Source organism: Microvirga soli, assembly GCF_016734765.1.
Taxonomy (GTDB): Bacteria; Pseudomonadota; Alphaproteobacteria; order Rhizobiales; family Beijerinckiaceae; genus Microvirga; species Microvirga soli.
Map to the genome: position 1 here is coordinate 115344 of NZ_JAERQE010000004.1, position 57415 is coordinate 172758.

General features: G+C 64.2%; 56 protein-coding genes and 1 tRNA gene (2 of these 57 only partly in view). 13 read left to right on the forward strand and 44 right to left on the reverse strand.

What is annotated here, in order from left to right; all coding sequences use genetic code 11:
• From JKL45_RS05855 to JKL45_RS05970, 24 genes are all read right to left on the reverse strand, one after another.
• Positions 1-964 carry the 5' portion of a ribonuclease J gene (locus JKL45_RS05855; protein ID WP_201860180.1) on the reverse strand. It extends 710 nt beyond the left edge of the window, so 964 of the gene's 1674 nt are visible here — the first part of the coding sequence; its start codon is at positions 962-964; its stop codon lies beyond the left edge, outside the window.
• Entirely contained in the window at positions 964-1794 is an 831-nt protein-coding gene (locus JKL45_RS05860; RefSeq protein WP_312896915.1) for a biotin--[acetyl-CoA-carboxylase] ligase, read from the reverse strand. Before JKL45_RS05860 ends, JKL45_RS05855 begins: the two co-directional genes overlap by 1 nt.
• 2 nt (positions 1795-1796) lie before the next feature.
• Entirely contained in the window at positions 1797-3236 is a 1440-nt protein-coding gene (gene nuoN / locus JKL45_RS05865) for an NADH-quinone oxidoreductase subunit NuoN (protein WP_201860181.1), read from the reverse strand.
• A gap of 7 nt (positions 3237-3243) precedes the next feature.
• The gene (locus tag JKL45_RS05870) at positions 3244-4755 is read right to left on the reverse strand and encodes an NADH-quinone oxidoreductase subunit M (protein ID WP_201860182.1); all 1512 of its coding nucleotides are present in this window, start codon (positions 4753-4755) and stop codon (positions 3244-3246) included.
• A complete protein-coding gene (gene nuoL, locus JKL45_RS05875) occupies positions 4756-6798 on the reverse strand; it encodes an NADH-quinone oxidoreductase subunit L (protein WP_201860183.1) in 2043 nt (680 codons plus the stop codon).
• Between the two features lie 29 nt (positions 6799-6827).
• The gene (gene nuoK / locus JKL45_RS05880) at positions 6828-7136 is read right to left on the reverse strand and encodes an NADH-quinone oxidoreductase subunit NuoK (RefSeq protein ID WP_036353841.1); all 309 of its coding nucleotides are present in this window, start codon (positions 7134-7136) and stop codon (positions 6828-6830) included.
• An 11-nt stretch (positions 7137-7147) separates the two neighbouring features.
• On the reverse strand, positions 7148-7762 hold the full coding sequence (locus JKL45_RS05885; RefSeq protein WP_201860184.1) for an NADH-quinone oxidoreductase subunit J: 615 nt from the start codon (positions 7760-7762) through the stop codon (positions 7148-7150).
• Between the two features lie 136 nt (positions 7763-7898).
• Entirely contained in the window at positions 7899-8387 is a 489-nt protein-coding gene (nuoI, locus tag JKL45_RS05890; RefSeq protein ID WP_201860185.1) for an NADH-quinone oxidoreductase subunit NuoI, read from the reverse strand.
• A 12-nt stretch (positions 8388-8399) separates the two neighbouring features.
• Positions 8400-9425: an NADH-quinone oxidoreductase subunit NuoH gene (gene nuoH, locus JKL45_RS05895; protein ID WP_201860186.1), complete on the reverse strand. Its 1026-nt coding sequence runs from the start codon at positions 9423-9425 to the stop codon at positions 8400-8402.
• A 12-nt stretch (positions 9426-9437) separates the two neighbouring features.
• Complete coding sequence (gene nuoG / locus JKL45_RS05900) at positions 9438-11516, reverse strand: NADH-quinone oxidoreductase subunit NuoG (RefSeq protein WP_201860187.1); 2079 nt, start codon at positions 11514-11516, stop codon at positions 9438-9440.
• An 8-nt stretch (positions 11517-11524) separates the two neighbouring features.
• Positions 11525-12826 (reverse strand): NADH-quinone oxidoreductase subunit NuoF, encoded by a 1302-nt coding sequence (gene nuoF, locus JKL45_RS05905; RefSeq protein ID WP_201860188.1) that lies wholly within the window; start codon positions 12824-12826, stop codon positions 11525-11527.
• 14 nt (positions 12827-12840) lie between these two features.
• Positions 12841-13899: an NADH-quinone oxidoreductase subunit NuoE gene (nuoE, locus tag JKL45_RS05910; RefSeq protein WP_201860189.1), complete on the reverse strand. Its 1059-nt coding sequence runs from the start codon at positions 13897-13899 to the stop codon at positions 12841-12843.
• Positions 13900-14013: 114 nt separating this feature from the next.
• Positions 14014-15204, reverse strand: coding sequence for an NADH-quinone oxidoreductase subunit D (locus JKL45_RS05915; protein ID WP_201860190.1), 1191 nt, complete (start codon positions 15202-15204; stop codon positions 14014-14016).
• Between the two features lie 20 nt (positions 15205-15224).
• A complete protein-coding gene (locus JKL45_RS05920; protein ID WP_201860191.1) occupies positions 15225-15827 on the reverse strand; it encodes an NADH-quinone oxidoreductase subunit C in 603 nt (200 codons plus the stop codon).
• 14 nt (positions 15828-15841) lie between these two features.
• Positions 15842-16426, reverse strand: coding sequence for a NuoB/complex I 20 kDa subunit family protein (locus JKL45_RS05925; protein ID WP_201860192.1), 585 nt, complete (start codon positions 16424-16426; stop codon positions 15842-15844).
• The gene (locus JKL45_RS05930; RefSeq protein WP_201860193.1) at positions 16417-16782 is read right to left on the reverse strand and encodes an NADH-quinone oxidoreductase subunit A; all 366 of its coding nucleotides are present in this window, start codon (positions 16780-16782) and stop codon (positions 16417-16419) included. The genes JKL45_RS05925 and JKL45_RS05930 overlap by 10 nt, the downstream gene beginning before the upstream one ends.
• 173 nt (positions 16783-16955) lie before the next feature.
• Positions 16956-17429 (reverse strand): low affinity iron permease family protein, encoded by a 474-nt coding sequence (locus JKL45_RS05935; RefSeq protein ID WP_201860194.1) that lies wholly within the window; start codon positions 17427-17429, stop codon positions 16956-16958.
• Between the two features lie 136 nt (positions 17430-17565).
• Positions 17566-17642: transfer RNA gene (locus tag JKL45_RS05940), tRNA-Asp, on the reverse strand.
• A gap of 153 nt (positions 17643-17795) precedes the next feature.
• Positions 17796-18296: a MerR family transcriptional regulator gene (locus JKL45_RS05945; RefSeq protein WP_201860330.1), complete on the reverse strand. Its 501-nt coding sequence runs from the start codon at positions 18294-18296 to the stop codon at positions 17796-17798.
• Between the two features lie 20 nt (positions 18297-18316).
• Complete coding sequence (locus tag JKL45_RS05950; protein WP_009491113.1) at positions 18317-18628, reverse strand: integration host factor subunit alpha; 312 nt, start codon at positions 18626-18628, stop codon at positions 18317-18319.
• A gap of 126 nt (positions 18629-18754) precedes the next feature.
• Complete coding sequence (locus tag JKL45_RS05955) at positions 18755-19732, reverse strand: beta-ketoacyl-ACP synthase III (protein WP_201860195.1); 978 nt, start codon at positions 19730-19732, stop codon at positions 18755-18757.
• A gap of 92 nt (positions 19733-19824) precedes the next feature.
• Positions 19825-20859 (reverse strand): phosphate acyltransferase PlsX, encoded by a 1035-nt coding sequence (gene plsX, locus JKL45_RS05960; RefSeq protein ID WP_201860196.1) that lies wholly within the window; start codon positions 20857-20859, stop codon positions 19825-19827.
• A 132-nt stretch (positions 20860-20991) separates the two neighbouring features.
• Complete coding sequence (locus tag JKL45_RS05965) at positions 20992-21507, reverse strand: YceD family protein (RefSeq protein ID WP_201860197.1); 516 nt, start codon at positions 21505-21507, stop codon at positions 20992-20994.
• Between the two features lie 12 nt (positions 21508-21519).
• Positions 21520-22050, reverse strand: a complete 531-nt coding sequence (locus tag JKL45_RS05970; protein WP_201860331.1) for a ubiquinol-cytochrome C chaperone family protein — start codon at positions 22048-22050, stop codon at positions 21520-21522.
• Between the two features lie 103 nt (positions 22051-22153).
• Here JKL45_RS05970 and JKL45_RS05975 point away from each other — a divergent pair, with 103 nt between their 5' ends.
• Positions 22154-22612 carry an outer membrane protein assembly factor BamE gene (locus JKL45_RS05975; protein ID WP_201860198.1) on the forward strand — a complete coding sequence of 153 codons (459 nt, stop codon included), beginning with the start codon at positions 22154-22156 and terminating at the stop codon, positions 22610-22612.
• Between the two features lie 117 nt (positions 22613-22729).
• Here the strand turns inward: JKL45_RS05975 and JKL45_RS05980 are convergent, their stop codons facing one another.
• The 12 genes from JKL45_RS05980 to JKL45_RS06035 form a co-directional block, all read right to left on the reverse strand.
• Positions 22730-24856: a sodium-translocating pyrophosphatase gene (locus JKL45_RS05980; RefSeq protein WP_201860199.1), complete on the reverse strand. Its 2127-nt coding sequence runs from the start codon at positions 24854-24856 to the stop codon at positions 22730-22732.
• A 149-nt stretch (positions 24857-25005) separates the two neighbouring features.
• Complete coding sequence (locus tag JKL45_RS05985) at positions 25006-26244, reverse strand: MFS transporter (protein WP_201860200.1); 1239 nt, start codon at positions 26242-26244, stop codon at positions 25006-25008.
• Complete coding sequence (thiL, locus tag JKL45_RS05990) at positions 26219-27208, reverse strand: thiamine-phosphate kinase (RefSeq protein WP_201860201.1); 990 nt, start codon at positions 27206-27208, stop codon at positions 26219-26221. Before thiL ends, JKL45_RS05985 begins: the two co-directional genes overlap by 26 nt.
• A gap of 25 nt (positions 27209-27233) precedes the next feature.
• Positions 27234-27716, reverse strand: coding sequence for a transcription antitermination factor NusB (gene nusB / locus JKL45_RS05995; protein ID WP_201860202.1), 483 nt, complete (start codon positions 27714-27716; stop codon positions 27234-27236).
• A gap of 2 nt (positions 27717-27718) precedes the next feature.
• Positions 27719-28207 carry a 6,7-dimethyl-8-ribityllumazine synthase gene (gene ribH, locus JKL45_RS06000; protein ID WP_201860332.1) on the reverse strand — a complete coding sequence of 163 codons (489 nt, stop codon included), beginning with the start codon at positions 28205-28207 and terminating at the stop codon, positions 27719-27721.
• A 164-nt stretch (positions 28208-28371) separates the two neighbouring features.
• The gene (locus tag JKL45_RS06005) at positions 28372-29007 is read right to left on the reverse strand and encodes a riboflavin synthase (protein WP_201860203.1); all 636 of its coding nucleotides are present in this window, start codon (positions 29005-29007) and stop codon (positions 28372-28374) included.
• On the reverse strand, positions 29007-30155 hold the full coding sequence (ribD, locus tag JKL45_RS06010) for a bifunctional diaminohydroxyphosphoribosylaminopyrimidine deaminase/5-amino-6-(5-phosphoribosylamino)uracil reductase RibD (protein ID WP_201860204.1): 1149 nt from the start codon (positions 30153-30155) through the stop codon (positions 29007-29009). The genes JKL45_RS06005 and ribD overlap by 1 nt, the downstream gene beginning before the upstream one ends.
• Positions 30152-30661, reverse strand: coding sequence for a transcriptional regulator NrdR (nrdR, locus tag JKL45_RS06015; RefSeq protein ID WP_201860205.1), 510 nt, complete (start codon positions 30659-30661; stop codon positions 30152-30154). The genes ribD and nrdR overlap by 4 nt, the downstream gene beginning before the upstream one ends.
• A 15-nt stretch (positions 30662-30676) precedes the next feature.
• Positions 30677-31981, reverse strand: a complete 1305-nt coding sequence (glyA, locus tag JKL45_RS06020; RefSeq protein ID WP_201860206.1) for a serine hydroxymethyltransferase — start codon at positions 31979-31981, stop codon at positions 30677-30679.
• A gap of 176 nt (positions 31982-32157) precedes the next feature.
• Positions 32158-33429 carry a L,D-transpeptidase family protein gene (locus tag JKL45_RS06025; RefSeq protein ID WP_201860207.1) on the reverse strand — a complete coding sequence of 424 codons (1272 nt, stop codon included), beginning with the start codon at positions 33427-33429 and terminating at the stop codon, positions 32158-32160.
• A 260-nt stretch (positions 33430-33689) separates the two neighbouring features.
• On the reverse strand, positions 33690-34148 hold the full coding sequence (locus JKL45_RS06030; RefSeq protein WP_201860208.1) for a DUF6163 family protein: 459 nt from the start codon (positions 34146-34148) through the stop codon (positions 33690-33692).
• Positions 34148-35200, reverse strand: a complete 1053-nt coding sequence (locus JKL45_RS06035; RefSeq protein ID WP_201860209.1) for an enoyl-CoA hydratase/isomerase family protein — start codon at positions 35198-35200, stop codon at positions 34148-34150. The genes JKL45_RS06030 and JKL45_RS06035 overlap by 1 nt, the downstream gene beginning before the upstream one ends.
• A gap of 313 nt (positions 35201-35513) precedes the next feature.
• Here JKL45_RS06035 and hemB point away from each other — a divergent pair, with 313 nt between their 5' ends.
• The 5 genes from hemB to JKL45_RS06060 all read left to right on the forward strand — a co-directional run bounded on the left by hemB (position 35514) and on the right by JKL45_RS06060 (position 40808).
• Complete coding sequence (hemB, locus tag JKL45_RS06040) at positions 35514-36554, forward strand: porphobilinogen synthase (RefSeq protein ID WP_201860210.1); 1041 nt, start codon at positions 35514-35516, stop codon at positions 36552-36554.
• A 26-nt stretch (positions 36555-36580) separates the two neighbouring features.
• The gene (locus tag JKL45_RS06045; protein ID WP_201860211.1) at positions 36581-37936 is read left to right on the forward strand and encodes a branched-chain amino acid ABC transporter permease; all 1356 of its coding nucleotides are present in this window, start codon (positions 36581-36583) and stop codon (positions 37934-37936) included.
• Positions 37937-37968: 32 nt separating this feature from the next.
• Complete coding sequence (locus tag JKL45_RS06050; RefSeq protein ID WP_201860212.1) at positions 37969-39210, forward strand: threonine ammonia-lyase; 1242 nt, start codon at positions 37969-37971, stop codon at positions 39208-39210.
• A gap of 10 nt (positions 39211-39220) precedes the next feature.
• Positions 39221-39700, forward strand: a complete 480-nt coding sequence (locus JKL45_RS06055) for an RDD family protein (RefSeq protein ID WP_201860213.1) — start codon at positions 39221-39223, stop codon at positions 39698-39700.
• A gap of 361 nt (positions 39701-40061) precedes the next feature.
• Entirely contained in the window at positions 40062-40808 is a 747-nt protein-coding gene (locus tag JKL45_RS06060) for an arginyltransferase (RefSeq protein WP_201860214.1), read from the forward strand.
• 271 nt (positions 40809-41079) lie between these two features.
• Here the strand turns inward: JKL45_RS06060 and parC are convergent, their stop codons facing one another.
• On the reverse strand, positions 41080-43326 hold the full coding sequence (parC, locus tag JKL45_RS06065; protein WP_201860215.1) for a DNA topoisomerase IV subunit A: 2247 nt from the start codon (positions 43324-43326) through the stop codon (positions 41080-41082).
• A 66-nt stretch (positions 43327-43392) separates the two neighbouring features.
• A complete protein-coding gene (gene recO / locus JKL45_RS06070; protein ID WP_201860216.1) occupies positions 43393-44124 on the reverse strand; it encodes a DNA repair protein RecO in 732 nt (243 codons plus the stop codon).
• A 199-nt stretch (positions 44125-44323) separates the two neighbouring features.
• Here recO and JKL45_RS29845 point away from each other — a divergent pair, with 199 nt between their 5' ends.
• Complete coding sequence (locus JKL45_RS29845) at positions 44324-46180, forward strand: OmpA family protein (protein WP_246498334.1); 1857 nt, start codon at positions 44324-44326, stop codon at positions 46178-46180.
• 52 nt (positions 46181-46232) lie between these two features.
• Here JKL45_RS29845 and JKL45_RS06080 read toward each other — a convergent pair whose 3' ends face one another.
• From JKL45_RS06080 to JKL45_RS06105, 6 genes are all read right to left on the reverse strand, one after another.
• The gene (locus JKL45_RS06080) at positions 46233-48008 is read right to left on the reverse strand and encodes an adenylate/guanylate cyclase domain-containing protein (RefSeq protein WP_201860217.1); all 1776 of its coding nucleotides are present in this window, start codon (positions 48006-48008) and stop codon (positions 46233-46235) included.
• Positions 48009-48356: 348 nt separating this feature from the next.
• Positions 48357-49271 carry a GTPase Era gene (era, locus tag JKL45_RS06085; protein WP_201860218.1) on the reverse strand — a complete coding sequence of 305 codons (915 nt, stop codon included), beginning with the start codon at positions 49269-49271 and terminating at the stop codon, positions 48357-48359.
• The gene (gene rnc, locus JKL45_RS06090) at positions 49258-49968 is read right to left on the reverse strand and encodes a ribonuclease III (protein ID WP_201860219.1); all 711 of its coding nucleotides are present in this window, start codon (positions 49966-49968) and stop codon (positions 49258-49260) included. Before rnc ends, era begins: the two co-directional genes overlap by 14 nt.
• Before the next feature lie 3 nt (positions 49969-49971).
• On the reverse strand, positions 49972-50748 hold the full coding sequence (gene lepB, locus JKL45_RS06095) for a signal peptidase I (RefSeq protein ID WP_201860220.1): 777 nt from the start codon (positions 50746-50748) through the stop codon (positions 49972-49974).
• A gap of 198 nt (positions 50749-50946) precedes the next feature.
• Positions 50947-51345 carry a holo-ACP synthase gene (gene acpS / locus JKL45_RS06100; RefSeq protein ID WP_201860221.1) on the reverse strand — a complete coding sequence of 133 codons (399 nt, stop codon included), beginning with the start codon at positions 51343-51345 and terminating at the stop codon, positions 50947-50949.
• Entirely contained in the window at positions 51342-52100 is a 759-nt protein-coding gene (locus JKL45_RS06105) for a pyridoxine 5'-phosphate synthase (protein WP_201860222.1), read from the reverse strand. Before JKL45_RS06105 ends, acpS begins: the two co-directional genes overlap by 4 nt.
• 544 nt (positions 52101-52644) lie before the next feature.
• Between JKL45_RS06105 and rpsF the strand changes: the two genes are divergently transcribed.
• The 6 genes from rpsF to alr form a co-directional block, all read left to right on the forward strand.
• A complete protein-coding gene (gene rpsF, locus JKL45_RS06110) occupies positions 52645-53052 on the forward strand; it encodes a 30S ribosomal protein S6 (RefSeq protein WP_201860223.1) in 408 nt (135 codons plus the stop codon).
• A 2-nt stretch (positions 53053-53054) separates the two neighbouring features.
• On the forward strand, positions 53055-53315 hold the full coding sequence (gene rpsR, locus JKL45_RS06115) for a 30S ribosomal protein S18 (protein WP_036353512.1): 261 nt from the start codon (positions 53055-53057) through the stop codon (positions 53313-53315).
• A 125-nt stretch (positions 53316-53440) separates the two neighbouring features.
• Positions 53441-54403 (forward strand): DUF2232 domain-containing protein, encoded by a 963-nt coding sequence (locus JKL45_RS06120; RefSeq protein ID WP_201860224.1) that lies wholly within the window; start codon positions 53441-53443, stop codon positions 54401-54403.
• Between the two features lie 23 nt (positions 54404-54426).
• Positions 54427-54993: a 50S ribosomal protein L9 gene (gene rplI / locus JKL45_RS06125; protein WP_201860225.1), complete on the forward strand. Its 567-nt coding sequence runs from the start codon at positions 54427-54429 to the stop codon at positions 54991-54993.
• A 256-nt stretch (positions 54994-55249) separates the two neighbouring features.
• Positions 55250-56743 (forward strand): replicative DNA helicase, encoded by a 1494-nt coding sequence (locus JKL45_RS06130; RefSeq protein ID WP_201860226.1) that lies wholly within the window; start codon positions 55250-55252, stop codon positions 56741-56743.
• Positions 56740-57415: the 5' portion of an alanine racemase gene (gene alr, locus JKL45_RS06135; protein ID WP_210345689.1), read on the forward strand. Its footprint extends 491 nt past the window's final position; 676 of the gene's 1167 nt are visible here — the first part of the coding sequence; it begins with the start codon at positions 56740-56742; its stop codon lies beyond the right edge, outside the window. The genes JKL45_RS06130 and alr overlap by 4 nt, the downstream gene beginning before the upstream one ends.

The following is a 57415-nucleotide window of genomic DNA, read 5'->3' on the forward strand; positions in this document are numbered from 1 at the left end:
CGGGATGCTCATCCTGGGCGATGCGAGCCAGGGCGGCGCGGGGCTCTCCCTGCGAACCTGTGAGAATGGCGACAACCTTGTCGCGTGGCATGTAGCCGAAACTGTCCGCTGAGCGGAACTCTGGCAGATCATCGAGGTAGCCGCATTCCTTCGCCACATCGACGACCCGATCCATGGCGCGGCCAACCACAATCACCTCGCGCCCGCATTCCCGTGCAGCCTCGGCGACGGAGCGGATGCGAGCCACGTTGGACGCGAAGGTCGTGACGGCGACCCGGTGCGGTGCATCCTTGATCAGGGCAGCCAGGTTCCGCGAGACATCGGCCTCGCTGGGGCTTGTGCCCTCGCGCACCACGTTGGTCGAGTCGCAGACGAGAGCCAGAACCCCCTCATCGCCGAGAGCACGGAACGTCTCCTCCGACGTCAGGCTGCCAAGATAAGGGGTGCTGTCGAGTTTCCAATCGCCGGTATGGACTACGAGGCCGTGCGGCGTCCGGATGGCCATAGCATTGGATTCCGGAATCGAGTGAGCGACCGGCACGAACTCGATGTCGAAGGCGCCGAGCTTCAGGCGCTGACCCGGGACGATCTCGTTGAGATTGACCTTCGGTGCACCGGGCTCCGACAGGCGGCGTGTCTCCAACAGTCCAATGGCGAACTTGGTGGCATAGACGGGCGCCTCAAGGCGCGGCCACATCTCGACGAGAGCGCCAATGTGATCTTCGTGGGCATGGGTGATGAAGATGCCCAGAAGGTTGTGGCGCTCTTCCTCGATGAAACGCAGATCCGGATAGACGACATCAATGCCAGGCAGATTCTCCTCGCCGCCGAATCCCATGCCGCAATCGACCAGAATCCATTGGCGGTCGTTCTCCGGCCCGAAGCCGTAGAGGGCAGCGTTCATGCCGATCTCGCCGAGACCGCCGAGAGGGAGAAAAACCAATTCGTCCTGGTGAGATGCCATTAAGATTGAGACCTTTTCGTGCCAGCGCTCGGCTTGGCTATATCGTGTAGCAAATTGGGAAAATAAAGGTCGCCGGCGTCGATGAGTTCCACACCGTCGGTGCCTTTGAGCTGCAGGCGGCCGAACCGGTCGAGTCCGTCGAACACACCTCGCTTGTCGCCTGAGGGCAGACGGAGAGTGACCTCCTGCCCCACCCCGGCGGCACGTTCGAGCCAGAGCCTGCGAATGACACCAAAGGGATCGGATACATTCATGCGCGACGACGCCCGCCAAGCCGCAAAGGTCCTGGCGAAGGCGGAAGAGAGGGCAAGGAAAACCTGGTCGCGGGTCAGGCTTTCCTTCACCTGCTGCAGGCTTACTGCGGGATATGGGGTCCCGGACGGTGCAAACGACACGTTCACCCCGAAGCCGATCACGATGGCGAGCGGCCCCTCTGGCTGAAGCCTGTGCCCTTCCAGGAGAAGGCCTGACACCTTAGCCCCATCGAGCAGAAGATCGTTCGGCCACTTGAGGGCGAGCCGCGGGGCACCAACACCGGTGACCGCCTCGACCGCCTCGTGGAGGGCTAGTCCGGCCACGAAACCAAGCTGCGGCGCAGAGGCCACTTCGCAGGGATCGATGAGCAGAAGGCTGGCGTAGAGGTTGCCTTGAGGCGACGACCATTGCCGGCCGTGCCGCCCTCTGCCCGCAAGCTGCTCAGCGGCAGTGATCCAGAGCTGACCTGGATCGCCGGACCGGGCTGCCTGTAGGGCGTCGTCGTTCGTCGAGCCTGTCGCCTCGAGGGAGAGCAGCCTGTATCTGGCGGACTCGGTCTCGGGCGACAGATGCACGATCAGAACAGGGAGCTTGCGGCGGTACGCGCAGCCGCCACCAGCGGCGCCGGAACGATACCGAAGAGGACGACGAAGATGCTGCAGAGGGCGAGAACCAGCTTCACGCCCGCAGGCATGGCATCGTAGCGCTCGGCCGGCTCATCGAAATACATCACCTTCACAATGCGCAGGTAATAATAGGCGCCGACGACGCTCGTCACCACGCCGATGATGGCGAGGGCCACCAGGTCAGCCTCGATGGCGGCGTTGAACACCGCGAACTTGGCGAAGAAGCCAGCGAGCGGCGGAATGCCGGCGAGCGAGAACATCATCATGCCGAGGCAGAAGGCGAGCACCGGGTGGGTGCGTGCCATCCCGGAGAGGTCGTCTACCGTTTCGTACATGACGTTGCCGCGACGCATGCCGAGGATCACCGCGAAAGTGCCAAGCGTCATGGCCAAGTAAATCGCCATATAGACGATGACACCCTGGATGCCCTCAGCCGTGCCGGCCGCGAGCCCGATGAGCGCATAGCCGACGTTGCCGATGGAGGAGTAGGCCATCAGGCGTTTGATGTTGCGCTGGCCGATCGCCGCAAAGGAGCCGAGCGCCATGGAGGCAATCGAGATGAAGACGATGATCTGCTGCCACTGGATCAGGATGCCCGGGAAGGCATCGATGAACACGCGGGTTGCCATGGCCATGCCAGCCATCTTGGGAGCAGCGGCGAAGAAGGCGGTAACCGGCGTCGGCGAACCCTCATAGACGTCGGGCGTCCACATGTGGAACGGCACGGCGGAGATCTTGAAGGCAATGCCGGCAGCCACGAAGACGAGACCGACGATGGCCCCGATGCTCACATTGCCCTGCAGAACCGTAGCGATGACCGGAAACGAGACGCTGCCGGAGAAGCCGTAAACCAGTGAAGAGCCGTAGAGCAGCATGCCGGACGAGAGAGAGCCCAGCACGAAGTATTTCAGACCGGCCTCGGTCGAGCGGACGTTGTCCCGGTCAAAGGCGGCGATGACATAGGACGACAGGCTCAGCAGCTCAAGACCGATATAGAGAGCGATCAGATCGTTGGCCGAAATCACCATCATCATGCCGATGGTCGAGAGGATGATCAGGATCGGGTATTCGAACCGGCTGATACCCTCGCGGCGCATGTAGTCCAGCGAGAGGATGACGCCTCCGGCAGAGGCGATGAGCGTCAGGGCCTTCATGAACTTGGCGAACCCGTCGATCACGAAGGAGCCGCCCATGGTCTCGACACGTTCGCTCGGCAGCATCAGCACCGCCACGAAGGTGACGGCGAGAAGCGCCAGGGCGATGATGTTCATGGCATAGCCAGGACGCTCGCCGCGGATGGCGCCGAACAGGACCATGACGAGGGCTCCGGCGGCCATGAGAATCTCTGGCAGCACGGGGCCGAAAGCGGGAATGGTGAAGGCGGGGTTCATCGTAACCTCAGTGTGCAACGGCCGCTGCCGTCTTCACGGTAGCGAGCGCGGCCTGAACGTTGTTGAGAAGCGATTCCGTCGGCACCGCAAAGGCGTCGAGAATCGGACCTGGCTGCACGCCGTAGTAGATGATGAGCAGGACGAGCGGCGCGAAGGTGATGATTTCACGACGATTCAGATCGGTTATCGTCTGGAGCGCCGGCTTGTCGATCTCTCCGTAGACCACCCGCCGGTAAAGCCAGAGCGCGTACGCCGCCGAGAGGATCACGCCGGTGGTGGCGAAGAATGCCACCCAGGTGTTGGACCGGAAGGCTCCCATCAGGGTCAGGAACTCGCCGATGAAGCCCGAGGTGCCTGGGAGGGCCACATTGGCCATGGTCAGGATCAGGAACACCACCGCATACATGGGCATCCGGTTCACTAGGCCGCCATAGGCCTTGATCTCGCGGGTATGCATCCGGTCATAGATCACGCCGACGCTGAGGAAGAGCGCGCCGGAGATGAGGCCGTGGGAGATCATGGTGAACATGGCACCCTGGATGCCCTGCTCGTTCATGCTGAACAGGCCCATGGTCACGAAACCCATATGCGCCACCGAGGAATAGGCGATGAGCTTCTTGATATCCTCCTGCATCAGGGCGACCAGCGAGGTGTAGATGATCGCAATGACCGAGAGGGCGAACACCAGCGGGGCGAAATACTCCGAAGCCTCCGGGAACATCGGCAGCGACACACGGATGAAGCCGTAGCCGCCCATCTTCAGCAGGACGCCGGCCAGGATCACCGAGCCCGCGGTGGGCGCTTCCACGTGGGCGTCCGGCAACCACGTGTGGACCGGCCACATGGGCATCTTCACCGCAAACGAGGCGAAGAAGGCGAGCCAGAGCCAAGTCTGCAGGTTCGACGGGAACTTGAACGCCAACAGGGTCGGAATGTCGGTGGTGCCCGCCTGCCAGTACATGGCCATGATGGCGAGCAGCATCAGCACGGAGCCGAGCAGCGTATAGAGGAAGAACTTGAAGCTCGCGTAGATGCGACGCTTGCCGCCCCAGATGCCGATGATGAGGAACATCGGAATGAGGCCGGCCTCGAAGAACAGGTAGAACAGCACGAGGTCGAGGGCGCAAAACACGCCGATCATCGTGGTCTCGAGGACCAGGAAGGCGACGAAGTATTCCTTCACTCGGTGCCCGATCGATTCCCACGAGGCCAGGATGCAGAACGGCATCAGGAAGGTGGTGAGCAGGATCAGCGGCATGGAGAAGCCGTCGACGCCGAGCTTGAAGCGAATGGTGTCGGTCAGCCACACATGGCTTTCCACGAGTTGGAACGAAGCCGTTGCCGTGTCAAAGCGCGACCAGGCGACGAGCGAGAGGAGGAAGGTCGCAATCGTCGTAGCGAGCGCCGCCCAGCGTGCGTTGGAGCGAGCAGCCTCGCTGTCGCCGCGCAGGGTCAGGATGAAGGCCGCTCCAACGAGCGGCAGGACCAGAAGTCCGGAGAGGATGCCGAAGCCGAGCATTTAGTGGGCTCCCCTGAAAAGGTAGAAGGTCACGAGAGCCGCAACGCCGATCAGCATCGCGAAGGCATAATGGTAGACGTAGCCGGTCTGCACCCGCACCACGCCGCGCGTCACATCCATGACGCGGGCGGAGATGCCGTCAGGCCCGAGGCCGTCGATGATCCGCTGGTCACCTGTGCGCCAGAAGAAGCGGCCAATAGCCATGGCGGGACGCACGAAGATCGCGTCGTAGAGCTCGTCGAAATACCACTTGTTGAGCAGGAAGCGGTACAGGATCGGGTGATCGGCCGCGAGCTTCGCCGGCTGCTTGGTGTCGAGGATGTACATGTAGTAAGCGAGAGCCAAGCCGAGGGCCATCATAATCGACGGCAGGAGCGGCACCCAGCCCGGGAGGTGGTGCATCTCTTCCAGGATGTGGTTTTCGGGACGGGTGAACAGGGCACCCTTCCAGAACTCCTGGTAGCCTTCGCCGATGAAGGCGTCGTGGAAGACGATACCGGCCACGACCGCCCCAATGGCGAGCACGATCAACGGCAGCAGCATCACCAGCGGGCTCTCATGAGGCGTATGGTCCCCATGGTGGCCATGTTCGTGCTGGGCGTGATGCGCCGGCTCCGCATCGCGGCTGTGATCGTCATGCTCCACACCCTCGTGGACGTGCGGGGCGTGAGCCGCATGGCCATGGTGGCCGTGACCCCAGCGCGCGGTGCCCTCGAAAGTGAGGAAGAACAGGCGCCAGGAGTAGAAGGAGGTCATGAACGCGGCCACGACCGTTGCCAGGAAGGCGAAGGAGCCGGCGGTCGAATGAGCCGCGTAGGCTGCCTCGATGATGGCGTCCTTCGAGTAGTAGCCGGCCGTGAACGGGAAGCCGGTCAGGGCCAGATTGCCGATGAGCATCATGGCCATGGTCATGGGGATGTAGCGGCGCAGGGCCCCCATATGGCGCATGTCCTGCTCATGGTGCATGGCATGGATCACCGAGCCGGCGCCAAGGAACAGCAGGGCCTTGAAGAAGGCGTGCGTGAACAGGTGGAACACGCCGGCGCTGTAGGCCCCGACGCCGAGCGCCACGAACATGTAGCCCAGCTGCGAGCAGGTCGAATAGGCGATGACGCGCTTGATGTCGTTCTGGACCAGACCGACGGTGGCGGCGAAGAAGGCCGTGATGCCGCCGATGACGGTGACGACCGTCAGAGCTGCCGGAGCGTATTCGAAGATCGGCGACAGGCGGGCGACCATGAACACGCCCGCGGTCACCATGGTGGCGGCGTGGATGAGGGCCGAGACCGGGGTCGGCCCTTCCATCGCGTCCGGCAGCCAGGTGTGGAGCAGGAACTGCGCCGACTTGCCCATGGCGCCCATGAAGAGCAGCAGGCAGGCGATGGTCAGGGCATGCCACTCGATCCCGAGGAAGGTGAAGTTGGCATTCGCCAACTCGGCCACGCGCGGGAAGATCGCGTCGAAGGTCACGCCGTTGAAGAGGACGAAGACCGTGAAAATGCCGAGCAGGAAGCCGAAATCGCCGACGCGGTTGACGATGAAGGCCTTCATGGCCGCCGCGTTGGCGGAATCCTTCTGGTACCAGAAGCCGATGAGCAGATAGCTCGCCAGACCCACGCCCTCCCAGCCGAAGAACATCTGGATGAGATTGTCGGCCGTCACTAGCATGAGCATGGTGAAGGTGAAGAGCGACAGGTAGGCGAAAAACCGCGAACGGTGCGGATCCTCGTGCATGTAGCCGATGGAGTAGAGGTGCACGAGCGCCGAGACGGTGTTGACGACCACCAGCATCATGGCCGTCAGCGTGTCGATTCGGAACGCCCAGTCGACCTGAAGGTCGCCGACCGACATCCAGTGGGCCACCTGAACCCGGTTGGCTCCATCGCCGAAGCCGACCTGGATGAAGGACACCCAGGAGAGGACGGCCGCCACGAAGAGCAGCCCCGTCGTGATGATCTCGCTCGGCCGAGGGCCGAGTACACGACCGAAGATGCCTGCGATGAGGAAGCCGACGAGCGGCAGGAAGACGATTGCGTGATACATGTGCGTTTACTTCGCCGATCGTGCGGGCGTTAGCCCCTCATCATGTTGACGTCTTCAACCGCGATGGAGCCGCGGTTGCGGAAGAAGACCACCAGAATGGCCAGCCCGATGGCTGCCTCCGCCGCCGCCACCGTAAGGATCAGCATGGCGAAGACTTGGCCGACGATGTCGTTCAGGTGGGTCGAGAAGGCCACCATGTTGATGTTCACGGCGAGCAGGATCAGCTCGATGGACATCAGGATGACGATCACGTTCTTCCGGTTGATGAAGATGCCGAACACGCCGAGCGTGAAGAGGACGGCGGCGACGGTGAGGTAGTGACCCAGTCCGATAACCATGGCGTGCCTCCTTAGATGCCCTGGCGGAAGGGAACCTTCCGCACCTCGACGGCGGTTTCCTGCGTCCGGGCGTTCTGCTTGGAAATGTCCTGGCGCCGTACGCCGACACGCTCGCGCAGGGTCAGGACGATGGCGCCGATCATGGCGACCAGCAGGATCAGGCCGGCGGCCTGGAAGAAGTAGAAGTAGCGGGTATAGAGCACCTGGCCGATAGCCTCGGTGTTGGTCATGACGTCGGCGGACGGGATCGGCACCTGCGGAGACCGGACGAGACCCGGGTCGATGGTGTAGGTGCCGACCACGAGGATCAGCTCCAGCAGGAGGATGAGCCCAATCAGGCCGCCGATGGGCAGGTACTGCAGGAAGCCCTGGCGGAGTGCTGCGAAATCCACGTCGAGCATCATGACGACGAAGAGGAAGAGCACCGCGACCGCGCCCACATAGACGATCACCAGGATCATCGCCAGGAACTCGGCCCCCATCAGGAGGAACAGGCCCGCCGCATTCACGAAGGCCAGGATGAGGAACAGCACCGACTGCACGGGATTGCGGGAGGCAATCACCATGAAGCCGGACGCGATCGTGATCGTCGCGAACAGATAGAAGAAGGCGGCGGTAACCGTCATGCTCAGTTCAAGCCGCACAAGGCGGCCCCTTCCGACGTGGCCCCGGACAATCCGGCGGCCTGTCTATAAATTCCGAATCCGGCGGGGACAACCCGCCGGAGCTGCCTGCCCCTGCCCTCACGGACCAAAGGCGCTCTTACCGGTAGGGGGCGGTCTTCGCGAGGTTCTTCGCGATCTCGCGCTCCCAACGCTCCCCATTCTCGAGAAGCTTGGCCTTGTCGTAGTAGAGCTCCTCGCGGGTTTCCACGGAGAACTCGAAGTTCGGCCCCTCGACGATTGCGTCCACCGGGCAGGCTTCCTGGCACATGCCGCAATAGATGCACTTCACCATGTCGATGTCGTAGCGGGTCGTGCGGCGGGTGCCGTCGTTGCGGCGCGGACCGGCCTCGATGGTGATGGCCTGGGCCGGGCAGATGGCCTCGCAGAGCTTACAGGCGATGCAGCGCTCTTCCCCGTTGGGATAGCGCCGCAGGGCATGCTCGCCGCGGAAGCGAGGCCCGCGGTGGCCCATCTCAAACGGGTAGTTGAGGGTCGCCTTCGGCTTGAAGAAGTATTTCACCGTCAGGATGAAGCCTGAGATGAACTCCTTCAGCAGGAGGGATTGGGCAATGCGGTCGAGCTGCATGGCCAGTCTCCTTTAGCGGACGCCCGGCGCATTGCCGGTCGCCATCAGGATAGCCGCCACGATCACGACCATGGCAAGCGACAGAGGCAGGAACACCTTCCAGCCGAGGCGCATGAGCTGATCGTAGCGGTAGCGGGGAACCAGGGCTTTCACCATGGCGATGAGGATGAAGAGGAAGCTCGCCTTGAGCACGAACCAGATCACGCCCGGAACCCAGGTGAAGGGCGCGAACGGGATCGGCGATAGCCAGCCGCCCAGGAACAGGATCGTGCCGAGGGCGCACATGGTCATGATGGCCACGTACTCGCCGAGCATGAAGAGCAGGTACGGCGTGGAGGAATATTCCACCATATAGCCGGCCACGAGCTCGGACTCGGCCTCCGGCAGGTCGAAGGGTGGGCGGTTCGTCTCGGCCATGGCCGAGATGAAGAACACCACGAACATTGGGAAGAGCGGCAGCCAGTACCAGCCCAGGATGCCGAGGCTGCTATTCTGCGCCTCTACGATGGCCGAAAGGTTCAGGGTGCCGGCGCACATGAGCACCGTCACGATCACGAAGCCGATCGACACCTCGTAGGACACCATCTGGGCCGCCGAGCGAAGCGCGCCGAGGAACGGGTACTTCGAGTTAGAGGCCCAGCCGCCCATGATGACGCCGTAGACGCCGAGCGACGAGATCGCGAAGATATAGAGGATGCCCACATTGATGTCGGCGATGGCCCAGCCGGAATTGAGCGGGATGACCGCCCAAGCTGCCAACGACAGGGTACACATCAGCAGCGGCGCCAGCAGGAACATGCCCTTGTTGGCCGGCGCCGGGATGATCGGCTCCTTCAGCACGAATTTGAGCAGGTCGGCAAAGGACTGGAACAACCCCCAGGGACCGACCACGTTCGGGCCGCGCCGCAGCTGAACGGCGGCCCATACCTTACGGTCGGCATAGAGCGCGTAGGCGATGAAGATGAGAAGCGCGACCAGCATGAGCAGGCTCTTGCCCAGCATGATCGCGACGGCGAGGAGGATATCCCCAAATTCCATGATCCGTTCCTCTTACTCAGCCGCCTCGAGCTTCAGCTCACGGGCGAGCGCGGAGCACTCGGCCATGACGCCGGAGGCGCGGGCAATGGGGTTCGTCAGGTAGAAGTCCTTTACCGGGCTCACGAAAGGCTCGCGCCCGAGGGTGCCGCCGATATTGGCGAGCGCCTGGATGGCGGCAAAGCCGTCAGCCGGCTGAACCGTCTCGACCGCGGCGAAATGCGGATAGGCCGCATAGAGCTTCGCCCGCAGGGCGTTCAGCGAGTCGAACGGCAGGCGATGGCCCAGCACGTCGGAGAGCGCTCGCAGGATGGCCCAGTCCTCCCGCGCTTCGCCTGGAGCGAAGGCGGCGCGGTTGGCGAGCTGGACCCGGCCTTCCGTGTTCACGTAGGTGCCGGACTTCTCGGTGTAGGTCGCGGCCGGCAGGATCACGTCGGCACGGTGCGCACCACGGTCCCCGTGAGTGCCCTGGTAGATCACGAAGGTCCCGGGAGCGATGTCGATCTCGTCTGCGCCGAGATTGAACAGCACGTCCACTTCGCCCTGCGCCATGGTCTGAGCATTCAGGCCCCACTCGCCCGGCACGAGGCCGAGATCGAGGGCGCCGACGCGGGACGCGGCGGTGTGCAGAACCGAGAAGCCGTTCCAGCCGTCCTTCACCGCGCCCACGTCACGGGCGAGCTGAGCGACAGTGGAGAGAACCGCCAGACCGTCCGGACGGGAGAGTGCACCCTGCCCCACGATGATCAGCGGACGCTCGGCGCCACGGAGCTTCTCCATGAAGCTGTGGCGGCCAGCAGTGAGTTCGGACAGCGTCTCAGGCCCTGCGCCGAGATACTCGTAGGGGTAGGTGAGGTCCGCATGCTCGCCGATCATGGCGATCGGCGGCGGAGCCGCGCGCCAGCGCTTGCGGATGCGCACGTTCACGAGCGAGGCCTCGATGCGCGGGTTCGAGCCCACGATCAGGATCGCGTCCGCATCCTCGATGCCGGAGATGGTGGTGTTGAACAGGTAGGAGCCGCGGCCATAGACCGGGGTCAGCACGCTGCCGTCCTGGCGGGCGTCGATATTGGTGACGCCGAGGCTCTCCATGAGGAGCTTCAGGGCGTACATCTCCTCAACGGCGGCGAGATCACCCACGATGGCGCCGATGCGCTTCGTGTCCGTGCCCTTCACGCGGCTGGCGATGGTGGCGAACGCCTCCTGCCATGAGGCGGGACGCAGGCGGCCATTCTCCCGCACGAAGGGGCGGTCGAGGCGCTGGAGGCGCAGGCCGTCCACGATCTGGCGGGTCTTGTCGGTGATCCACTCCTCGTTCACCGCCTCGTTCACGCGCGGCAGGATGCGCATGACCTCGCGGCCACGGGAATCGACCCGGATTGCGGAGCCAACCGCATCCATCACGTCGACGGAATCGGTCTTGGTGAGCTCCCAGGGACGATAGTGGAAGGCCTCCGGCTTGTGGGTCAGAGCGCCGACCGGGCAGAGATCCGCCACGTTGGCCTGCAGCTCGGAGCCGAGGGCCTTCTCGAGATAGCTCGTGATCTCCATATCCTCGCCCCGCCACAGGGCGCCGAGATCCGGCACGCCGGCCACTTCGGCCGAAAAGCGCACGCAGCGGGTGCAGTGAATGCACCGGTTCATGGAGGTGCGCACCAGCGGGCCGAGATACTTGTCGGTCACCGCGCGCTTGTTCTCATGGAAGCGGCTGGTGTCGACGCCGTAGGCCATGGCTTGGTCCTGCAGGTCGCACTGGCCGCCCTGGTCGCAGATCGGGCAGTCGAGCGGGTGGTTGATGAGGAGGAACTCCATCACCCCTTCCCGCGCCTTCTTCACCGTCGGCGATTTGGTGGAGACCTCAGGCGGCTCGCCGTTCGGCCCCGGACGGCAGTCGCGCACGCCCCAGGCGCAGGAGGCGACCGGCTTCGGCGCGCCCTTCACCTCGACGAGGCACATGCGGCAGTTGCCGGCGATCGAGAGCCGCTCATGGTAGCAGAATCGCGGAATTTCCGCCCCGGCCGCTTCGGCGGCCTGGAGCAAAGTGTATTCCGCAGGAACGTCGACCTCGACGCCATCAACGATGATTTTCGCCATCTTCAATCTCACTCCGCCGCGATCATGACGGATTCGGAATGCGGGTTCGCCGCGTAATCGTCGATCCGCTTCTCGATCTCATGACGGAAGTGGCGGATCAGCCCCTGGACCGGCCATGCCGCTGCGTCGCCGAGCGCGCAGATGGTGTGGCCTTCGATCTGGGTCGAAACTTCGAGGAGCATGTCGATCTCGCGCTTCTGGGCGCGACCTTCGGCCATGCGGGTGAGCACGCGCCACATCCAGCCCGTACCTTCGCGGCACGGAGTGCACTGGCCGCAGCTCTCGTGCTTGTAGAAATACGCGAGGCGGGCAATGGCGCGCACGATATCCGTGGACTTGTCCATCACGATTACGGCGGCTGTGCCGAGACCGGACTTCAGGTTCCGCAGCGTATCGAAATCCATATAGGCGTCGGCGATCTCATGAGCCGGAACGATCGGCACTGAAGATCCGCCGGGGATGACGCCGAGCAGGTTGTCCCAGCCGCCGCGAATGCCGCCGCAGTGGCGGTCGATCAGCTCGCGGAAGGTGAGGCCCATGGCCTCCTCCACGTTGCAGGGCTTGTTAACATGCCCAGACACGCAGAAGAGCTTGGTGCCGACGTTGTTCGGACGGCCGATGCCGGAGAACCAGGAGGCGCCGCGGCGCAGGATCGTGCCGGCCACCGCGATGGACTCGACATTGTTCACGGTCGTCGGGCAGCCGTAGAGGCCCATATTGGCCGGGAATGGCGGCTTCAGGCGCGGCATGCCCTTCTTGCCTTCCATGCTCTCGATGAGAGCCGTCTCCTCGCCGCAGATGTAAGCGCCTGCGCCGTGGTGGACGTAGAGGTCGAAGGGATAGCCGTGGATGTTGTCCTTGCCGATGAGCTTGGCCTCGTAGGCCTCGTCCACCGCCCGCTGGAGCGCATGGCGCTCGGCCACGTACTCGCCGCGGATGTAGATGTAGGCTGCATGAGCGCCCATGGCGAAGGAGGCCAGAAGGCAGCCTTCGACGAGAAGATGCGGATCGTTCCGCATGATCTCGCGGTCCTTACAGGTGCCCGGCTCCGACTCGTCGGCGTTCACGACCAGATAGTGCGGACGGCCGTCCGACTGTTTGGGCATGAAGGACCACTTGAGGCCCGTGGGGAAGCCTGCGCCGCCACGGCCGCGCAGACCCGACGCCTTCATCTCGTTGATGATCCAGTCGCGGCCCTGCTCCAGGAGGAACTTGGTTCCGTCCCAGGCGCCGCGCATCTGCGCAGCCTTGAGATCCGGCGAATGGAAGCCGTAGAGATTGGTGAAGATACGATCTTTGTCCTGAAGCATTCCCGATCACTCCATCAGGACGTCATGTTGTCTTTGTCGACGGTCACGCCTGGCTTGCTCTCGCTGCCGTCGCGGCGTGTCTCGGCTTGGGCAGGCGGCGTGCCGGCTTCCGGAGTCGTCGGGCTGTTTGGCACAGCCTCGCCGTCCTTGGTCGGGGATGCCACATAGGACTTGCTGCTCTGCGGAGCAGGCCTCGCGCCCTCTTCCGTATGCGACTTGCCCTTGGTCGCCGTCGACGGATCGGCGGCTTCCTTGCGGTCCGCCGGATTGATCGGCGTCTCGCCTTCCTTAGCGCGCGCCGCAGGGGTATCCGCGACAGGGCTTTCGATGGCGCGGCCCGCCGTAGGCTTGGCGGCCTTGGCTTCCTGGGGAACGCTCGCCATGGCGGCGGCATTCTCGCCGGTCTCAGCAGCCTTTGCCTGCTCATCGAAGCGCTTGCGCCAAGCGCCGACGAGCGAGCCGTCGTAAAGCGTCGGATCCTGCAGGGTGTTGACGGCCTCGAAAGGCTCCGACCGGATGCGGCCGATCTGCGAACCCGTCTTTACGGGGCGGCCCGCCGCAAGGTCGTCGAGAAGCTTCTCGAAGTTCTCGGTCGTCAGGTCTTCGTAGTAATCATCGTTGATCTGCACCATCGGGGCGTTGGAGCAGGCGCCAAGGCACTCCACTTCCAGCCAGGAGAAGGCGCCGTCGGCAGAAACATGGTTCTGCTCGCCAACACGGCTCTCCAGAACCTTCCGGATGTCGCCTGCACCGCGCAGGACACAGGGCGTCGTGCCGCAGAACTGGATGAAATACTTTCCGACCGGCTCGAGGTTGAACATCGTGTAGAAGGTTGCCACCTCCATCACGCGGATCACCGCCATGTCGAGCTTCGCGGCCACGGCCTCGATAGCCTTGCGCGGCAGCCAGCCGCCCGCCTGCTCCTGAGCCTTGCCCAGCAGTGCGATCACGGCCGAAGCCTGCCGACCCGGCGGATACTTGGCGATTTCCTTGTCCGCAAAAGCCTCGGTCTCTGGGGAGAGAACGAAGCTCTGGGGCTGCATGTCTTCAGGCGCGAGCTTACGAACGGCCATACACTCTTCTCCTCATCGTCATGGCCGGGCTTGAGACCTGGCCATACGACTTGAACCATTTCAGCACGCTTCAAAGAGCGTGGCTTCCTGCTCCGGCGACGGGGCAGGTATTCCTTAGCGGTCGACCTCACCGAACACGATGTCGATGGAACCCAGGACGCCTGCGACGTCAGCCAGCATGTGGCCGCGACACATGAAGTCCATGCCCTGCAGATGGGCGAAGCCCGGAGCACGGATCCTGCAGCGATAGGCCTTGTTGGTGCCGTCCGACACGAGATAGACGCCGAATTCACCCTTCGGGGCTTCCACAGCGGCATAGACCTCGCCCGCCGGGACGTGGAACCCTTCCGTGTAGAGCTTGAAGTGGTGGATCAGCGCTTCCATCGAGCGCTTCATGTCCTTGCGCGAAGGCGGAGCGACCTTGCCGTCGAGCGTCGTCACAGGCCCCTGCCCGTCCGGCGCACGCAGCTTGTCGAGGCACTGGCGCATGATGCGGACGCTCTGGCGCATCTCTTCCATGCGGATGACCTGACGGTCGTAATTGTCGCCGTTCAGGCCCACGGGAATGTCGAAATCCATTTCCTCGTAGAGGGAGTACGGCTGCGACTTGCGCAGGTCCCAGGCTACGCCGCAACTGCGGACGATAGGGCCGGAAAAGCCCCATTTCCAGCAATCATCCAAGGTTAGAACGCCGATATCGACGTTACGCTGCTTGAAGATGCGGTTGCCGATCACGAGAGTGTCGAGATCGTCCAGCACCTGCAGGAACGGATCGCAGAAAGCCTCGATATCGTCGATCAGCTCCGGCTGGATGTCCATGTTGACGCCGCCGGGCCGGAAATAGTTGGCATGCATCCGCGAGCCGGAAATCCGCTCGTAGAAAATCATGAGCTTCTCACGCTCCTCGAAGCCCCAGAGAGGCGGCGTGAGCGCGCCGACGTCCATGGCCTGCGTGGTCACGTTGAGAAGGTGCGAGAGAAGACGTCCGATCTCGGAAAAGAGGACGCGGATCAGCTCGGCGCGGCGGGGCACCTCGATTCCGAGGAGCTTCTCGACCGTCATGCAGAAGGCATGCTCCTGATTCATCGGAGCGACGTAGTCGAGCCGGTCGAAATAAGGATTGGCCTGAACGTAGGTCTTGTACTCGATCAGCTTCTCGGTGCCGCGGTGAAGCAGGCCGATATGCGGATCGACGCGCTCGACCACCTCACCGTCCAGCTCCAGCACGAGGCGCAGAACGCCGTGTGCCGCCGGGTGCTGCGGGCCGAAATTGATCGTGAAGTTGCGGATATTATGCTCGCCCATGGTTCGCCCTTTCCGCTCCTTTAAGCCTTGGCCTTCTCGTCGCCCGGCAGCACGTAATCCGTGCCTTCCCAGGGCGAGAGGAAGTCGAAGTTGCGGAATTCCTGATTGAGCTTCACGGGCTCGTAGACCACGCGTCCCTGCCCATCGTCGTAGCGGACCTCGACATAGCCGGTCATCGGGAAGTCCTTGCGGAGCGGATGCCCCTCAAAGCCGTAGTCCGTGAGGATGCGGCGCAGGTCCGGATGGCCTGAGAACAGGATGCCGTACAGATCGTATGCCTCGCGCTCATACCAGTTGGCCGCCGGGAAGAGGCCTACGAGCGAGGGAACCGGCGTCGCCTCATCGGTCATCACCTTCACCCGGATGCGCCGGTTATGGTGCGGCGCCAGGAAGTGGTAGACCACATCGAACCGCTCCTCGCGCGCCGGATAATCCGCGCCGCAGATGTCGATGAAGCAGACGAACCGGCATTGCGGGTCGTCCCGCAGGAAGGTCACCACCTGCACGATCTCCTCGCGACGGGCGACAATAGTCAGCTCGTCGAAGGCGATCGCACGCTCCACGACAGTTGCGCCGAGGGACGAGGCGATATGGTCGCTCAGGGCTTGGAGCTCAGCACTCATACAATGACCTTTGCTCAGCGCTCGATGGTACCGGTACGGCGGATCTTCTTCTGCAGAAGGAGCACGCCGTAGAGGAGTGCCTCAGCCGTGGGCGGGCAGCCCGGCACGTAGATGTCGACCGGCACGATGCGGTCGCAGCCACGAACCACGGAGTAGGAATAGTGATAGTAACCGCCGCCGTTGGCGCAGGAGCCCATGGAGATGACGTAGCGCGGCTCCGGCATCTGGTCGTAGACCTTGCGGAGCGCGGGAGCCATCTTGTTGGTGAGCGTACCGGCCACGATCATCACGTCCGACTGACGGGGTGAGGCGCGGGGCGCGAAACCGAAGCGCTCGGCATCATAGCGCGGCATGGACATCTGCATCATCTCGACGGCGCAGCAGGCCAAGCCGAAGGTCATCCACATGAGCGAGCCAGTGCGTGCCCAGGTGATGAGATCCTCGGTCGAGGTGACGAGAAAGCCCTTGTCGGACAATTCCTCGTTGATGGAGACGAAGTAAGGGTCCGTCGAGCCGACCGGCTTGCCGGTGTTCGGGTCGATGATGCCGCGCGGAGCGGGAGCGACCATGGTCGACTGGTTGTCGGAGATCAATCCCATTCGAGGGCTCCCTTCTTCCACTCGTAGATGAAGCCGACCGTCAGAACTCCAAGGAAGATCATCATGGAGGAGAAGCCGAACCAGCCGAGATTCCCGAACGTAATGGCCCAGGGGAACAGGAACGCCACTTCGAGGTCGAAGATGATGAAAAGGATGGCGACGAGGTAGAACCGTACGTCGAACTTCATGCGGGCATCGTCAAACGCATTGAAGCCGCACTCATAGGCGGACAGCTTCTCCTGGTCAGGGCGGCTATAGGCGACGATGAACGGCGCCACGAGCAGCGCGACCCCGATCAGGAGCGAGACGCCGATAAAGATGACGAGAGGCAGGTAGTCGGCGAGGAGATTCGTCATACGACACCTAGAAGGACAGGAATCCGGCCCGGGGCCGGCAATCTGCAACGCATTTAAGCCTCAGAAAGGCCTAAAACACCCCCCTGCGACATCACGCTGATTGCGCCGGAGCCTTAGCTGAGATCCCCTTCCCTGACAAGTGTTTGCACTGCCGCAAAAAGAACCATTCCAAACTAGGATGTAGCTTTCTCGGCCGCATGGGCCGCCTTCCGGTTGGCTGCAGCCTCGGCGCGGCTCGCGGCAGTCTCCGCCTTGGCTTTCGCCTCACACTTGGCCCGAATCTCGTCCAGCTCTTCCTGAGTCAGATGTTCGATACCGATAAACACGTTCTGAGCCGCGCTGGCCCGGATCAGTTCATCAAGCTTGGCCTGAATCGCAGCTCCGTCCCGGTTTTGGGTGTTCTGGATCAGAAACACCATCAGGAAGGTAATGATGGTTGTCCCCGTATTCACGATCAGCTGCCAGGTGTCGGAGAAACCGAAGAAGGGACCTGAAAACGCCCAAACCAGGATCACCAGGAGGCAAAACCCGAAGGTGATCGGGCGGCCGGTAACCTGAGCGACCCAATTGGAAAAACTCGTGAACCATCTAGACGTCGACATGGAGGAGCCTCGCGCTTTCCTCCTCATAACGTCCAGCTTCGCCAAACCATTCCAGTTCGAGGGGAGAATGCATGGCCAGAGGCGCCATTTCGAGCAGTCCACTGGACTGACTCTGGGCCAATAGCACCCGCACGAGCCCTGAGGGTTCGCCTTGGTTCTGATCTTTGGAAAAGGGGAGAAGTGGCGCGGGCGACGGGGCTCGAACCCGCGACCTCCGGCGTGACAGGCCGGCACTCTAACCGACTGAGCTACGCCCGCGCATCGGACCGCCGAAGCGGTGTGGGTGCGGTTTAAGAGCCGCCCATCCCCCTGTCAAGGGTGCAAGGCATTCATTTTGGATTGCTTTGCGAAAAGGCTCATAATGCAGGCCCGGTTGCCGCCCGAAGCCGGATGGCGGTTGCCCGGTGGCTGCTATTCCACCACGACAGCATCTCCAGAGCTCCTCAAGGAGGTCAGTACCCGGTCGCATTCATAGAGCTCTTCCAGAGCTCCTTGGAGCCCGCGGAGCGCCTCATGCGACAGTTCGCGTTGCGACGGAAGCGGGAGATCGTCCTCCTCGGGCAATGAACTCTCGGAGGGTGAACCATCCTCATCGGGATGGGCACCGTTGTCCTCGGGCTGAAGCGCCGCGAGACTCTGCTCGCCCCGGCCGATGCCCTGGACGAAGCGGCCCCCCTCCTCCTTCAGGATCCGCTGAACCCCCTTGATCGTATAACCTTCGCCGTAAAGCAGATGGCGGATGCCCTTGAGCAGGTCCACGTCATCCGGACGGTAGTAGCGGCGCCCACCGCCGCGCTTGAGAGGCTTGATATGGTTGAACCGGGTCTCCCAGAACCGCAGCACATGCTGGGGCACGTCGAGATCGTCGGCGACCTCGCTGATCGTGCGGAATGCGTCGGGGCTCTTGTCCATGACGCCGCTCGCCATCCGGATCAATCCTCGCCTTCGAAGGTCTCACCGTTGATATGCGCCTTCAAGACATTCGAAGGCTTGAAAACCATGACCCGGCGAGGGTCGATCGGAACCTCGACCCCGGTCTTAGGGTTGCGCCCGACGCGCTCGCCCTTGCTGCGCACGATGAACGAGCCGAAGGAGGACAGCTTGACGGTCTCGCCGGCGGCCAGCGAGTCGCAGATCTCAGCCAAGACCCGCTCCACCAGCTCCGCTGATTCCGTCCGCGACAGGCCCACCTTCTGGTAAACCGCCTCGCTTAGATCCGCTCTCGTTATCGTTTTGCCAGCCATTGAGCTCCCCAGCGCACTTGAGTTCGTTGGTCCTGTCGTCCTTTGACGACGCTATGCAGATGGCTCCCTACGGTCAACCGCCAAGGTACGAATGACCGATACCACCAGAGTTGAATTGCCTCGATCTTACCAGCGGATCAAGGCGCTTCCCCAGGTGAAGCCACCCCCGATCGCCTCGATCATCACGAGGTCGCCATCCTTGATCCGGCCATCTCTTCGGGCTGTGTCCAATGCCAGCGGGATCGAGGCAGCCGAGGTGTTGCCGTGCTTGTTGACGGTGATGACCACCTTCTCCGGGGCAATGCCCAGCTTGTCGGCGCTTGCGGTGATGATGCGTCGGTTCGCCTGGTGCGGCACGAACCAGTCCAGCTCCTCGGCGCTTGTGCCCGTCGCCTTGAAGGCGTCCTGCACCACGTCCGCCACCATGCCGACGGCGAACTTGAAGACCTCGCGGCCCTCCATCTTGAGCACGCCGGTGGTCTTCGTGGAACCCGGACCGCCATCCACATAGAGCTTGTCCCGATACCGTCCGTCGGAACGGAGGTGGGACGTCAGGACCCCGCGGTCGGCGGAGGTGCCCTCCCCCTCCTGGGCTTCAAGCACGAGGGCGCCCGCGCCGTCGCCGAAGAGCACGCAGGTGGTGCGGTCGTTCCAGTCGAGGATCCGCGAGAAGGTCTCCGCCCCCACCACGAGAGCACGCTTGTGCGAGCCGGATTGCAGGAACTTATCGGCGGTGGCCACGGCATAGACGAAGCCCGTGCAGACCGCCTGCAGGTCGAAGGCCATGCCATGGGTCATGCCGAGGCCGGTCTGGATCATGGTGGCCGTCGACGGGAAGGTATAGTCGGGCGTCGAGGTCGCGCAGATGATGAGGTCGATGTCGTTGGCCGTAAGCCCGGCATCGGCCAGGGCTGCTTCCGCCGCCTTGATGCCGAGAACCGACGTGGTCTCGTCGTCCTCGGCGATATGCCGCTCTTCGATGCCGGTCCGCTGCACGATCCAGTCGTGAGAGGTATCAACCAGCTTCTCGAGATCCTGGTTCGTCAGCTTGCGCCTCGGCAGATAGGAGCCGACGCCGCGTACGATGGAACGGGTGCGTTTCAAGATGCGCCTTCCTACAGCATGATCCGGACGAGTGGAGACCCGTTGCCCGAAAAGATCATGCTATTCCAAAAAGTTAAGAGCATTCCTATGCTCTAGACAGTCTGCCCGACCGGATCATGATCGAGCATGCTCCGGATTGTGTTCATCAGTTCAAAGTGCGCCATGTCATAGGCGACATCGATGGCGCTGGCGAAGCCGAGATCGTCGGTTCCGCCGTGGCTTTTCACCACAACTCCCTCGAGGCCCAGAAACACGCCTCCATTGACCTTGCGCGGGTCCATCTTGTCCCGGAGAGCGTTAAAAGCCTGTTTCGCGAAAAGGTAGCCGATCTTGGCCATCAGGGTCCGGCTCATGGCCGACCGAAGATACTGGCCGATCTGCTTGGCGGTGCCTTCGGCCGTCTTCAGGGCGATGTTGCCCGTGAACCCTTCTGTCACGACCACATCGACTGTTCCCTTGCCGATATCGTCCCCTTCGACGAAGCCGCGATAATCGAGGTTCGGGAGGCTCGTCTCCTTGAGAATCCGACCGGCCTCCTTGACCGCTTCGATTCCCTTGATCTCCTCCGTGCCGACGTTGAGGAGCCCAACGGTCGGACGCTCGAGATCGAAGACGATCCGGGCCATAGCGGCTCCCATGATGGCCATGTCGACCAGATGCCCCGCATCGGCGCCAATCGTCGCCCCCACATCGAGCACGATGCTCTCGCCCCGCATGGTCGGCCACATGGCGGCAATTGCCGGGCGCTCGATATGCGCCATGGTTTTCAGGCAGACCTTGGCGGTCGCCATGAGGGCTCCGGTGTTGCCGGCCGACACCGCGGCATCCGCCTCCCCGTCACGGACCGCCTGCACGGCACGCCACATGGAGGACTTGCCCCGCCCCATGCGGATGGCCTGGCTCGGCTTCTCGTCCATGGAGATCGCCATATCGGTATGCCGCAGCTCCGTGGCCGCCTTCAGCCTTGGGTGCGCATCCAGCAGAGGCGCGATCACCGTCTCATTGCCGAACATCAGGAAGCGCAGGTCGGGGTGGCGCTCCAAGGCCAAGGCAGCGCCTGGGATCACAATGGGCGGGCCGTGGTCGCCTCCCATCGCATCAAGCGAAATACGCACCGGCTTCGGCATGAACGGTTGTTCTTTCTTTTAAGTCATTCAACAGGGGGCGAAAAATAGCGGTTTGCGGGGGCTCCGCAACTGAATTCTGAACCTCCTGGAGAAGGTCGGCAGGCGGCGAAAACGGTGACGCAGAACCGCCCTCTATTTGCCTTCCCTCAGCTTGTTGAGGGCCGCAAAGGGCGAATCCTTCTCGTCGGAAGGATCCCTATAGTCAAAGTCTACCCCCGGCTTGCGCGGGTAAGGGTCGAGCCCGAGGGCCAGGAACTCGGCCGTGAGGGCGCCCAGGTCGATCTGGCCGTTCACGATCTCGTCCGGGGGCTCATCCTCATTGATGTCGGTCGGCGGCTCGGCCGGCATACCGGAGGATTCGGCGAAATCCACCTCAACCTCCTCCTCGACGTTGGAGTCAAAGGGCTCCAGGGTCGTCACGCAGATCTGGGTGATCGAGGCCTTGATCACCCCCGTCACATTGATCCCCTTGGCAGATGTCTTCAGGTGATAGTCGCCGCTGAGCGACCGGATCGCTGGAAGCCCGAAATCCCGCGCGAGGGCGGCGCATTCTTCGGCGGTTGCTTCCACGCGCACGTCCTGCCCCCGAGGCGGAACCCTCATGACGTCGACGAGCCGCGACAACGGACCCACGGTTTCAGGTGTCATCACGTTTCCTCCTTATGCGAAGGCTTCGGGTTCCGGGAAGGCCGGCCCCGTCTTGAGAAGCGCATCGAGATCAACGCCGCCGAATCCCTGATCGGCCGCGAGAGCATAACGCGCAAGAGCGGTGGCCGGTGCCTCGCTGCCATAGGCGTTCCGGCCAAGGGCCGAAGCGAGTTCCGCCACGTCGGAGGCGTTGAGCGGACCGTCATAGGCCTGCGCCCTTCCATAGAAGGATTCGGCAATCTTCTTCATCCGCTTGGGGACGACCGTGTCGCCTACCCCCATCTCCCTCAAGGAAGCATCCATGTCCCGGAAGAAGGCGTCGGTCAGGTCCTTGGCAACCTCGTCGGCCGGCGGCGGCATTTGGCGCAGGGCCCGAAGCAACAGGATCATATGGAGCGACAGAGCCTCGAACCGACCTTCGACGGTATCCGGGATGCCGAGTGACGCATAGAGCCCCGGCTCACGGGATGCGGTCGCAACGCTCTTGTAGAGCGTGGCGATGATGGTGCGCCGGGGATCCTTGCGGAAGAGACTGAAGATCACAGCCCTGCCCTTCCAAAGCTTGTCAAAATCGTAGCCTCGGGTTACGCCATCACGGTCCATAGGCGCAAGCTTATCCGCGCCGCATTTCTGGAAGAACCGTACGATGCGTCGATATCCTCCTCTTTTGGTGCGCCTGGCTGCTGCAACCTTTCTCGCCTCTTCCCTTGCGGCCTGCACCGGCGTGGGCGAGGAGTTCCAGCGCGGCTACGTCGTGGATGAGCGCGCCATTTCCCAGGTGAAAAAGGGCATGAACGCCGAGCAGGTCCTCCAGACCCTCGGAACACCCTCGACCGTGTCGACCGTCGGCAACCGGAACTGGTACTACATCAGCCAGAAGTCCCGCCGCTCTCTGCAGTTCATGGGCGAGCAGGTTGTGGACCAGCAGGTGACGGCCGTCTATTTCGACAGCGGCCTCCGCGTGGAGCGCGTCGCGCTTTATGGCCTGCAGGACGGCCGAGTCTTCGACTTCATCAGCCGCACCACCCCGGCCGGCGGCGAGGAATCGAGCTTCCTCGGACAGATCTTCCGCGGCGCGAGCAGCTTCAACCCGTTCGGGACCTGAGCCGGATCTGCTGGAATTCTCGATGGCCGGGCTTAGTCCCGGCCATTTTTGTTGAACGCTTTATGGAAAAAACCCGCGGCTTTCACCGCGGGTTTCGTGCATTCAGGGCTGCCGCTCTTACGAGTGGGCCAGGATGGCCAAGAGAAGCAGGGCGATGATGTTGGTGATCTTGATCGCCGGGTTCACGGCAGGGCCTGCCGTGTCCTTGTATGGGTCGCCGACGGTATCGCCGGTCACGGACGCCTTGTGGGCCTCCGAGCCCTTGTGGTGGGTGGTGCCGGAGGCATCCGTGAAGCCGTCCTCGAAGGACTTCTTCGCGTTGTCCCAGGCGCCGCCGCCCGAAGTCATCGAAATGGCGACGAAGAGGCCCGTCACAATCACACCCAGCAGCATGGCGCCGACGGCCGAGAAGGCCTCGGACTTGCCCGCCACCCAGTAGACCACGAAGTAGGTGACGATGGGTGCCAGCACCGGCAGGAGCGACGGCACGATCATTTCCTTGATTGCAGCCCGGGTCAGCATGTCGACGGCGCGGCCGTAATCGGGACGGTCGGTGCCGGCCATGATGCCCGGCTTCTCCCGGAACTGACGGCGCACTTCCTCGACGACCGCACCGGCTGCCCGGCCGACAGCCGTCATGGCGATGCCGCCGAACAGGAACGGGATGAGGCCGCCGAACAGAAGCCCGACCACCACATAGGGATTAGTCAGGGAGAAGTTCGGAGCCACACCCTGGAAGTACGGATACTGCGCCGCGTTCTGGGTGAAGTAGTTCAGGTCCGACGTATAGGCTGCAAAGAGCACCAGGGCACCGAGGCCTGCGGAACCGATGGCATACCCCTTCGTCACCGCCTTGGTGGTGTTGCCGACGGCGTCGAGAGCGTCCGTGGACTTGCGGACCTCCTTCGGCAGGCCGGCCATTTCGGCAATTCCGCCTGCATTGTCGGTCACCGGACCGAAGGCGTCGAGGGCCACGATCATGCCAGCAACGCCCAGCATGGCCGTCACTGCGATGGCGATGCCGAACAGGCCAGCCATCTTAAAGGCGACAATGATGCCCGCAATGATCACGATGGTCGGCAACGCGGTGGATTCCAACGAGACCGCGAGGCCCTGGATCACGTTCGTGCCGTGGCCGGTCACCGAGGACTGAGCGATGGACCGCACGGGGCGGAAACCGACGCCGGTGTAGTATTCGGTGATGACGACGATGAGAGCCGTCACGGCAAGGCCGATGAGGGCGCACCAGAACAGGTCTTGCCCGGTGAACTCCGATCCCGTGATGGGTCCGAAGCCGATCATCTGCCAGGTCACGAGGCCGATGGCCACCGCGGACAGAACACCGGTTACGATCAACCCCTTGTAGAGCGCGCCCATGATGGACTCGTTCTGACCAAGCTTCACGAAGAAGGTGCCGATGATCGAGGTCACGATGCAGGCCGCGCCGATGGCGAGCGGATACATCAGCATTGTGTCGAGATTGGCCTGCCCGGCGAAGAAGATCGCCGCGAGAACCATGGTGGCCACCACGGTCACCGCATAGGTCTCAAACAGGTCGGCCGCCATGCCGGCGCAGTCGCCGACATTGTCGCCCACGTTGTCGGCGATGGTGGCCGGATTGCGCGGGTCGTCCTCCGGAATGCCGGCTTCGACCTTGCCCACGAGATCGCCACCCACGTCGGCGCCCTTGGTGAAGATGCCGCCGCCGAGACGGGCGAAGATGGAGATCAGCGAGGCGCCGAAGCCCAAGGCCACAAGGCTGTCGATGACCACACGGTCGGATGGAGCCAAGCCGTCGATCCGGGTGAGGTAGCCGTAATAAAGGGCGACACCGAGGAGAGCGAGACCGGCCACGAGCATGCCCGTGACGGCACCGGACTTGAAGGCCACATCGAGGCCGCCGCCCAGAGACTGGGTCGCAGCCTGGGCCGTGCGCACATTGGCCCGGACGGAGACATTCATGCCGATGAAGCCCGCCAGACCCGAGAGGATGGCGCCAATGGCGAAGCCGAGGGCAACCCGGATACCGAGCAGATAGGCGATGATCGCGAACAGGATCACGCCGACGATGGCGATGGTGAGGTATTGTCGGCGGAGGTAAGCCTTCGCGCCTTCGGCAATCGCTCCGGCGATTTCCTGCATGCGCTGAGAACCGGCGTCCCGCTTCATCACATCGCTAATGGCCCAGAAGCCATACGCGATCGAGAGAAGCCCGCCCAAGATAATTAGGGTGAGTGCCATCATGCCATCCTTGTTATGGGAAAGCAGAAAGCCGCTCCTCAAGGCTCGTTTTTAGGCCTTGAGCGACCCCTACCCCCAGCGAACTTTATATTTGGTGGCAAAAAACTAGGCAGTTCGCAACAATCCTGCGGAAAGAACCCACAGGAAGCCCTTTATACTTTAGCGGGTGCGATCACCTTGGCCTTCTGCTGCCAAGCCAGAAGAGCTAGGGCAATGACGACAGGCGGGAAGACCAGCCAGTTCACGCTTTCCCAGCGGCCGGCACTCAGCAGCTTGCCCGAGGAGAACGAGGCGACGGCGACCGAGCCGAAGATCAGGAAGTCGTTCGCCGCCTGGACCTTGGCCCGTTCCTCCGGACGGTAGCAGTCGGTCACAAGAGCCGTGGCGCCGATGAAACCGAAGTTCCAGCCGAGGCCGAGGAGAATCAGCGTGATCCAGAAATGGGCGATGGTGATGCCTGACAATCCGATGACAGCCGACATGGCGATCAGCACGAGCCCCGCCGCCGTCACCAGGCCCTTGCCGTAGCGTGAGATCAAACGGCCGGTGAAGAAGCTCGGGCCGAACATGGCCAGGATATGCCACTGGATGCCGAGCGCGGCGGCACCGACCGAATGGCCGCAGCCGATCATCGCCAAAGGCGCCGCCGTCATCATGAAGGTCATGAGGCTGTACGACACCAAGCCTGTCCCGGCGGCCACGATGAACCGGGGTTGCCGCACGATTTCAAGCAGAGGCCTGCCGCCGCCCGCCGTGGTGGAGGCAACGCTCACCGGTGCAGGCCGCAGGAACCACACGACGATCATCGAGAGCATGGCAAGGGCTGCCTGCCCCAGGAAGGCGCCGGCAAATGGGGCTGCCTCAACGGCATCCCGGGTCCAGATCACAGTCTGAGGCCCGACCACGCCGGCAATCAGCCCGCCGGTCATGACCCAGGAGATGGCTCTTAGCTTGAAGGCCTCGGAAGCCGCATCGGTGGCCGCAAAGCGGTAGCTCTGGTTGAAGGAGCCGTAGCTCCCGATGATCAAGGTGCCCAGGCAGAACAGCATGAAACTGTAGGAGGCGATGCCGAAAGCCGCGAGACAGCCGCCGGCCAAGCCAATGCCTGCGCCGACCACATAGCCGATGCGACGCCCTGCCTTGCGCATGAGCATGGCGGCCGGAATGGTGCCGAGCGCCAGCCCAAGATTGAGCAGGCTCACGGGAAGGGTCGCGAGTTCCTTATTCGACGCGAGAGCCTGACCCACGAGGCCGCCGAGCGATACCACGATGGCGGGGCTGGACCCGCCCAGCGCCATCGCGGCTGCCAGCACGACAGCGTTGTGCTTGGCGATGCTGTCGCTGGAAGGCGCCTGGAAGGCAGTGTCAGAAATGCTGGTAGGAGCCGACATCGTAGCGTCTTTCGAGACCGTTCATCCGAAAGACCGGCCGACCGTCTCCTGAGACGACTCGGCCGATGACGGACAGGGGAATGCCGATGCTATCGGCCTCCTGGCGGAACCTGTCGAGAGACTTTTCCGGAACAGTGCAGAGAATCTCGTAATCGTCGCCGCCGGTGAGAGCCAAGTCCAGCAGATCGGGCGATTCCTGGATAGCCCTGGCGGCCGCAGCCGAAAGCGGCACCTGATCCGCCTCGACGATTGCTGTGACGCCGCTGGCCTTCATCATCTTGGCGAGGTCGCCCGCAAGTCCGTCCGAGACATCCATGGCGGCGCTGACGTGATTGCGCAGGGCGGCAGCGAGCCGATGGCGGGGCTGGGGATGGAGATAACGGTCGGCGAGATGCGCCCTCTCGTCCGGCGAGAGAACCTCGCTCCAGGCCGGGGCGGAGCGGAGCTTGAGCCCCAAGGCACCATCGCCGATGGTGCCGGTGACGCAGATGAGGTCACCGACCTGCGCCGTGGTGCGCTGGACCATGCGACTGGTCGGAACCTGCCCAACCGCAGTCACGGAGAGGGTCAGCGGCCCCCTCGCCTTCACGGTGTCTCCGCCGAGGAGCGGGCAGACGAAATCGCGGGAGGCCTCTCCGAGTCCGGCGGCGAAATCCGCAAGCCAGCCTTCGGTCCAGCCGTCAGGCAGGGCGAGGCTCAGGAGGAATCCGGCAGGCTCCGCGCCCTTCGCGGCGAGATCCGACACGTTCACGCCCAGCGCCTTGCGGGCGATGGAGCCGGGGGCATCCTCTGGCAGGAAATGGACGCGCTCGACGAGGGCGTCCGTGGTCAGGACGAGGTCGTGGCCGGGTTTCGGAGTCAGGCAGGCGGCGTCGTCCTTGAGGCCGAGGGCGCCTTCTCCGGCGATGGGAGCGAAGAAACGCGCGATGAGGCTGTCCTCGCTCGGGCGTTCGCTCGCACTCATCGGACGGCCACCTTGCCTCTTTACGTTATCGCCCGCCCTGGCCGGCGGCCTTCTTCTCCAGCTCGCCGGGGCGCACCTCACGGGCGACCTTGTCGAGCACCGCATTGACGAGACCGGGCTCATCGTCGCCGTAGAAGCCGTGAGTCACGTCCACGTATTCGGTGATGACGACGCGGGCCGGCACGTCCTTGCGGAACATCAGCTCATAGCCACCTCCGCGCAGGATGGCGCGCAGCACCGCCTCGATGCGCTTGAGGGGCCAGTCGGTGGCCAGCGCGTTATCGATCCTGACGTCGATGTCGCGCTGGTTCTTGACCACGCCCGACAGGATATCGCGGAAGAAATTGGTGTCGGACGGCTTGAACTCGATGCCCTCGACCTCGCGGCCGATCCAGAAGGCTTCGAACTCGGCGAGCGCGTCGATGACTGTGTTGCCGGAAATGTCCATCTGGTATAGTGCCTGGACGGCAGCGAGGCGAGCGGCCGAGCGCTCTGCTGGCTTCGTCATGATCAGGCCTCCAGTTTCTGTTTGATGCGCAGGACGGCGAGCGCCGCTTCCACCGCGCCCCCACCCTTATTCAATTCATTCACGCTCGCGCGGGTCCAGGCCTGCTGATCATTCTCGACAGTCAGGATGCCGTTGGCGAGCGGGATGCGACGCTCCACCGACAGATCCATGAGCGCGCGGGCGCTTTCGCCGGCAACGATATCATAGTGGCCGGTCTCGCCGCGGATCACGCAACCCAGAGCCACGACGGCGTCGTAGGGCTTGCCGGCCTTCTCGGCGGCGTCGAGCGCAATGGCGATGGTGGCCGGGATCTCGAGGGCGCCGTCCAGGGTCAACACATCCATCGTAGCCTGCGCCGCCTCGACGGCTCCTTGCGCGCCGCGCAGAAGCTCATCGGCAATGTCGTCATAGAAGCGGGCTTCGACGACAAGGATGCGGGCACCGGGAACCGGCGGACGGGGGCTTTTCGGCTTGTCGGAATGCGCGACCATGAAGTTTTCGGGACCTTCGTAAGCATCCACCTCATCCTGAGGAGGCGCGAAGCGCCGTCTCGAAGGAGGATCCAGAGCGTACTGGAATCTCCTTCGAGACGGGCCTGCGGCCCTCCTCAGGATGAGGACGGAGCCATGACAATTGGGAAATGTTGAGCGTTCCCCTACCCCGCCCGGCGCGCGTCCGCAAGCCGCGCCGCGTAGCGGGCCATGAGGTCGACCTCCAGGTTGAGCTTGTCGCCCACCTGCCGTTCGCCCCAAGTGGTAACAGTGAGCGTGTGCGGGATGATGAGCACGGAGAACATGTCGTCGTTGACCGTGTTCACGGTGAGCGACGTGCCGTCGAGGCAGACGGAGCCCTTCTCGGCGATGAATTGAGCGAGAGCCGGCGGAACCTTGAGGGTGAAACGGGCTGTCGGCCCCCAGGGATCATCACCGGCGGTGATCGACTCCTTGGCCACGATGGTGGCGACGCCGTCCACATGCCCGGTCACGATATGGCCGCCGAGTTCGTCACCGATCTTTAGGGAGCGCTCCAGATTGACCCTGGTGCCGGCGAGCCACTCACCCACGGTGGTGCGCTCCAGGGTCTCGGCGGCGGCATCCACGTCGAACCAGCAGCCACCGTCCCGCTCACCGAAGGCCACGACCGTGAGGCACGGCCCGCCGCAAGCGATGGAGGCACCGAGCACAATGGTGGCAGGATCATAAGACGAATGGATGCGCAGGCGCTTGAGGGTGCCTTGGGACCCTTCCACCGTTGCGACCTCACCGACATCGGTGACGATACCCGTAAACATCAGGGTCTCTCCCAGAACATGAAAAGATCGGGACCGATCTGCTCCTCGGCCCATAAATCGAGATGGTCCATGCGATCCTGCAGCGAAGCGCCGAGCGCCGGAACGTCGCCCTGGCCTCGTGCGGAACGGCCGGTGATCAGGACCAGATCATCGATGAGATCGGCTGTCGCAAGGGCGTCCGCGAGTTCCGGCCCGCCTTCGCAAAACACCTGCGTGATCCTGCGCGTGCCGAGCAACTGCAAGGCCTCGGGCAGAGAGACGCGGCCGGATGCATCGGCCGAGACCCGCAGCACCTCGACACCCTGCGCCGTGAGCGCTTTTTCGGCGTCTACGGATGCTTCCACCGTCGTCAGAATCCAGGTCGGGATCTCCCGCGCACCGGCTGCAACCCTCGATGTCAAAGGAGTCCTTAAGCTGGAATCGACAATGATGCGGACGGGCGCGCGGCCCTCCAAGCCAGCCAAGCGGACGTTCAGTAGCGGATCGTCCGCCAGCACCGTTCCGACACCGACCATGATGGCATCCGCATGGGCCCGCATTAAGTGGACCTTCGCCTGAGCGACTTCACCCGTGAGGATCAGACGCGGGCCATGGCGCGATCCGGCGAAGCCTTCCGTGCTCCGGGCGAGTTTCACGGTCACGGCGGGCCGCCCCTTCGTGACGCGGGTGATGTGGCCACGATGAAGCCTCGCGCCCTCCTCGGCAAGGCAGCCGACATTCATCGGGATACCCGCAAGAGCGAAGCGCTCCGGCCCCTGACCGGCCGCATGCGGACTCGGATCGGCGATGCTGACCACGAGGCGCCCGATCCCGGCGGCCACGATGAGATCGGTGCAGGAGGGGCCATGATTCCGGCTGCTGCGTGTGGCGCAGGGCTCGAGGGTGACATAGAGCGTCGCGCCCCGCGCCCGCTCGCCTGCTGCCTCCAGGGCCATGCGTTCCGCATGGGGCCTGCCGCCCGATTGTGTCACGCCTTGCGCGACGATCACGGGCACGTCGCCGCTCTCGTCGACCAGCACGGCTCCCACCGACGGGTTGGGCCAGGTCATGCCGAGACGCCGTGACCCGAGCGCAATCGCGAGGCGCATGAAACGCTCATCGCGGCAGGTGCGGTCAGGCGGCAGTCCCCTGGCTCCGGGGTCGGTCATGGCTCGCTCGGGGCGCGCTTCTTCTTGGGTGGAAGCGGCAGGTCGTCCTCAGTTTCGCCTTCGGCCAGCTTGCCAAGAATCTCCTCGAAGTCCCTGGCTTCGCGAAAGTTCTTGTAGACAGAGGCGAAACGCACATAGGCCACGTCATCGAGGCCTTTCAGCCCTTCCATGACGAGCTCGCCCACCTGCTCGCTCGAGACCTCGCCGTCGCTCATGCTCTCGAGCTGGCGCACGATGCCGTTGATCATGCGCTCGACGCGCTCGGGCTCCACGGGCCGCTTGCGCAGGGCCACGTCCACCGATTGCTGGAGCTTGTCCCGATCGAAGGGAACGCGCCTGCCGGAGCGCTTCACCACCGTGAGTTCGCGCAGCTGCACCCGCTCGAAGGTGGTGAACCGGCCGCCGCAATCAGGGCAGATGCGGCGGCGGCGGATGGACGAGGAATCGTCCGTAGGGCGGGAATCCTTCACCTGGGTATCCAGGCCCCCGCAGTAAGGGCAACGCATGGATCAGCTTTACCCTCAGCCGTAGATCGGGAAGCGGCGGGTCAGCTCGTGAACCCGGGTCTTGACCGATTCCTCGACCGAGGCATTGGCCTCATCGCCGTGCTTGGCGAGGCCGTCCAGGGTCTCGACGATCAGCTCGCCCACGCGCTTGAACTCGGCCACGCCGAAGCCGCGAGAGGTGGCGGCGGGGGTACCGAGGCGGACGCCGGAGGTCACCATCGGCTTCTCGGGATCGAAGGGCACGCCGTTCTTGTTGCAGGTGATATGGGCACGGCCCAAGGCTGCTTCGGCGGCCTTGCCCGTGAGCTTCTTCGGGCGCAGGTCCACCAACATCAGGTGGTTGTCCGTGCCGCCGGCCACGATGGCATAGCCGTTGGCCAGCATGGTGTCGGCCAGCACCTTGGCGTTCTCGACGACGGCGCGGGCATAGAACTTGAACTCGGGGCGCAGGGCTTCGCCGAAAGCCACCGCCTTGGCGGCGATCACGTGCATGAGCGGGCCGCCCTGGAGGCCGGGGAAGATCGCCGAATTGAACTTCTTCGCGAGGTCTTCCTCATTGGTGAGGATCATGCCGCCGCGCGGGCCGCGCAGGGTCTTGTGGGTGGTGGTGGTGACCACGTGGGCATGCGGGAACGGCGACGGATGCGCGCCGCCGGCAACAAGGCCCGCGAAGTGCGCGATGTCGACCATGAAGAAGGCCCCGACCTCGTCGGCGATCTCGCGGAAGCGGGCGAAGTCCCAGAACCGGGAATAGGCCGAGCCGCCGGCCACGATCACCTTCGGCTTGTGCTCGCGGGCCAGTTGCGCGACCTCGTCCATGTCGATGATCTGGTCGCTCTCGCGCACCTTGTAGCTCACCACGTTGAACCACTTGCCGGACATGTTGACCGGGGAGCCGTGAGTCAGGTGGCCGCCGCAGGCGAGATCCAGGCCCATAAAGGTGTCGCCCGGCTTCATGAGAGCCATGAACACCGCCTGATTGGCCTGGGAGCCGGAATTGGGCTGGACGTTGGCGAACTTGCAATCGAACAGGCGCTTGGCGCGCTCGATGGCGAGTTCCTCGGCCATGTCGACGAACTGGCAGCCGCCGTAGTAGCGGCGGCCCGGATAGCCTTCCGCATACTTGTTGGTCATCACTGACCCTTGCGCTTCCAGGACGGCGCGGGAGACGATGTTCTCGGAGGCGATCAGCTCGATCTCGTCGCGCTGGCGGCCGAGTTCCAGCCCGATGGCGCGGGCGATCTCGGGATCGCTGTCGGCGAGGCTTGCCGAAAAGAAGCTGTTGGAGAGATGGCTGTGTGCCGCTTCACTGGCGCTCATGGGTACCCTCGCGTTCCTGTGAGCCCGCCGGATACGGGCCGCTGAATCCTGATTGCCTGGGCTTTATCATGGCTGGCTTCACCGCGCCAACCCGCTCGCAGGACATGCCTACCCGGCCGCTGAAACGCAACAGCCCGCCGAAAGGCGGGCTGTCAAAGCTTGGTGAGAAAAGAACCTTAGTTCTGCAGGAACATCTCCTGGTCCGGCTCGGTGGGCACCCGGCTTGCGACCGGGATGGCAGTGCCGAGACCGTCCTTGTTGTAGATGTCGTCGCGAAACTGCACGAGGCCGTCCGGGGTCGCCCAGGCGGTGACGTAGATCCAGTGGATCGGAACGGCCTGAGCCAGACGGGCGTCGATGCGCTCACCGGACCTGAAGGTCGCGTCGATCTGCTCGCGCGACCAGCCGGGGGTGTCCTTCAGGAGCCACTCGATATAGTCGCGCACGTTCTGGATGCGGATGCAGCCCGAGGAAACGAAGCGGAAGTCGTCGCCGAAGATGCCCTTTGAGGGCGTGTCGTGCATGTAGACGCCGTGCTGGTTCGGGATGTTGATGCGCACGAACCCCATGGAGTTCAGGTCGCCGCCCGGATCCTGGCGGAAGCGGTAGCGGGTCGCCTCGTCCGAGAACCAGTTGATCTGGCTGGAGGGAACCTCCTGGCCGGCCGCATTGAAGATGCGGATCTTGTTCTCGGTCAGGTAGTTCGGCTCCTTCTGCATCTTCGGGATGAGGTCCTTTTTGACCACCGAGGCAGGAGCCGTCCAGAACGGGTTGAAGTTGACCTCGACCACCTTCGAGTTCAGCAGGGGCGACTGACGGTCGATCTTGCCGACGCCGGCCGCGTGCCGGGAATGGACGACGCCGCCCTCCACCGCCTCAACGAGAGCGGCCGGGATGTTGGCAACCGCATAGCGGCCCGGCAGCCCGGTGCCCACGAGGCTGCGCAGGCGGGCGACGTTGATCTCGAGCTGGCGGATCCTGGGTTCGACCGGCACGTTCATGGCAACCACGGTCGGGCCCGTGATGGTGCCCGTAGAGCTGATGCCGTGGCGGGCCTGGAAGCGGCGGACGGCCGCCTCGACGTAGGAATCGTAGATCGGCGATTCGCCGGCGGCCTGATCGAGGTCGCCCGTGATGATCAGGCGCTGGCGCAGGGCCACGACGGCCGGGCTCTTGGAGCCGACGCGCAGGCCCTGGACGCCCTGCACGGGCTGCCAGCCGCCTCGGGCGGCGATGTTGCGGTAGTACTCGATCATCTGCTCGGTCGCAGCGAGCGAATCGGCCGAGAGCATCGGGGTGGAGGTTCGCTGCACGCGGGTGCGCGAGACTGCCTCGTAGTTCTGCGACCACTCGGCCTGGTTCTGGGCGAACTGCTGCGCCAGAGCTCCGGTGGCCGGCGTGAAGATCAGGGCGAGCGATCCAGTCAGAAGATTACGGCGAGACAACATGAGCGCAGGCTCTTCCCGGTTAGAAGTGGTCATCACGGGAGCGGCGGACGGATGCCCGGCCCACTCCCTCTCCTGGCGATAAGTGCCGGGATTGGATTAAGGAACGGTATCGAAAACGAGGAACATCGGGGCCGTTTTATGGCAAACGGGCTACCTACGCTTCCTCGTTACCCTGGAACCGCTCCGTAAGGGTGATGTAACCTTGGAGTGTTGTCTTGAGGAGACACTTCTGCGTGAGAGGCTCGGCCGTAAGGCTTCGCTCAGTGCCCCTCCCGGGCCGCAAGCCAGGAAATGCCTAAGTAGACCGCCATGAGCGTGAGGAAGAACGCGACGGTCACGATTCCGCCAGCGACGATTCCCGGGAAGAAGGCAGCCAGGATCAAGTGGCTCATGATGGCGAGAAGCCACATGATTCCCCCCCAGGTGCTCGCCATCCATAAGCCGACGGCGGCGATCAGGTCGATCAGGGCGAAGTAGATGATGGTGGCCTGGTAGCCCGTGGAGCGCGCCTCGAACTGGCCGACCGGGGTCCAGATGCCGAGGATCACGGCCCAGGCGCTCAGCCCCTTCATGATCCAGAGAATTGCCACGATGCGCATGAAACAGGTGAGCACGAAGCTCCAGCGCATGAAGCCCTGCGGCGCGGGACGCTCCTCGATCCGGTCGGACAAATACTCCCGTGCCGCCTGGGCGGACGAAGGGTTGCCGGTGCGGGGCATCAGGCGATCTCCAGCTCGTGCGGCCCGAGGCTCGCGAAATGATGCTCGATTGCGGCTCTCTCCACTTGGTCGAGGGAGGCAGGCTGCCAGCGCGGCTGGTTGTCCTTGTCGATGATTACGGCCCGAACGCCCTCATAGAAGTCGTGACCGTCGCCGATGCGGGAGACGATGCGGAACTCGACCTTCATGGCCTCCTCGAGATCGAGGGAGGCGCCCCGGCGCACCTGCTCGAAGGCGAGGTTCATGCTGGTCGGCGACTTGGTGCGCATGCCGGCAGCCGTCTTGGCCGCGAAGTCCGAGCCCTTGGCAGCTGCCTCGTCAAGGCGCAGCATGACAGCCGCGACGCTCTCGGCCGAGAAGCAGGCATCGATCATCGCCCGACGGGCCTCCAGCGGCGCGGGACCGGGATCGGCCGCGGCTCGGGCAAGAGCCTCGTCCACCAGCTTGCCAGCGATCAGCGCATCACGCAGGGCGGGGATCCCTGCGCTCGCGACCGAATGGGTCGCAAGCCCCAGCATGACCGCGTCCGCCCGCTTCACCCGGTCGCCCGTGAGCGCGAGGTACATGCCGGCCTCGCCCGGCAGGCGCGGCAGCGCGTAGGTTGCGCCTACGTCGGGGAAGAAGCCGATCCCGACCTCCGGCATGGCGAAGAGGTAGCGCTCGCCCGCCACCCGGTGCGAGCCGTGCAGGGACACGCCGACCCCGCCGCCCATGACGATGCCGTCGATGAGGGCGATGTAGGGCTTGGGATAGCGCTTGATGCGGATGTTGAGCTGGTACTCCTCGCGCCAGAAGGCGAGCGCCTCCTCGCGCCTGCCGGCCTTCAGGCTCTCGGTGAGCTGTCGGATGTCGCCGCCGGCGCAGAAGGCCTTCTCGCCGGCTCCCTGGATGACGATCCGGGTGACGGACGGATCATTCTCCCAGGCGTCGAGGGCCCGGCGCATCTCGCGCACCATGGCGAGGTTGAGGGCGTTGAGCGCCTTGGGACGGTTGAGCGTGATGAGTCCGGCCTCACCCTGCTTCTCGCAGACGATCTCGACGCTCTCGTCCATGGAACACTCCTTCGTATCATTGCGGCTTAGAACAAGGCCGGGGCCGGCCGTCAATGCGCTCGTGTCATTCCCGGCCGAAGCGTAGCGGAGGGGAAAGGAATCCATAGCACAGAGCCTGATCGTGGATCCCCTTCCCCGCCTGCGGCCGCCGGGAATGACAGAGCGGCGCAGCCGTCAATGCATGGCTGGGTTGAGGGTAATTTCACATGGATCCGGCCGATCTGCGACCTCGAACCCTTTTTTAGAGCGATTTAAATGTGCTACCCCTCTGGAAAGCCGCCGGCGCAGCGAAGCCGGCTCTGGGATGAGGATCATGTCCAAGCTGTCGCCGTTCCGCCGCCCTGCCTCAGGGGAAGCCGTTTCGTCCACCCTGAGCCTGTCCCACCGCCCGCGGCGCAACCGCAAGGCCGAATGGGCGCGACGTCTGGTGCGCGAGAACGTGCTGACGGCAAGCGACCTGATCTGGCCGATCTTCATCGTCGAGGGCGCGAGCGGCCGTACGCCGGTGGCCTCCATGCCGGGTGTCGAGCGCCTCAGCATCGCTGAGGCCGTGCGCGAGGCCGAGCGGGCCGCATCGCTCAACATCCCGGCGATTGCGCTCTTTCCCTATACCGACCCGTCCTTGCGGGACCCGACCGGATCCGAGTCGCTCAACAGCCGCAACCTCGTCTGCCGGGCCGTGCGCGAGATCAAGAAGGCGGTGCCGAACATCGGCATCATCTGCGACGTCGCCCTCGATCCCTATACCAGCCACGGCCATGATGGCGTGATGGAGGGCGAGCGGATCCTCAACGACGAGACCGTGGCCCTGCTGGTGCGCCAGGCGCTGCTCCAGGCCGAGGCCGGCGCCGACATCATCGCGCCCTCCGACATGATGGACGGGCGCGTCGCGGCGATCCGCGAAGGGCTCGACACCGCCGGCTTCCAGGACGTGCAGATCATGGCCTACGCGGCGAAATACGCGTCCGCGTTTTATGGCCCGTTCCGCGATGCCATCGGAACGAGCGCCTGTCTCGTGGGCGACAAGCGCACCTATCAGATGGACCCGGCCAATTCCGATGAAGCCCTGCGTGAGATCGCCCTCGATCTCGATGAGGGCGCCGACATGATCATGATCAAGCCCGGCATGCCGTATCTCGACATCGTGCGCCGGGCGAAGGACACATTCGCGGTCCCAACCTTCGCCTATCAGGTCTCCGGCGAGTATGCCATGATCCAGGCCGCGGCCGCGAATGGCTGGATCGACGGAGAGCGGGCGATGATGGAAAGCCTTCTGGCCTTCAAGCGTGCAGGCGCGGACGGCATTCTCACCTACTTCGCCCCGCAGGTGGCCGAAAAGCTGAAGCAGGGCTGACCGCCGCCGACAACTCAGGCCCTCGCATGTCAGGCTCAGGACTCGTCAGGGTGTGGCGGCTCGCCGTCCTCCTGTGGAGTCTGAGTCTCCTGTCCGCCTGCGGGATCGCCATCGACGCCGAGCAGACGCGGGTCTGCCGCTCCGCCTTGCCGGCTCTCAATCCCGGTGCGGTGATCACGGTCGAGCGGGTCCGCGAAGGTCCGGTCGCGAGAAGCCTGCGGATCGACTACATCGCCCGATATCCCGACCGCCCGGTGCTCGAGCGGTTCGTCATCTGCCAGTTCGCCGCCGAGGGGCTGTCGCCCAACAAGGCGGAACTGACGGGCCTCGGCACAGAGGAGGGCCCGCTCTCCGGCGCCAGCCTCTACATGCTCAAGCGCTACTACCTCGACACGCCGGAGGGCGCAGCGGGCGATCCCGGCAGCCGCACCGATGCGGATGTGACCGAGATCCCGATGGCAGCCGCCTATTGGCTGCAGCAGATTCTGGTCAGCCTGCCGCGAACCGCCATCTATGCCCTGCTCTCGACCGCCTTCGCACTGGTCTTCGGCTTGAGCGGACGGATCAATCTCGCCTCTGGGGAGCTCGCGGCCATCGGGTCGGCGGCAACCATTGCCGGTGCCTCGGTTGTGCTGGCCTCTGGCGCCAGCGCGCCTGTGCTCGGGCTTGCGGCCGGCCTTGTCGCGGCGCTCTTTGCCGGTGCGATTCACAGCGCGGTCGGCGGATATTTCACCATCGGCCGCATCACCGCTGAGAGCCCTCAGCCGAGTCTGATCGCCACCGTCGGCCTATCCCTGTTCCTCATGGAATACCTGCGGCTCGTGCAGAGCCCTGTGACCGTCTGGCTGCCGCCGATCTGGTCGGAGGCCTGGCCCCTCGCCCGTGCACAGGATTTTCTCGTCAGCCTGACGCCGATCACCGCCATCACCAGCGGCATCGGCCTGATGGCGGCTTTAGGTCTCCTCTGGCTCGTGCAGGCGACGGGCTTCGGACGGGCCTGGCGGGCCTATGCGGATGACGCGAAAGCCGCAGCGCTCATGGGCGTGAACGGCCCTCGCCTGCTCATCCAGACCTTAGCGCTGGCCGGCGCCATGGCGGGACTGTCAGGCATGCTGATCGTCGCCCAATATGGGGGCTTAGGCTTTGCAGGAGGCTTCCAGTATGGGCTCAAGGCGCTGATCGCCGCCATCATCGGCGGGATTGGCTCCATCCCTGGAGCGATGTTAGGAGGTTTCGCCGTGGGCTTGTTCGAGACCCTGTGGTCGGCGTATCTGCCCATCGAGATTCGCGATATGGCGCTTTATGTGGCGCTCGTCGTGTTCCTGATCTTCCGGCCCGGCGGACTGCTGGGTTTCAAGGATCCAACACCAAGACCTGTTTGAGGCGTATAAGTCTAAGAGTACCGGAGGATACCGTGGCCGATTACGCCATCACCATCGACGATGTGACCCGTGCCGCGGAGACGATCCGGGGCCAGGTGCTGCGGACGCCGCTCGTCCCTGCCCCTCGCCTGTCCCAGCTCACCGGCGCCACGGTCTGCGTGAAGCACGAGAACATGCAGCCGACCGGCTCCTTCAAGGAGCGAGGCGCGGTGACGAAGCTGGAAAGCCTGACATCCGACGAGCGCACCCGCGGGGTCATCGCCATGTCGGCGGGCAATCATGCCCAGGCCGTGGCCTATCACGCACGGCGCCTCGGCATTCCGGCCACCATCGTCATGCCGGAGGGCACGCCCCTGGTGAAGGCGGAAAACACGCGCTCCTACGGGGCCAAGGTCATCCTGTTCGGCGAAACCCTTTATGAGGCAGCCGCCCGCGCTCGTGAGATCGCAGAGGCCGAGAGCCTCGTCTTCGTGCATCCCTATGACGACCCTAAGGTGATGGCCGGCCAGGGCACCATCGGCCTCGAAATGCTGGAGGATGCGCCGGATCTCGACCAGATCATCGTGCCCATCGGCGGCGGCGGGCTCATCTCCGGAATCACGGTCGCCGTGAAGGCGCTCAAGCCCTCTATCGAGATCATCGGCGTGGAGGCTGCCCTCTACCCGTCCTTCCGCAATGCCATTCTGGGCCAGAACCAGCCGATCGGCGGCGCGACGCTGGCCGAAGGCATCGCGGTGAAGACTGTCGGGCAGCTGCCGCTGCCCATCGTGCGCGATCTCGTCTCCGACATCATCGCCGTCGAGGAGCCCGTGATCGAGCGCGCGGTCAACGCCTATGCCACCCTGCAGCGGACCATGGCGGAAGGCGCGGGCGCGGCTGGGCTCGCGGCCATGATGGCGCAGCCCGAGCGGTTCGAGGGCAAGCGGGTCGGCCTCGTGCTCTGCGGCGGCAACATCGATGCCCGGATCCTCGCCTCGGTGATGGTGCGCGAACTGGAGCGCGACGACCGGATCACGTCCTTCCGCATCACCTCCAACGACAGGCCGGGCCTGCTCGGGCGCGTGGCGAGCCTGCTCGGCCAGCTCGGGGCCAACATCCTGGAGGTGTCGCACGGACGCCTGTTCCTAGACGTGCCGGCCAAGGGCGTTTCCATCGACATCACTATCGAAACGCGCGACAGACAACATACATTGGAGGTGTTCGAGGCTCTGGCGGCCGAGGGACTCGCTCCGCAGCGGATCGTGTCCCGCAGCCTGCCGGCAACCGCCTTCTGAGGAGAGACCCATGGTCAACCGCCCCTACCCGCCGACCCTGAACTATCCGTCCTACGAGGTCGACCGGGCGACGGAGGGCGTCATCAGCCGGCGCTTCTGGGCCTATCTGATCGACCTCGTCGTGATCGCCCTGTGGGTCGTGCTGATCTCCATCGGAATCTTCTTTCTCGGCATCATCACGCTCGGCCTCGGCTGGGGGCTGTTCTTCGCGCTGCCGCTCACGGCGCTGATCTTCATCGTCTACAACGCGGTGACCATCGGCGGCGCCTCCCAGGCGACGGTCGGCATGCGCTATATGGGCCTGCGGGTGATCGATCCGCGCACCGGCCGGGGGCCCTCACCGCTCTCCGCCGCCGTGCACGCGCTGTTCTTCTACGTGGCGATCTCGACCTTCCTGCTCTGGGCCTGCGACGTGCTCGTCGGCTTCCTCCGCGACGACCGCCGCTTTTTGCGCGATCTGCTCACGGGCATGATGGTGGTGCGGGCTTGAAGCGCTGGGCTTCAAAACCGCACCCGTCATCACCACCCCTGTGCCGATGATCCTTATGCAGGGATGCCTCCACCGTCATTCCGGGGCCGCGCAGCGGAGCCCGACTGGAAGGGCCGCGCCATAGGCGTGGAAACCCATAACCGCTAACGGTGCAGGCAGAGGCAGGACATTGATCGCTCTTTCTTGAAACGTCGTGTTTATGGATTCCGGGTTCGGCCTTTGGCCGCCCCGGAATGACAGTGGCGCCCCACAAAAACACACCCCTGTGACATCCCCCCTCTTTTCCTGGACGTGCCGGACACCAATGTTATTCTTCAAGCGTTGACGAAGCGCTCAAGGTTTCTCCACAAGGCTTTCCCGATTGACGAGCCAGCCCCGCGACGCACCGCAATTCTACCTCACCTCCCCGTCCGCATGCCCCTACCTGCCGGGCAAGGAGGAGCGAAAAGTTTTTACGCATATCGTGGGTCGGCGCGGGCGAGAGCTGAACGAGATCCTCACGCAAGGCGGCTTCCGCCGGTCGCAGACCATCGCCTACCGGCCCGCCTGCGACACCTGCCGGGCCTGCGTGTCGGTCCGGGTTCTGGTGGATGAGTTCGAGCCTTCGGGAAACCTCAAGCGCGTTCTGAAGGACAATGCCGATCTCGTCGGCGAGCCTCTGCCCAACCGCCCGACATCGGAGCAATATTCCCTGTTTCGCCGCTACGTGGACACCCGCCACGCCGATGGCGGCATGGCTGATATGACGGTGCTCGACTACTCCATGATGATCGAGGACAGTCATGTGGACACGAAGCTGATCGAGTACCGCGGGCGCGGGATCGACAGCGGCATCACCGGCAAGGGCTCGGGCGACCTGATCGCCGTCTGCCTCACCGACGAGATGAGCGACGGCCTCTCCATGGTCTATTCGTTCTACGCCCCGGAGATGCAGCACCGCAGCCTCGGCACCTTCATGATCCTCGACCACATCCGCCGTGCCAAGGCGATGGGACTGCCATACCTCTATCTCGGCTACTGGGTCGAGGGCTCCAAGAAGATGGGCTACAAGGCCCGCTTCACGCCGCAGGAGCGGCTGCTGGCGAATGGCTGGGCGCGGGTGGAGTGATTTTTCACACCTGTCATCCCGGGCGGAGCGCAGCGCAGATCCGGGATCGCGAGATCCAGCCTAGTGCTGTCATTCCAGGGCCGCGCAGCGGAGCCCGGAATCCATAACCGCTGACGATGCAGAAAGAGGCGCGACGCTGTTCGCTCTCTTCTGAAACGTCGTGGTTATGGATTCCCGCCTTCGCGGGAATGACAGCGTTGAGGTTCTGGCGCAATGTCCTGGAAGCGATCCCGGATCGGCTTACGCCGTCCGGGATGACGTTTCCTGATGATTACTCCCCGAACTTGTTCGACTTCGGGAAGCCCTTCGGCGGCAGGCGGCCGGCCTCTGTGCGGTCGCCCATCCAGTCGCGCAGGTCTTCTTTGGCGACGGTCCAGGTGCGGCCGGAGGTGTCCTTCCAGGTCAGGCCTTCCTTCAGCTTGAAGACCTTGGCGTCCGAGACGCCGCCGTCCTTGTAGCGCTGGAGGCGCACGCCCTTGCCGCGGGTCATCTCTGGCACCTGCTTCGCCGGGAAGATCAGGAGCTTGCGGTTCTCGCCGATGATCGCGACATGGTCGCCCTCGGCCTCGGTGCAGACCACCATCCTGGATGGCGCGTCGAGGTTGAGGATCTGCTTGCCCTTGCGGGTGTTGGCCGTGACCTCATCCGTGGGCACGATAAAGCCGCGGCCGTCCGTGCCTGCGACGAGCAGCTTCGAGCCGGCCCGGTATGGGAAGGCCGCGATGAAGTCGGCGCCTTCCTCCAGGTCGACCATGAGACGGATCGGATCGCCGAAGCCGCGGCCGCCGGGGAGCTTGGAGGCTTCCAGGGTGAAGAAGCGCCCGTTATTCGTCGCCACCACGATCTTCGACGTGGTCTCGGCGAAGAAGGCCGTCTTCAAGGCATCGTCGCCCTTGAACTGTACGGCGGAGAGATCCGCCTGGTGGCCCTTCATGGCGCGGATCCAGCCCTTCTCGGACACGATGACCGTGATCGGCTCTCGCTCGATCATGGCTTCAGCGAAGTCGATGTCGGAGGTGTCCGGCGCCTCGGCGAAGGTGGTACGGCGGCGGCCCAGCGCGGTGTCGGGACCGAAGGTCTTGCGGACCTCCTTGATCTCGGCCGAGATCGTCCTCCACTGCACCTTCTCGGAATCCAGCAGTTCCTCGATCTTCGCCTTCTCGTCCTGCAGGCTCTTCTGCTCGCGCTTGAGCTCCATCTCCTCGAGCTTGCGCAAGGAGCGCAGGCGCGTGTCGAGGATGGCGTTCGCCTGCATCTCGGTGAGCTGGAAGACGCGCATCAACTCCTGCTTCGGCTCGTCCTCTTCGCGGATGATTTTGATCACCCGGTCGAGGTCGAGATAGACGATGAGCAGGCCGCCCAGGATCTCCAAACGCCGGTCGATTGCGGCAAGCCGGAACCGAGAGCGGCGGATCAACACCTCGCGCCGATGGTCGAGCCATTCGCGCAGGCATTCCGCAAGGCTCAGCACCTTCGGCACCTTGCCGCCGGCGAGCACGTTCACGTTCATCGGAACGCGGCTCTCGAGCTCGGTAAGCTTGAAGAGCGACTCCATGAGGATGATCGGATCGACGGTCTTAGCGCGGGGCTCCAGCACCACGCGGATGTCCTCGGCCGATTCATCGCGCACGTCAGCGAGCAGCGGCAGCTTCTTTTCCTGCAGCAGCTCGGCGATCTTCTCGATCAGGCGCGACTTCGGCACGGAGTAAGGAATCTCGGTGACGACGATCTGCCAGTTGCCGCGCCCGAGATCCTCCTTGGCCCAGCGGGCGCGCACGCGAAACGAGCCGCGGCCGGTGCGGTAGGTCTCGGCCATGGCGGAAGGCGTGTCAACGATGATGCCGCCGGTCGGGAGATCCGGCCCCGGTACGTACTGCATCAGCTGTTCGGACGTAGCAGTCGGCTTCGCGATCAGGTGCAGGGCCGCGTCGCAGAGTTCGGCGGCGTTGTGCGGCGGGATCGAGGTGGCCATGCCGACCGCGATGCCCTGCGAGCCGTTGGCCAGCAGGTTCGGGAAGGCGGCCGGCAGCACCACCGGCTCCTCGTTGGCCTGATCGTAGGTCTCGCGGAAATCCACCGAGTCCTCGTCGATGCCCTCGAGCAGCAGGCGCGCCACCTCGGTCATGCGCGCTTCGGTGTAGCGCATGGCGGCTGCGCCATCGCCGTCGATGTTGCCGAAATTGCCCTGGCCGTCCGCCAGCGGATAGCGCTGGGCGAAATCCTGCGCCATGCGCACCAGCGCCTCGTAGATCGACTGGTCGCCGTGCGGGTGGAACTGACCCATCACGTCGCCGACGATGCGGGCGCATTTCTTCGGGGCCGACTTCGGGTCGAGCCGCAGGAGCCGCATGGCGTGCAGGATGCGCCGGTGCACGGGTTTGAGCCCGTCGCGGGCATCCGGCAGCGCCCGGTGCATGATGGTCGAGAGCGCGTATGCGAGATAGCGCTCCTCCAGGGCGTCCTTGAGATTGATGTTCTCGATCTCGCCCCCTGACGGCGGATTGACCGGCTTACCCATAACTCGAAATCCTCAACTGCGAATCGCTTCTTATCATCTGAAAAGAGAACATAACAGAAACAAACCTCATTCGTCCCCAGCCGTGGCCAGTGCGACGAAACGCGCCCGCTCCTCCGGCGCCCGCTGCCCCTGGGGGCCGAACACGTTCTGATGCAGGAAGAAGTCGGTGAGCGCAAATCCCTCTCGGATGTCCTCTTCGCGGGGGCGGTTGGCTTTGGTCTGGCCGATCAGGAAGCCGGGCAGCTTGAGCAGCCGGTCCTTGTAGGGCTCGCCGGCCTCGGCCGAGACGGCCCGCCCGCTCCGGGGCGACACATAGGTCAGGTCCCGCTCCGTGCCGGTGGCGGCACAGCTGGTGAGATCGAGGCCAAATCCGAGTTCGGTGAGAATGGCGAGCTCGAAGCGCACGAACAGGGCGGGAGCGAGATCGGGGTCGTCCAGGTGGTCGACCAGGACCGTGAGGGTCTCGAAGAGGGCGAAATGCGGGTCCCGCTCCGGAAAGTAGCGCAGCAGATGGGCGAGCGTCGCCAGGCCGTAGAGCGCCATGGACGAACCCATGAGGCGTGAGGCGCGCAGGTTCAGGCCTTCGACCTGATAGGTGCCCAAATGCTCGTCGAGTCGCGCCCGCCATGTTGCCTGCACCGTGTTACCCGGCTGGAGAACTGCCTGAAGGGTCTTGGAGCGTCCGCCATGGACGAGCCCCATGTGCCGGCCGTGCTCGCGCGTCATCAGCTCGAGAATGACGCTCGACTCGCCGTGCTTGCGGGCGCCGAGAACGACACCTTCGTCAGTCCAATGCATCGGTCGCTGTGGCCTTCGGAAAAGAGATCTGCCGGAATCCTGATGTAAGCATTCAGGGGGCATTCAGCCATGGTTTTCAACCATATCCGGCAACTTCTAAAATTCTGTTGCAAAAGCAGAATCCGCCCTGAGGGGGGAACCATAATCCCCCCTTCACATTGTCGAACACCTTAGTGTGTCTAGTGATGAATTGAGGATCATGAAACTCTCCAGCCTGTTTCTAGCAAGCACCGCCCTTCCCCTGATGCTGCTGCCGGCGAACGTATCGGCGCTCCAGCCTGAAGCCGCAGCGCCCATTGTGATCGCCCAGGCTGGACCGAGTGCAGACGAGGAGCTGCCGCCCGGCGCCCGTCCGAGGCGCCAAGGCCAGCAGGATGGGGATGCACCCCGTCGTGGCGGCCAGGGTCAGGAGCGCAGGCAGGGCGGCCAGGACGCCGGTGGCCCCGGCGCTTCCGAGGAGCGCGGACCGCGTTCGCCGCGGGGCGCAGGCCCGGCGGAGCGTGGCGGTCCCGATGGACCGCGCGGCTCACGCGCAACCGACTCCGAGGACGCTCCGCCACCGCGTCGAGGTGCGGCGCAGCCCGCCGAGCGGCCCACGCCGCCCTCCGGCACGGCACCGGCCACTCCGGCGCGCCCTGCAGAGCAGGCACCGGCAGAACGCACCCGGCCTTCCGCCGAGACACCCGAGAGACCAGCTCGCCCGGCTGCCCAGGAGCGCGAACGGAACCGTGATCGTCCCACCGGGGAGCGCGAGCGTCCCCGCCAGCAATCGCCTGCGGCCGAAACGCCGCCCAGTACACCCGCTCCGGCGGCTCAGCCGGCAACGCCTCCGGCACCGGCCCAGCAACGGCCTGCTGCGGGCGCGCCCCGCCCAACCGATGCGGAGCGGCCAGCCCGGCCGGGGGACACCGAACGGCCAGACCGCCAGCGCGCCCGCGAACAGCGGCCCGGCCAGGATACGCCCGCCACGACCACAGCCCCGACGGCGCCCGCCCCGGCTGCTCCAACGGCCGCACCAACAGCTCCCGCGGCTCCAGCACCAGCAGCTCCTGCAACGCGAGCCCAGCCCACGGCACCAGCCCAGACTGCGCCTCAGCAGGCGGCGCCTGCCACGACACAGCCTTTGGATGCCTCTCGCGTCCGCATCGAGGACCTTCGCCGCGAGCGCCGGGAACGTCGTGAAGGCGGCCGGGTCATCATCGAGGAGCCGGGCAACCGCACGATCGTTCGCCAGGGCAATGAAGTCATCATCCGCAGCGACGAGACCGAGCGCTTCCGCCGCACCTATCGCGACGCCGACATCCGCGTGGAGCGGCGCGGCAGCAACGAGGAGGTCACGATCGTGCGCCGCCCCGACGGCTCCGAGATTCTCACGGTGCGCGACGAGGACGGAAACCTCATCCGCCGCGTGAGGCGCGAGCCCGCGGGCCGGGAGGTCGTGCTCATCGAGAACCGGCGCGGCGGCATCGAGCGCCGTCCGGGTTACGGCTATATGGAGGAGGAGGTCATCCGCCTGCCGCCTCCGAACGTACGGATCCCGCGCGAGCGCTACATCGTCGAGACGGAGCGCGCCTCACGGGCCGATATCGTCGAAGCCTTCACGGCCCCACCGGTCGAGCGGGTCGAGCGGGCTTACACCCTCGACGAGATCCGCCGCAGCCAGCCCCTGCGCCAGCGCATGCCGCGGGTCGACCTCGACACGATCACCTTCGAGTTCGGCTCCTGGGAACTGCCTGCGGATCAGATCGATCAGTTGCGGGTGATTGCGGAAGGCCTGCGCGAGGCGATCTCCCGCAACCCGAACGAGATCTTCCTGGTCGAGGGTCACACCGACGCGGTCGGGGCGGACGAGGACAACCTCACCCTCTCAGACCGTCGCGCGGAAACCATTGCCACGATCCTCACGCAGCGCTTCCAGATCCCGGCCGAAAACCTGACCACTCAGGGCTACGGCGAGCAGTATCTCAAGGTGGCGACGGAAGCCCCCGAGCAGCAAAACCGCCGCGTAACCCTGCGCCGGATCACCCCGCTGCTGCAGGGTCAGAACCAGCAGTAAAACCAAAGACCGGGAGGGCCCTCACCCTCCCGGTTTTTTATTTGGGCAGCCCTCACTCCGGCAGGCCTGTCTGCCGCAGCCCCTCGGCGAACCGGCTCATCGCTTCCCGGCTGAAGGCCATGGCCTGAAGAATGTCGACGATCCGAATCCCAGGATAGCCTTTGACCAGTTCAGCGACACTTTCCCGTGCCTTGTCGGCCTCTCCCGCCAGAGCGTAGGCGGGCGCGAGGGTGCGATGGATCCAGGCGGTCTTCGGCTTGCTCATGAGCGCCTTTTCCTGCCATTGCGCGGCAAGATCGTATCGTCTCGCGATGAAGTGGGCGCAGCCGATGCCTATTTCGCAGTTGAACGCCATCGGATCGAAGGGGCTCAGGCGCAGGGAGCGCTCGAAATGCTCGATCGCGACCTCCGGGTCGTCATGGTAATTGCGCAGCCAGCCGCTGCGATTCCAGGCCCAGGCCGAGTTGGGATCCAGGGACAGAGCCCGCTCCAGCATTGAGGTGGCGCGCTGGAACTCCCGTGTGATCGTGAGGGCAGCACCAAGCACCGTGAGGATGAAGGGATCTTCGTGGGCCAGGGCCGCTGCGGCTTGAGCTTGGCGCAGGGTCTCGCGCTTGTCATCCTCAAGGTTCTTCGACCAGTTGTAGACGATCCGCTGACCACGACACCAGGCGGCCATGGCCATGGCGAGCGGGTAGCCCGGATCAAGAAGAAGTGCCTTGTCCAGGAGCCGGGCCGCCTCCTTGTTGGCCTCGTATTCCAGAGCCCATACATAGGGCAGAGCACGCATCACGAGATCGTATGCGTCGAGGTTCTCGGGTCGCTTGCGCCTGGCACGCTCAATTTCGGCCGTTCTGATCGACGGCTGGATGGATCCGACGACACTGGCGGTGATCCGATCCTGGAGATCGAACACATCCTCGACGACGCCATCGTAATGCTCGGCCCAGAGATGCATTCCGGTGCTCGCATCGACCAGTTGCGCCGTGATGCGAATTCTCGGCCCTGAGCGCCTGACGCTGCCCTCCAGAACATAGCGGACACCCAGTTCCCGGCCGATCTGCTGGACGCTGACAACACGGCTCTTGTAGGCGAAGGTCGAGTTCCGGGCGATGACGAAGAACGACTTGAAGCGCGACAGGGCTGCGATGATGTCCTCGACGATGCCGTCGGCGAAGTATTCCTGTTCGGGATCCTTGCTGATGTTGACGAAGGGCAGAACCGCAATGGAGGGCCCTTCCGGATGAGCGCTGGCGGGCCGCCGCTCCCCGGACCGCTGCGCCGTGTCCATCCCTTCGAGGAGGCAGAAAACCCTGATCGGCCGCCCGATGTTCTTGAAATGATGCTCGCCACGATCTTCGAACGCGTAGGCAAGCTTGCCTCTGACCTCTTCGTAGACCTTGCCCGAAAGGCAGATGCCGCCGGGCAGCGCCATCTTCTGCAGCCTGGCGGCGACATTCACACCGTCGCCGAAGATGTCCCCGTCCTCCTCGACCATGATGTCGCCGATATTGATGCCGACACGAAGCTGAAGCGGCTTGGCATCCGTCTTCCCCGGGCTTCGGGTAACGGCTTCCTGAAGATCCATCGCGCAACGGACAGCATCGACGGGGCTTGCAAACTCGACCAGAAATCCATCCCCGATCGTCTTCACCAGCCGCCCGTGATGGATGCGAATGCGAGGCTCGATAACTTGACGCCGGAGATCCCTGAGGCGGCTGAGAGTGCCTTCCTCGTCCTTGGACATAAGATCGGAATAGCCCACCACGTCAGCGGCGAGGACAGCTGCGAGACGCCTTTGCGCCGTCTGGTCAGAAGAGCTGCTCATGGCCTCTCCGGGACGTCGACGCTGAAACGGCTGGAACGCAACGTTAGGAAGGCTGTGTCCGGGGACGAAGCGGCTTTCCATCAACCTTCATGTTAAAGCCCTGCGGTTCATCTGGTTGCGTCCTAAAGATGCATGAATCCATGTAAATTAATGGATTTCGTGCCCTCGGACGTTGATTTCGGGCCAGAGCAGCGGCCCAGCCCGAATGAACGGGTGCTGACCCGACCACCGCGTTGACAATTTTAGACAGCGATCACCGGCACAAGGCCGGTGATGGCGGGGGCAAATGGCCGGACAAGGACTATCGCGACGGAGCGTTTTACGGGGATCAGAGACCCGAACGACGTTCTAGCCCCGTGGGAACTCCAGGCCCATCTCGCGGTAGCGCTCGGGATCGTCGCTCCAGTTCTCGCGCACCTTCACGAAGATGAAGAGGTGAACGGGCGACTCGGCGATCTCGGCGATCTCCTTGCGGGCCGACTGGCCGATGGCCTTGATGGTCTGCCCACCCTTGCCGAGCACGATCTTGCGCTGGCTGTCGCGCTCCACGAATACCGTCTGCTCGATGCGCACCGACCCGTCGGGCCGCACCTGCCACTGATCCGTCTCGACGGTGGACTGGTAGGGCAACTCCTCGTGCAGGCGCTCGTAGATCTTCTCGCGGGTGATCTCGGCTGCCAGCATGCGCAGGGGCGCGTCGGAAATCTGGTCTTCCGGATAGAGCCACGGCCCTTCCGGCATCATCTGCGCCAGCTGGCGCTTCATGGTCTCGATCCCGTCGCCCTTGAGGGCCGAGATCATGAAGGTATGGGCGAACGGCACCATCTCGTTGAGCTTGGCGGCCATCTCCAGGAGTCGCGAGCGCTCGATCAGATCGATCTTGTTGAGGATCAGCACCTTCGGACGCTTCAGCTCCGGCAGCTTGGCGAGGATCGCCTCGGCCTCCTCGTCGATGCCCTTACGCACGTCGAGCAGGAGGGCGATCACGTCGGCATCCCCAGCCCCACCCCAGGCCGAGGTGACCATGGCCCGGTCAAGGCGGCGCTTCGGCTTGAAGATGCCAGGTGTGTCCACGAAGATGAGCTGCGCCTCGCCCTCGATGGCAATGCCACGCACCAGGGCCCGCGTGGTCTGCACCTTGCGGGACACAATGGAGACCTTGGAGCCGACGAGCGAATTCAGCAGCGTCGACTTGCCCGCATTCGGGGCGCCGATGAGAGCGACGAAACCGGCCTTGGTGTTGGTTTGCTCAGGCTGTTCCATGCTCTTCCTCCGTCCAGACGCCCTCTCTCAAGAGAAGGCTTCGCGCCGCCGCCTGTTCCGCGATGCGCTTCGATGTGCCGAGGCCGAACTCGGTTTCCGCGCCCTTGACCTTCACCATCACCCGGAACTTCGGCGCGTGGTCCGGCCCGGTCTGCTCCGCGATCGAATAGGTCGGCGGCGGCAGGCCGCGCCCTTGCGCCCATTCCTGCAGGGCACTCTTGGGATCGCGGAGCGGACGGCGGGGCGCCTCCAGCAATGGCTGGAAGGCGCGCTCGACAACCCCGCGGGCGGCCTCGTAGCCGCCATCCAGGAACGCTGCTCCGATGATCGCCTCGCAGACGTCCGCCAGGATTGTCTGGTTGCGCCGCTCGCCCGCATGAGCCTCGCCGGCGCCGAGCTTGAGATAAGGGCCTATGTCCCACGCGATGGCGATCTCGGCGCAGCTTTCGCGCCGCACGAGTTCGGCCAGGCGCCGGGACAGCTCGCCCTCGGGGGCGCCCGGGAAGGTGCGGTAGAGCAGGTCGGCGATGGCGAGGCCAAGCACCCGATCGCCTAAGAATTCCAGCCTCTGATAGCTTTGCCCATCGGCCTTGGGAGCGCTGACATGGGTCAGCGCCTCGTCCAGGAGCGCAGGATTCTCAAAATGGTAGCCGAGCTTGTTCAGAAGCTCATCGAGGTTCGGCTTACGGCGTGCCACGGGTCAGCGGATCCCCTCGAAGAGACGGTTCCAGCGGATCTTCTGCGGCCATTCCCACGGACGCCACAGGGATGCGGTCTCGTCGATCGAGAAGAAGATGATTTCGGCCCGGCCCACGAGATTCTCGAACGGCACCTGCCCGACGCTCGCGTCGTCGCGGGAATCCGTCGAGTTGTCCCGGTTGTCGCCCATCATGAAGAAGTGGCCGGGCTGCACCGTGTAGACATTGGTGTTGTCCCAGTAGCCGCGATCATTGTCGCGCTCGATGACGAAATGGGACACGCCACCGGGGAGCGTCTCCCGGAACTGGGGAACGCTGACGGTGCGGCCGTAGAGGTCGGTGGTCTTGTAGTCCTCCACCCGCTCGCGCTGGACCGGCTGGCCGTTGATGTGCAGCACGCCGCTGATCACCTGGATCTTGTCGCCGGGAAGGCCGATTACGCGCTTGATGTAATCCGTCGAGTTGTCCTTCGGCAGCTTGAACACCGCAATCTCGCCGCGCTTGGGCTCGGAGCCGAAGATGCGGCCGGAGAAGATGGCCGGGCTGAAGGGGATCGAGTGCTTGGAATAGCCGTAGGAATATTTCGAGACGAACAGGTAGTCGCCGATCAGCAGGGTCGGGATGAGGGAGCCCGACGGGATGTTGAAGGGCTGGAACAGTACGGTGCGCACGACCACCGCGATCAGAAGCGCCTGGATGATGACCTTGATCGTTTCCCAGAGACCGCCTTCTTCGTTCTTCACGGTGCTACCTACGTATTTGCCGGTTTTTTCGCTCACGTCGCTCGACCTATGCTCTTTGGACGGGGCAGCTCCTGCCGCCGTCCTGTGCTGTGACAGTCGAGAGGGGTTTGCACTCAGCCCCGGGTGCAAGCCTCTCTCGATATCGTCGTTGCGGCACCTGATTGCGACCGGGAAGGCCGCTTTGCCGCGCCATGCTCTAACCTAAGCCGCGTCCTGCCGCAACGCAGCCCCGTCTCACACCGGCAGCGCCTCGATGATCACGAAGGCCTGGGCCATAGGCGGATCGTCCGTCAAAGAGACATGAACGACGGCCTTGTGGCCCTCGGGCGTCATGGCCTGCAGGCGCTTCAGGGCGCCTCCCGTGAGGCGCATGGTTGGGCGCCCGCCGGGAAGGTTGACCACCTCCATGTCACGCCAGAAGACCCCATGACTGAGGCCCGTGCCCAGGGCCTTGGCGCAGGCCTCCTTAGCGGCAAAGCGGCGTGCGTAAGAAGGCGCCCGGGCAGCTCGCCGGTCGCTCCTGGCCCGCTCGCCCTCCGTATAGATGCGGTGGGTGAAGCGATCGCCGAAGCGCTCGATGGACTTCTCGATCCGCCGGATGTCGCAGAGGTCGGATCCGATGCCCAAGATCATGCCGGCACCTGCGCCCGGCCCTCGTCCATGGCGACGCGCATGGCCCGCACGGCCTCGTCGAGCCCCATGAAGATGGCCTCGCCGATCAGCGAATGGCCGATATTGAGTTCCACGATCTGCGGAATGGCCGCCACCGGCCGAACCGAATTGAGATCGAGCCCATGCCCGGCATGGATCTCAAGGCCGATCCTCGCGCCATGTTCGGCCGCCCGGCGCAGGCGCTCCAACTCATGGGCGATCCTCGCCTCATCGCCCTCGACCACGGCCTCGCAATAGGTGCCGGTGTGGAGTTCGACCACGGGCGCCTGCAGATCGCAGGCCGCGTCCATGACCTCCACCTCCGGCTCGACGAACAGAGACACGCGGATGCCCTCGCCTTTCAGTTCCTTGATCACCGGACGCAGATGGGCATGGGCGCCGATGATGTCGAGCCCCCCTTCGGTCGTGCGCTCCTCGCGCTTTTCCGGCACGAGGCAGGCTGCATGGGGATGAAGCCTTGTGGCAAGGCCCACCATCTCGGAGGTCGCCGCCATCTCGAAATTGAGCGGCACGAAGAGCTGGCGCTTGAGCCGCTCCATGTCCTGGTCCCGGATATGCCTCCGGTCCTCCCGCAGATGGGCCGTGATCCCGTCGGCGCCGGCGAGAACCGCCATGTGCGCAGCCCGGATCGGGTCCGGATGAGTGCCGCCACGGGCGTTCCGGACGGTGGCCACGTGATCGATGTTGACGCCGAGGCGAAGAGGAGGAGCTTTCATAAGGGTGTTTTAGCCTAGTATGCGCCGCTGACCAGAGGCCCGATGAGGGTCGGCCATGCTATCAACGGCAAACCGTTGCGCAGTGTCATTCCCGGCCGGAGCATCAGCGGAGGGGAAGGGGATCCACCCGACCCTTGGCGTTATGGCCCCCCTTCCCAGCCTGCGGCAGCCGGGATGACGCCTGCGTCCGTTATGGCCGGGTGTGTCCCGGCCATCCCGATTGGAAAGGTGCAGCGCTTCCGTATCGGGATCACCGGCACAAGGCCGGTGATGACGTGGGAAAATGCAGACTCCCTCACCCTTGCCTTCCCGGCGCAAATCGCCTATAGCCCCCGCTTCGCGTTCGCTCCGGCCGGGGGCTGAACGGACGGTGTGGCTTGGCCATGCAGGGTTTTGACGAACCCGTCGTCCCGTGTCTCCGCCTTCGACAATCGCTCGGGCCTTGCAGGCTCGAAGGGCTTGGCGCCGATCGGATGCGCGAAACGGCCGAGACACTCCTCAAAACAGTGCAAGGCTTGTCCTCAAACCCTGAGAAAGGCCCATTATGCCTCTCTATGAGCATATCTTCATGGCTCGCCAGGATGTCACCCCGCAGCAGGTCGAGACCATGGTCGACCAGTACAAGGGCGTCATCGAGCAGAACGGCGGCACCGTCGACAAGACCGAGATGTGGGGCGTGAAGTCCCTCGCCTACCGCATCAAGAAGAACCGCAAGGCGCATTTCACGATGTTCAACCTCAACGCTCCAGCCCCGGCCGTGGCCGAGATGGAGCGTCAGATGCGCATCAATGAAGACATCCTTCGCTTCATGACCATCAAGGTCGAAGAGCTCGAGACCGAGCCGTCCGTGATGATGCAGAAGCGCGACCGCGACGAGCGCAAGGACCGCGAGCGCCGTGAGCGCGACACCGACGGTGTCGGGTTCGCTGGCAACGAAGGCGAGGAGGCTTAATCATGGCATTTGGTGCTACTGGTGGGGCCGCTGGCGGCGGCCGTCGTCCCTTCTTCCGTCGTCGCAAGACCTGCCCGTTCTCGGGTCCCAACGCGCCGAAGATCGACTACAAGGACACGAAGCTCCTGTCCCGCTACATCTCCGAGCGTGGCAAGATCGTTCCGTCCCGCATCACGGCTGTGTCGGCCAAGAAGCAGCGTGAGCTCGCTCAGGCGATCAAGCGCGCCCGCTTCCTGGGCCTGCTGCCCTACGTGATCCGCTAAGCCTCTTTGGCTGCCCGATCCGTCGGGCAGCCACTCTCCTACCAGATCGCCCAGCGGTGAGAATCCGCCGGGTCAGTTGAGGCACCAGCCTCTAACCCTGCCTTGAGCAGCGGGACAGCGAGACGATGAATTTTGTAGCAACAGGCATAGGCGCGGGGCTCGTATCGGCCCTCCTGACCGCGGTGATCGTGAAAGCGACCCCGCTGGCGGCCATGCTGTATCTGCTCGCCCCCATTCCCGTTCTGATCGTATCTCTCGGCTGGGACCACCGCTCCGGCCTCGTGGCGGCCCTCGTGGGCGGCCTTGCCATCGCGCTGATCCTGTCGCCGCTCAGCGGCATCGGTTTTGCGCTCATCACCGCCCTGCCCGCCTGGTGGCTGTCCTACCTTGCCCTTCTCGGCCGCCCCGGACAGGACGGCACCATGGAGTGGTACCCGGTCGGCCGCCTTCTGGCCTGGACGGCGGCGACCGCCGCACTCACCATTATCGCCGCGGGCGTGATCTCAACGGGCGGCGACTACGCGGCCTTCGATCAGAACACCCGCGAGGTGGCCGAGGCCTTCGTGAACGCCCAGTTCGCCACCGCCGGAGCCGAGGGCCTCGATGCAGAAACCCGCGAGCAGCTGATCGCCATCTTCTCGCGGCTGACCTCCTTCCTGTCGGCCCAGGGTTTCGTGACCATTCTGGCGCTCTATCTGTGGGCCGCCGGCCGGATCGTCCTGGCGTCCAAGCGCCTGCCGCGCCCCTGGCCTCCTGTGCCGGAGCTGGTAATGCCGCGCTCCGCCGGGCTAATCCTGATCGGCGCGCTGATCCTGGCGAATTTCGGCGGCTTCATCGGAGCGCTGGGCTTGGCTATGTCGGGCGCTTTCCTGATGGCCTTCGCCTTGCAGGGACTGGCCGCCGTCCATGACCGCACCCACGGTAAGTCGGGCCGCTCGTTCCTCCTAAGCGCCATGTACGTCCTGATCTTCGTCACCCAGGGCATCCTTCTCGTTGCCCTGGCTCTCTTCGGCATCGCCGATTCCACCTTCGGTCTGCGCCGCCGCTTCGGCACGCGGCCGAATCCACCTCCAACCCTTTCCACCTGATCACGAACCTATAGGAGACGACCATGGATGTGATCCTTCTCGAGCGCGTCGCAAAGCTCGGCCAGATGGGCGAGACCGTGAAGGTCCGCTCGGGCTACGCCCGCAACTTCCTCCTGCCGCGCGGCAAGGCTCTGCGCGCCACCGAGGCCAACAAGAAGCACTTCGACGCTCAGCGCGCCCAGCTTGAGGCCCGCAACCTCGAGCGCCGCAAGGAAGCAGAGACCGTCGGCGAGAAGCTGAACGGCCAGAGCTTCATCATTCTGCGCCAGTCCGGCGAGACCGGCGTGCTCTACGGCTCAGTCTCCACCCGCGACCTCGCCGAGATCATGACCCAGAACGGCTTCACGGTTGATCGCAACCAGATCGCCATCAACCAGCCGATCAAGAACATCGGCCTGCATGCCGTGCCGGTCTCCCTCCATCCGGAGGTCGAGGTTCAGGTGACGATCAACGTCGCCCGCAGCCCCGAGGAAGCTGAGCGTCAGGCGCGCGGTGAGGCAGTCACGACCCGCGAGGAGACCAACCTCGACGATCTCGGCCTCGAGGTCGGCGCGGCTCTGGCTGAAGCGGGCGGCGACGAAGACCTGTAAGCTGGAGCGATTGCTCCAGTTCTTGCTTTGTTCTAGAATGACGCTCTCCGTCGATTCGACGGGGAGCGTTTTTTCTTTGGGTTTCGGGCTTGCGGGAGAGTCAAGCCGAGACGCCCGCGAAAAGATGGACGGTGTGGGAATCGAGGACAGCGAGGACAGTTCAAGGTCCGCTCGGCTTCGTGTCGATCCGGCAACCTTTATGACACCAATTGCAGTCTAAGAGACTCTAACCCTTCTCCTGTTTCCGGAGCGCCAGATGGCCACCGCCAACGCCCTGATCGCCCGTCTCGAAACCGCCGAGCCGCAGTTTCGGATGCCCCCCAGCAACATCGAGGCCGAGCAGGCCCTGCTGGGCGCGATCCTGGTCAACAACGATGCCTATTATCGGGTCTCCGACTTCCTCGAAGCCGTTCATTTCATCGAGGACCTGCACCGGCGCATCTACGAGGTCGCCACGAGCCTGATCAAGGCCGGCAAGGTCGCGACCCCGATCACTATGAAGACATTCCTGGGCGATCAGGATCTCGGCGGCATCACCGTCTCGCAATATCTCGCGCGTCTGGCCGCCGAGGCGACGACGGTCATCAACGCGGAGGATTACGGCCGCGCCATCTACGACCTCGCAATTCGCCGGAACCTGATCAATATCGGCGAGGACATGGTGAACGTCGCCTTCGACGCGCCTGTGGATTCCTCCCCGCGCGAACAGATCGAGGAGGCGGAGCGGCGCCTCTATGCGATTGCCGAGACCGGCCGCTACGACGGCGGCTTCCAGCGCTTCTCCGATGCACTCACCGCCGCCATCGACATGGCGGCGGCCGCCTACAAGCGCGAGGGTGCCCTCTCGGGCATCTCCACGGGCCTCAAGGATCTCGACAAGGCTCTCGGCGGCCTTCAACCTTCCGACCTTGTCATTCTCGCCGGGCGTCCTGCGATGGGTAAGACCTCGCTGGTGACGAACATCGCGTTCAACATCGCCAAGGCCTACCGGGCCGAGAAGCAGCAGGACGGCAACCTGAAGACCGTCAACGGCGGCATCGTGGGCTTCTTCTCGCTGGAAATGTCGGCCGAGCAGCTCGCCACCCGTATCATTGCCGAGCAGTCGGGCGTGCCCTCCTACAAGATCCGCCGCGGTGACATGCGCGAGGACGATTTCTACAAGATCACCGAAGCCGCCCGCGAGATGCAGTCGATCCCCTTCTACATCGACCAGACCGGCGGCATCTCCATCGCGCAGCTCGCCGCCCGCGCCCGCCGCCTCAAGCGCCAGCGCGGTCTCGACGTGGTGATCGTCGACTACCTGCAGCTTCTCTCCGGCTCGTCCAAGAAGGGCGAGAACCGCGTGCAGGAGCTCACCGAGATCACCACCGGCCTTAAGGCGCTCGCCAAGGAACTGTCGGTTCCAATGGTCGCCCTGTCCCAGCTCTCCCGTCAGGTGGAGTCCCGCGACGACAAGAGGCCGCAGCTCTCCGACCTTCGTGAATCGGGCTCGATCGAGCAGGACGCCGACGTGGTCATGTTCGTTTACCGCGACGAGTACTATCTGAAGAACAAGGAGCCGAAACCCGGCACCGAGGAATACTTCAAGTGGCAGTCGGAAATGGATCAGGTCCATGGCAAGGCCGAGGTCATCATCGGCAAGCAGCGTCACGGACCGACAGGCACCGTGCAGCTGGCCTTCCAGGCCGACATCACCCGCTTCACCGACCTAGCGGATGAAGACAAACTTCCCGAACGGATTGGCGATTGACCGAGCATACTTCTCAGACCAACAGCACCGGTCGCATTCCCGAACAAGCCGCCGGCGGTGTCCTCCATATCGATCTCGACGCTCTGGCTTCGAACTGGCGCACCCTGCGGGATCACGCGGGCGGTGCCGCGACGGCGGCCGTGGTCAAGGCGAACGCCTACGGCATCGGCATCGAGAAGGCCGTGCCTGCCCTCGGCAAAGCCGGCTGCCGCACCTTTTTCGTGGCCTACTTGAGCGAGGCGATCCGCGCCCGCGCCGTTGACCCCGATGCAGCGATCTATGTGCTCAACGGGCTGTTCACAGGCACCTGCCCCACTTACGCACAGTTCGACCTGCGCCCGGTGCTCGGCTCCTTCCAGGAGATCGAGGAATGGGCCGGGTTCTGCCGCGCGCAATCGCAGAAGCTGAAGGCCGCGATCCATGTGGATACCGGCATGAACCGGCTCGGCCTCACCGTGCCGCAGGGCACGACGCTGAAGGATCGGGCGGAGCTGAACGACTTCGAGACCGCGCTCCTCATGAGCCATTTCGTGAGCGCGGAGGAGAGCGACAACCCGCTGAACGCCCAGCAGATCGAAGCCTTTGAAGCTATCCGTTCATCGCTGCCCAACATCCCGGCTTCGCTGCCCAACTCCTCGGGCATCTTCCTGCGCGACAAGCCCGGCTACGACC

Coding starts and splice junctions, on each gene's coding strand:
- nuoN (WP_201860181.1), bottom strand. CDS start 3,236: ATGAACCCCGCCTTCACCATTCCCGCTTTCGGCCCCGTGCTGCCAGAG.
- JKL45_RS05870 (WP_201860182.1), bottom strand. CDS start 4,755: ATGCTCGGCTTCGGCATCCTCTCCGGACTTCTGGTCCTGCCGCTCGTT.
- nuoL (WP_201860183.1), bottom strand. CDS start 6,798: ATGTATCACGCAATCGTCTTCCTGCCGCTCGTCGGCTTCCTCATCGCA.
- nuoK (WP_036353841.1), bottom strand. CDS start 7,136: ATGGTTATCGGACTGGGTCACTACCTCACCGTCGCCGCCGTCCTCTTC.
- JKL45_RS05885 (WP_201860184.1), bottom strand. CDS start 7,762: ATGACGGTTACCGCCGCCTTCTTCTATCTGTTCGCGACGATCACGATC.
- nuoI (WP_201860185.1), bottom strand. CDS start 8,387: ATGCAGCTCGACCGCATTGCCCAATCCCTCCTGCTGAAGGAGTTCATC.
- nuoH (WP_201860186.1), bottom strand. CDS start 9,425: ATGGAATTTGGGGATATCCTCCTCGCCGTCGCGATCATGCTGGGCAAG.
- nuoG (WP_201860187.1), bottom strand. CDS start 11,516: ATGGCGAAAATCATCGTTGATGGCGTCGAGGTCGACGTTCCTGCGGAA.
- nuoF (WP_201860188.1), bottom strand. CDS start 12,826: ATGCTTCAGGACAAAGATCGTATCTTCACCAATCTCTACGGCTTCCAT.
- nuoE (WP_201860189.1), bottom strand. CDS start 13,899: ATGGCCGTTCGTAAGCTCGCGCCTGAAGACATGCAGCCCCAGAGCTTC.
- JKL45_RS05915 (WP_201860190.1), bottom strand. CDS start 15,204: ATGGGCGAGCATAATATCCGCAACTTCACGATCAATTTCGGCCCGCAG.
- JKL45_RS05920 (WP_201860191.1), bottom strand. CDS start 15,827: ATGAGTGCTGAGCTCCAAGCCCTGAGCGACCATATCGCCTCGTCCCTC.
- JKL45_RS05925 (WP_201860192.1), bottom strand. CDS start 16,426: ATGGGATTGATCTCCGACAACCAGTCGACCATGGTCGCTCCCGCTCCG.
- JKL45_RS05930 (WP_201860193.1), bottom strand. CDS start 16,782: ATGACGAATCTCCTCGCCGACTACCTGCCTCTCGTCATCTTTATCGGC.
- JKL45_RS05945 (WP_201860330.1), bottom strand. CDS start 18,296: ATGGACAAGAGCCCCGACGCATTCCGCACGATCAGCGAGGTCGCCGAC.
- JKL45_RS05950 (WP_009491113.1), bottom strand. CDS start 18,628: ATGGCTGGCAAAACGATAACGAGAGCGGATCTAAGCGAGGCGGTTTAC.
- plsX (WP_201860196.1), bottom strand. CDS start 20,859: ATGCCGAAGCCGGTGCGTATTTCGCTTGATGCGATGGGAGGCGACCAC.
- JKL45_RS05965 (WP_201860197.1), bottom strand. CDS start 21,507: ATGACACCTGAAACCGTGGGTCCGTTGTCGCGGCTCGTCGACGTCATG.
- JKL45_RS05975 (WP_201860198.1), top strand. CDS start 22,154: ATGCGTCGATATCCTCCTCTTTTGGTGCGCCTGGCTGCTGCAACCTTT.
- JKL45_RS05980 (WP_201860199.1), bottom strand. CDS start 24,856: ATGATGGCACTCACCCTAATTATCTTGGGCGGGCTTCTCTCGATCGCG.
- JKL45_RS05985 (WP_201860200.1), bottom strand. CDS start 26,244: ATGTCGGCTCCTACCAGCATTTCTGACACTGCCTTCCAGGCGCCTTCC.
- thiL (WP_201860201.1), bottom strand. CDS start 27,208: ATGAGTGCGAGCGAACGCCCGAGCGAGGACAGCCTCATCGCGCGTTTC.
- nusB (WP_201860202.1), bottom strand. CDS start 27,716: ATGACGAAGCCAGCAGAGCGCTCGGCCGCTCGCCTCGCTGCCGTCCAG.
- ribH (WP_201860332.1), bottom strand. CDS start 28,207: ATGGTCGCGCATTCCGACAAGCCGAAAAGCCCCCGTCCGCCGGTTCCC.
- JKL45_RS06005 (WP_201860203.1), bottom strand. CDS start 29,007: ATGTTTACGGGTATCGTCACCGATGTCGGTGAGGTCGCAACGGTGGAA.
- ribD (WP_201860204.1), bottom strand. CDS start 30,155: ATGACCGACCCCGGAGCCAGGGGACTGCCGCCTGACCGCACCTGCCGC.
- nrdR (WP_201860205.1), bottom strand. CDS start 30,661: ATGCGTTGCCCTTACTGCGGGGGCCTGGATACCCAGGTGAAGGATTCC.
- glyA (WP_201860206.1), bottom strand. CDS start 31,981: ATGAGCGCCAGTGAAGCGGCACACAGCCATCTCTCCAACAGCTTCTTT.
- JKL45_RS06025 (WP_201860207.1), bottom strand. CDS start 33,429: ATGTTGTCTCGCCGTAATCTTCTGACTGGATCGCTCGCCCTGATCTTC.
- JKL45_RS06030 (WP_201860208.1), bottom strand. CDS start 34,148: ATGCCCCGCACCGGCAACCCTTCGTCCGCCCAGGCGGCACGGGAGTAT.
- JKL45_RS06035 (WP_201860209.1), bottom strand. CDS start 35,200: ATGGACGAGAGCGTCGAGATCGTCTGCGAGAAGCAGGGTGAGGCCGGA.
- hemB (WP_201860210.1), top strand. CDS start 35,514: ATGTCCAAGCTGTCGCCGTTCCGCCGCCCTGCCTCAGGGGAAGCCGTT.
- JKL45_RS06045 (WP_201860211.1), top strand. CDS start 36,581: ATGTCAGGCTCAGGACTCGTCAGGGTGTGGCGGCTCGCCGTCCTCCTG.
- JKL45_RS06055 (WP_201860213.1), top strand. CDS start 39,221: ATGGTCAACCGCCCCTACCCGCCGACCCTGAACTATCCGTCCTACGAG.
- parC (WP_201860215.1), bottom strand. CDS start 43,326: ATGGGTAAGCCGGTCAATCCGCCGTCAGGGGGCGAGATCGAGAACATC.
- recO (WP_201860216.1), bottom strand. CDS start 44,124: ATGCATTGGACTGACGAAGGTGTCGTTCTCGGCGCCCGCAAGCACGGC.
- JKL45_RS29845 (WP_246498334.1), top strand. CDS start 44,324: ATGAAACTCTCCAGCCTGTTTCTAGCAAGCACCGCCCTTCCCCTGATG.
- JKL45_RS06080 (WP_201860217.1), bottom strand. CDS start 48,008: ATGAGCAGCTCTTCTGACCAGACGGCGCAAAGGCGTCTCGCAGCTGTC.
- era (WP_201860218.1), bottom strand. CDS start 49,271: ATGGAACAGCCTGAGCAAACCAACACCAAGGCCGGTTTCGTCGCTCTC.
- acpS (WP_201860221.1), bottom strand. CDS start 51,345: ATGATCTTGGGCATCGGATCCGACCTCTGCGACATCCGGCGGATCGAG.
- JKL45_RS06105 (WP_201860222.1), bottom strand. CDS start 52,100: ATGAAAGCTCCTCCTCTTCGCCTCGGCGTCAACATCGATCACGTGGCC.
- rpsF (WP_201860223.1), top strand. CDS start 52,645: ATGCCTCTCTATGAGCATATCTTCATGGCTCGCCAGGATGTCACCCCG.
- rpsR (WP_036353512.1), top strand. CDS start 53,055: ATGGCATTTGGTGCTACTGGTGGGGCCGCTGGCGGCGGCCGTCGTCCC.
- JKL45_RS06120 (WP_201860224.1), top strand. CDS start 53,441: ATGAATTTTGTAGCAACAGGCATAGGCGCGGGGCTCGTATCGGCCCTC.
- rplI (WP_201860225.1), top strand. CDS start 54,427: ATGGATGTGATCCTTCTCGAGCGCGTCGCAAAGCTCGGCCAGATGGGC.
- JKL45_RS06130 (WP_201860226.1), top strand. CDS start 55,250: ATGGCCACCGCCAACGCCCTGATCGCCCGTCTCGAAACCGCCGAGCCG.